Raw genomic sequence first — 57,091 nt, 5'->3', positions numbered from 1 at the left:
GACGCCAGCGGACCTCGCGGTCGTTGACCCAGTAGAAGGCGCCCGGCACCGGGGGGTTGGTCACGACGGTGATGGCGTCCTGCGCGGCCTTGCGGTCCGGGATCGACTCGTCGAACTGCACGGCGACGGGCTGGCCGATCCCGACGACGTCCCCGTCCCCCGGCATCACGTACGGCTTGGTGAGGTTGCCGGGCGAGCTGGTGGTGAAGCTCGACACCGTCGTGCTCGCGCCGCCGAGCCCGAAAGCGTCGGCCTGCAGACGGTATTCGCCGTTGTACTTCAACGGCTGCGTGTTCACCCAGGACTGACCGTCCGGGGCGATGGCGCCTGCCACCGGGTCGCCGGACTCGTCGAGCAGCGTGACCTTCGACAGCTTGCCGTCCGCGACCCGGACCGCGACGGGCTCGCCGGGCGAGTGCCCGACCGCGCCGTCCGCGACGACCGAGGTCACCTTCGGCTTGATCATCTCGAACACCGGGTTCAGGTCGATGGCTGCCGCTGCGGGCGCCGCCTCGGACTCGTCTCCGAACTGCACAGTGCACCCGGTCGCCACGAGCATCGCCGCCGCTGCGATAGCCACCGCACTCAGCGTTCCCCGTATGGTCGCCACCCTGATCCCCACCCTCGTGTACTCGAAGCCACTAAACACACATCCACAACCGGACGCCACAGGGCGCACACCGGACGCGCAGAGCTGTGAACTGCCATGATGCCAGGCTCGGCAGCACGCCAGCCAACAGCCTGCCGACGGACCCAATAACGTTCACATTCCAATCGCCGTCGGGACCGCGAGCGTTACCGCGCGCAGGGCCCTGACCAGCCCATCGAGGGCGAACGGGGGGCTGATTTGCATTCGCTCGGATCGCTCGTCTAATGTTCTCCACGTCGCAGAGAGCGGGGCGCGAGTCCCGAGCGAGTGACAATGCGCCTATAGCTCAGTTGGTAGAGCAAGTGACTCTTAATCACTGGGTCCGGGGTTCGAGTCCCTGTGGGCGCACACGAGAAGGCCCCGACCGTCACGGTCGGGGCCTTCTTTGTCGTTGCATGCGGGGTCAGCGTCGTTGCGTTGAGTCAGCGCCGGGCCGGGTGGGGCCCACCCTCAGTTCGCGAAGTGCCGTCGCAACTTTCGATGCCGGTGTGCGAAGAACCGGGCGATGACCCGCTCCAGTAGCCAGGGCAGCCCTGGGATGGCGGCGATCGGACCGCGCGGCTCGAAACTCACGCGGTCGTGCAGGAGGGTCCGGTGCGCGCCATCGGCGGTCAGGCTCCGCTCGTGCTCCCATGCGCGCATCGAGGCCATCGTCGAGCGCTCGAAGAACCGGTGACCCGGCTCCAGTTCGGCGAGCATCAGGTCGTCATGGTCGAACGGGACGATGCCGAACAAGTACAGCCGGCATCGTCCGACCTTGCGGCCGACCTGGACGGTGTCCACCGTCAGTCCCCGTGCACCCCTGGGCATCGCCATCCGCAGCAGCGGCATCATCTCGTCGTTGATGCCCTGCGGGGTGACGATCCGCGCCCAGACGGCCTCGCGCGGCGCCTCGACGACCGAGGTCCGCTCGAAGGTGCGGAATCGGGTGGACACCGCGTCGATCAGCGGAAGATCTTGCGCAGCACCAGCACCGCGACCAAGGCGCCCGCACCGATCAGGGCGAACTTGACCGGCGGCTCGTTGACCTTGGCGACCAGGCTTGCCTTGGCGTTCTCGACCAGTCGCTTCGGGTTGGTGCGGACGCTCAGTTCGTCGAGCGTGCTGGCGAGCTGGTTGCGCGCCTGCTCGATGTCGCGCTCGATGCTCTCGGTGTCCCTGGGCACGTGAATCCCACTTTCTCTCATCGTCGACCTTGCTTGTCATGACCGTACCGGTGCGGCGCGTGTGGGCGCAGGGAGGAACCACCGACGTCCGATGTCACGGCCACGGCTGCCAGTAACCTGAACTGCGTGACCGAGAACATCAGACTCGCCGCCGGGGACACCGCGCCCGGCTTCACCCTTCCCGACGCCGACGGCAAGGAGGTCTCGCTCGCCGACTACCGCGGCCGCAAGGTGATCGTGTACTTCTACCCGGCGGCCAGCACCCCGGGCTGCACCAAGCAGGCCTGCGACTTCCGCGACAACCTGGCCGAGCTGAACGGCGCGGGCCTCGACGTCGTGGGCATCTCCCCCGACAAGCCCGCCAAGCTGGCCAAGTTCCGCGACAACGAGGAGCTCACCTTCCCGTTGCTGTCGGATCCGGAGCGCGAGACGCTCAAGGCCTGGGGCGCGTTCGGCGAGAAGACCATGTACGGCAAGACCGTGCAGGGCGTGATCCGCTCCACGTTCCTCGTCGACGAGCAGGGCAAGATCGAGGTGGCCCAGTACAACGTCCGGGCCACCGGCCACGTCGCCAAGCTGCGCCGCGACCTGTCCGTCTGACAGCGAGCCCCGCGGGTCAACGGGTAGCGGCGAACCGTCCGAGGAACAGCGCCTCCGCGACCGCGAGGTTCTCGATCTCGGACGGGTCGACGCTCTCGTTGGGGGCATGGATGAGGCAGCGCGGCTCCTCGACCCCGAGCATCACGATCTCCGCACCGGGGACCATGGTCCCGAAGACGTTGCAGAGCGGAATCGAGCCGCCCTGCCCCACCGTGCCGAGCGGCTTCCCGAAGGCCTCGGCCATGGCCTCGGCGAGGGCCGCGTAGCCGGGCCCGTCCGTGCTGGCGCGGAACGGCGATCCGATCTGCTCCGGCTCGACCGTCACCCGCGCGCCCCACGGCGCGGCGGCCTCCAGGTGCGCGATCAGCGCATCCTGCGCCTTCTGCGGATCCATCCCGGGCGGCACCCGCAGGTTCAGGCGCGCCGACGCCCTCGGCTGGATCGCCGCGGCCGATCCCACGACCGGCGGGCAGTCCATCCCGAGGATCGTCAGTGCCGGCCTGGCCCACACCGAATCCGCGACCGAGCCCGAACCGGGCAGACCAACCCCGTCGAGCACCCCGGCGTCGGTACGGAACTGCGCCTCGGCGTACTCGGCGCCGTCCCACCGCTGCCCGGAGTCCAGGCCCTCGACAACCGTGTTGCCGTCCTCGTCGCGGAGCGTGGCCAGCATCTGTACCAGCGCGGCGAGGGCGTCGGGCGCGGGCCCACCGAACATCCCGGAGTGCACCTCCCCCGCCATCGTCTCGACGTGCACGATGACATTCGCCATCCCGCGCAGGGTGATCGTCGCCGTCGGCTCACCGACCTCGGCGTTGCCGGTGTCCACCACCAGGATCATGTCCGCCTGGAACAGCTCGGGGCGCTGTTGCACCAGCTCCTCGAGACCGCCGGTGCCCATCTCCTCGGAGCCCTCGGCCACCACCCGGATGCCGACAGGGAACGGCGTGCCCAGCGCGCGCAACGCGAGCAGGTGCATCACGATATTGCCCTTGCAGTCCGCGGCACCGCGCCCGTACCAGCGCCCGTCACGTTCGGTGAGCTCGAACGGCGGGGTGTGCCAGAGCTTCTCGTTGCCGGGCGGCTGAACGTCGTAGTGACAGTAGAGGAGGACGGTCGGAGCGCCCTCGGGCCCCGGCTGATGCCCGACGACGGCGTTCGAGCCGTCCGGGGTCTCGATCAGCTCGACGTGGCCGATCCCGGCGGCGACGAACGCGTCCCGCACCCAGTTCGCCGCGTCCGTGCACCCCTGCGGCGGGAACTGACGGGGATCGGCCACCGACTTGAAGCCCACCAGCGTGGCGAGCTCCGTTCGTGCCGTGGGCATCAGGTCCCTCACCTTGGAGCGAATCTCGTCCGGCATAGCCACCTCCTGGGCTGTCACCGACGGCTGCAGCTAGCTGCCGTCGACAAGTTTCAGATCGTTCAGGGTTTCCTCGAACTCGGCCGACTGGTCCGGGCAGTAGACCTCGATCACCAATCGCGCCCCCGTCACCGCGTCGTGGGTCGCGAGAATGGGGCGCTGGCCGGGCCCGGCGGCGCCGCTGACGAGCTGCTGGTTGAGCACACCGGTCCTGAGCGCGTTGCCCGGGTCGGTGCACGCGGCACCGCCGTCCGATCCCAGCACCCGCGCGGTCGCCTCGACGTCGAGGGCGCCCAGACCTGCCGCCTCGAACCGCTGGGCGAGCTCGGTGGCCTTGGCGTCCGCCTCTGTGGAGCTCTTGTTCTCGTTGAAGGTGACCAGACCCCAGGCCGCCAGCCCGACGAACACCGCGAAGGCCGCCAGGTAGAGGATCCAGTGCGTGTTCTCCGGCCGCTTGTGCAGATCGTCGACGGCGGCCACGTTGACCTCGCCCTTCTCCGGTGTGGTCATCACGCCTCCTGCGCCATCGGGTCGGCCGAGACATCCTGCTTCCATGAGGGTTTGCGGAGGGCAAGGATCAGGAGCGGGACCCCGATCCCGACGATCCCGAACCCGCCACCGACGATGAGGATGTAGACGAAGACGCTGCCGCCGCCGAACTGAGAGGGCGGCACGAACCCGATGCAGAACGCCGCGAGGCTCGAGATGATGCCGACCCAGCAGAGCAGGAACAGCGCGGGCGCGCGGTAGCCCCGCGGCTGGTCCGGCCGGTTCTTGCGCAGCCGCATCGCCGCCACGAACATCAGCAGGTACACCACGAGGTAGACCTGGGTAGTGATCACCGACAGGATCCAGTAGGCGCTGGAGACCTCCGGGATGAACGCGTACAGCAACGCGATGAAGGTGGTCACCACGCCTTGCGCGACCAGGATGTTCTGCTGGATCCCGTGCTTGTTCAGCCGCTGCAGGACCGGCGGCAGGAACCCGTCCTGACGGCCGATCATGAGCAGACCCTTGGACGGCCCGGCCAGCCAGGTCAGCATCCCGCCCAGCGAGGCGGCAATGAGCATCAAGGCCAGAATCGGTGTCGCCCAGCCGAATCCGAAGTGCGCGAAGAAGATGTCGAAGGCCTGCATCACGCCCGCGGTGAGCGAGAGCTTCTCGGCGGGCACCACCCAGCTGATCGCGATGGCGGGCAGGATGAAGATGGCGAGCACCAGGCCCATCGCGACGAACATCGCGCGCGGGAACTCCGTGGCCGGCCTGCGCAGGCTGGAGACGTGAACGGCGTTCATCTCCATCCCCGAGTAGGACAGAAAGTTGTTGACGATGAGCACCAGGCTCGCGATCCCGGTCCACGCGGGGAGCAGCGCACTGAACTCCATCGGCGCCGCGGAGGGGTTGCCCTGCCCGAGGAACACCACGCCCATGACGATCAGCAGCACGCCCGGGATCAGGGTGCCGAGAACGAGTCCGGCGCTGGAGAGTCCGGCCACGGCCTTCATCCCCCGCGAGGAGACGAAGACCCCGGTCCAGAACAGGGTGACGATGATGATGGCGGTGTAGAGCCCGTTCGAGGCCAACGCCGGATTGATCACGTAGGCGAACGTGCTGGCCACGTAGGCCAACAACGTCGGGTAGTAGAAGATCGTCATCGCGAACTGGCACCAGACGGCGAGGAAGCCCGCCTTGTCGGAGATGCCCTCACCCACCCAGCGGTAGACCCCGCCCGACCAGCCCGAGGCGAGCTCGGCCGCCACCAGCGAGGTCGGCAACAGGAACACGATCGCCGGAACGATGTAGAGGAACACGCACGCGAGGCCGTATATCGCCATCGACGGCGCCGAGCGGAGGCTGGCCACCGAGCTCGTGGTCATCATCGCCAGCGCGATCCAGGTGATGTACTGCTGCCGGGGCGCGACGGGGATTCGCCTTCGCCCCTCGGCGCTCCCTGTCGAACCCTCTGTGTCAACGCTCATCGGTTCCCACCAATCGACGTCGGACCGGGTCGCCGACGCGACGCGGGCTTCCCCTAGCACTATTCCCCCGACGCAACGGATTTGCACCGGGTCACCCGCCACCGCACATGAATTCACCCGGTTCGGATGAGGGACGATCACCCGAACCGAACCGAACCGAACCGACCGGCCGCCCCGTCAGCGGTGCGCGTCGATCAGCTTCTCGACGCCGTCGAGCAACAGCCCGAGCGCGAAGGCGAAGTCCGCGTCGTCCCAGTCGACGTCGGGATCGGTGTCGAAGGCACCGTCCGTGACCGCCCCGATCAGGTGGGGGAACTTCGCCGGGTCGAGCAGTCGCGGCAGCAGCACCGAATAGTCCAGTGCGGCCACGTACTCGGGCGACACCGTGGCGGAGGCGGCCGCGAAGTCCGCCGCGAATCGTGCCCGTCCGATCACGTACAGCGAGGTGTTGAGGACCACCTGGAAACGCAGCGGCTTCGGCAGCGGGGTGTCGGCCAGGCAGCCGAGTCCGACCTCCAGCCACCCGATGTTGTTGGGTCCCGTCGGCGGCACGCCCCCAAGGGACAGCTGCAGCCACCACGGGTGCCGCATCAGCGCCTCGTACTCGGAGGTGGCCCACTGCGCCAATGCCTCCCGCCACGGCGTGCCCGGCTCGATGTGCGGCGCAGGCCCCACCACCCGGTCGGTGATCAGCTCGATCAGCTCGTCCTTGCTCTTGACGTACCGGTACAGCGACATGGTCGTGAAGCCCAACTCCTTGGCCAGGCGCGCCATCGACAGCGATGCGGCACCCTCCGCATCCGCGACTTCGATTGCGGTGTCGAGGATCTTCTCGATGCTCAGCCCTCGGCGCGGCCCCCTACTGCCCGGTTCGGCGAGCCCCCAGGCGAGCTTGACGGCCCGGGGCAGGTCCTCGGCCCCCGTGTTGTCCGCACCAGTTGTATCCATGTCCACCGCTCCCGTCGTCACCGCTTGCGCTCATCGTAAAACTGTGTACCTTATAAACCGAAGTATACGACATACACAGTTTCCGATTCCGGGAGAAGATCGATGACTCACAGAGAACCCACCGGCGCGATCTCCGTCGCCGGCCTCACCAAGTCCTACGGCGAGCACACCGTCCTCGACGGGCTCGACCTGTTCGTGCCCGAGGGCGGGGTGTTCGCCCTGCTCGGCTCGAACGGCGCGGGCAAGACCACCACCGTCCGGATCCTGTCCACCCTGCTGCCCTTCGACTCCGGCACCGTCACCGTGGCCGGCCACGACCTGCCCCGATCGGCCCAGGCCGTCCGGGGCAGCATCAGCGTCACGGGCCAGTACGCGGCGGTCGACAAGCTGCTGACGGGCCGGGAGAACCTCGCGCTGATGGGCGAGCTCAATCACCTCGGCAGGCGCGAATCGCGGCGCCGCGCAGCCGAACTCCTTGACCGCTTCGACCTCACGGACGTGGCGGACCGGCGGTCCGAGACCTACTCGGGCGGAATGCGGCGGCGTCTCGACCTGGCGATGAGCCTGGTGGCGAACCCGAAGGTGGTGTTCCTCGACGAACCCACGACCGGACTAGACCCGCGCAGTCGCCGCGACATGTGGATCGTCATCCGCGAGCTGGTCGCGAGCGGCGTGACGATCTTCCTCACCACCCAGTACCTCGACGAGGCCGACGAGCTCGCCGACCGGATCGCCGTGATCGACGGCGGCCGGATCGTGGCCGAGGGCACCGCCGACGAACTCAAGCGGCTCGTCCACGGCGGCCACATGGAGCTGCAGTTCACCGATCCCGCCCAGCTCGACCGGGCCGCGGTCGCCTTGCCCGGCTCCGTCGCGCGTCCCGAGACCCTCACCGTCGAGGTGCCGACCGACGGCAGCGTCGCGTCCCTGCGGGCCCTGCTCGACCGCATCGACGACGACATCTCGGTCGAGAAGTTCGCCCTGCACACGCCCGATCTCGACGACGTCTTCTTCGCCCTCACCGGCTCGCCCCGCGACGCCGACGCCCCGACCACGAAAGCAGCAGCCCGATGAGCACACCGACCATGCCCCGCCCCGCCCTCGCCGCCGATTCCCTTGCGATGCTGCGGCGAAGCCTCAAACACCTTCTGCGCAGCCCGGACTCGATGATCATGGCGGTCGCGCTGCCGATCATGCTGATGCTGCTGTTCGTGTACGTCTTCGGCGGCGCGATCGACACCGGCACCGAGTACATCAACTATGTGGTGCCAGGGATCATCCTGCTGTGCGCGGCCTTCGGCGCCTCGACGACCGCGGTCGGGGTCTCATCCGACATGACCGAGGGGATCGTCGACCGATTCCGGACGCTGCCCATCGCCCAGTCCTCCTTCCTGACCGGGCACGTGCTCGCCAGCGTGGTCCGCAACCTGCTCACCACGGCGATCGTCTTCGCGGTCGCACTGCTGATGGGCTTCCGCCCGACCGGCGACCCGATGAAGTGGCTCGGTGTGATCGGGATGATCGCGGCCTTCGTCTTCGCCCTGTCCTACCTGTCGACGGCCCTCGGCCTGCTCGCGAAGAACCCGGAGGCGGCAGGCGGGTTCACCTTCGTCATCATGTTCCTGCCGTACGTCAGCAGCGCCTTCGTGCCTGCCGAGACGATGCCGTCCTGGCTGCGGTGGTTCGCCGAGAACCAGCCGATCACCCCGATCATCGAGACGGTCCGCGGCCTGCTGATGGGCACCCCGATCGGCAACAGCGCCTGGCTCGCGGTGGCCTGGTGCGCGGCGATCGCGGCGGTCGGGTTCGTGTGGGCGAACGTGCTGTACCGCAACCGCGTCACCCGGTAGCACCCCAGGTATCCGATACCCCGGGAAACACCCAGAACCCGGGGTTCATCGGATCCGGCGACAAAGACGGATAACCTGGACAGGTGGAGTCCATGACCAGCAGCCGAACCTCGCGCCGCGCGGACCCGGCCCTGGAGGCTGGTGCCGACCCAGCCGCGCTGGAGGAACTGCTCCCCCGCAAGCGGCCGACCCAGGAGCGCAGCCGCCGCAAGTTCGACGCCCTGCTCGCCTCCTCGCGGGACCTCCTCACCGATGTCGGGTTCGAGTCGTTCACCTGCGAGGAGGTGGCGTCAAGGGCCGACGTCCCCATCGGCACGCTCTATCAGTTCTTCGCCAACAAGTACGTGATCGTGTGCGAACTGAACCGGCAGGACTTCACGTCGGTGCGCGACGAACTCGAGGAGTTCAACGGCGAGGTGCCCTCGCTCGACTGGCTGCGCTTCCTGAACAACTTCGTCGATCACCTGGCGAAGCTGTGGACCTCGGACCCGTCGCGGCGCGAGGTGTGGCTGGCGATGCAGTCCACCCCGTCGACCAGGGCCACCGGGAAGATCCAGGAGAAACAGCTCGCCGAGCAGATCTCCCGGATGCTCGCCCCGCTGACCCCGCGCACCGAACGTGACCGCCGCACGATGATGGCCGAGGTCCTCGTCCACGTCGTGTACTCGATGCTCAACTTCTCGGTCCAGGACGGTCAGAGCCACGCCGACGCCGTCGACGAGCTGAAGCGGCTGATGGCCGCGTACCTGCTCGTCGCCGAGAAGGAGTCCCGCTCCACCTGAGCCGGCCGTCACGAACCGGCGCGGTCGGCGTTCGCCACGATCGCGTCGTGCACGTACCACGCGAAGCCCGGTGCGACCTCGTCCCACTGAGCGACGGTCACGGGGTCGGACACGTAGAGCGCGGCCACCTTTCGGTGCTGCCGGTGGCCGCACGGGAAGAACCAGCGCGCCAGGTGCGTCCGGTGGCTCTCCGCGGCCCGCATCGCGACCTCGCCGTCGGCCGGCTCACCCGCGGCCAACGCCGCCGCGAAGGCCGCGATGTCGGCGTCGGCCTCCGCCTTGATCGCAGCCCAGTCCTCCTTCGTGTAGGCCGCCGTGTGGCCGTCGACACCCCACTGCTCCTCGGCGTCCGCGAGCGCGGCGCCGAAGCGGTCGGTGTCGAAGATCTCGAGCTGCTCGGCGGCGGTCAGCGCGATGCCCGCACCGCGCGCCCGCAGCTCGCGTTCGACCGCGTCGAGCAGGCCGTCGATGCGGGCCCGGCGCTCGCGCAGCAGCCGGTGCTGTCGGCGCAGGTGGGCGTCCGGCCGCACCGCGGGGTCGGCCAGGATCTCCGCGATCTCCTCGAGGCCGAACTCGAGCTCCCGGTAGAACAGGATCTGCCGCAGCCGCGCGACATCGGCATCGGTGTATCGCCGGTGGTTGGCGGTGCTGCGCGCGTGTGGTGTCAGCAGCCCGATGGCGTCGTAGTGATGCAGGGTCCGCACCGAGACGCCGGACAGTCGCGCGAGGTCCCCGACCGTGTACCCGTCGTCCATCACCCGATCATCGCCCACCCTCACCCGGTCCGGTGGCGGCGCGCGGCGTGCGCGTGGGACCGGCCGAGCAGGTCAAGCACCCGCGGGAGGCTCGCCCGCGTGGGACACACGATCGACACCCAGGACTGTGCGGCGTACGTCGGGTGCGGCAGCAGCCGGTCGCCGATGGTGAAGTCGATCCCGTCCGCGCACTCGGCATGCGCCGCGGGCGGGTACCCGAGCAGCTCCTCGAACGCCGCCCGACCGACGCCGAAGTTGACGCGGAACGCACCGTCGCGGTCCAACGCCGAGTAGGTGTCCCAGCCGGGCACATCGTGGGTGACTATCGTCGCGAACGGGAACTTCCGGTCCGGGTCGAGGTGGACGAACGAGTCACCCCATGCGGCCTCGGGCGCACCGCTCGCCTCGTCGGCGGTCACCACGACCACCCCCGGCAACCGCGTCGCCGCGTCGATCACGTCCTGTTCCGTCAGCATCTCGTCGTCCCGGTCTGCGCTCATACCGCCACGCTAGGACCTCACGTCGCGTCAGGTGCAAGGCCGCCGGACACGAACGAGGCCGGCCAGCGGATCGCTCCGCGGCCGGCCTCGTCGACACGTCGTCCGTTCGCCTAGTCGGCGACCGGTACCACCAGATCGGGCTCCTCGATGACGACCATGGCGCCCGCCATGTCGCCGTCGTGGGTCAGCGACAGGTGGATGATGGCGCCCGGCAGGAACTCGGCGGCCTCGTCGTGCAGCTTGATGCTCGGCCTGCCCCAGGCGTCGTTGACCACCTCGATCTGTGCGTAGGCGTTGTCACCCACTGCAGGCGGACGGGCGAACCGCGACGACGCCCACGCCTTGATCACCGCCTCCTTCGCCGCCCAGCGCACCGCGTAGTGGCGCGCCGGGTCGGTGCTCTTGGACTCCGCGTAGCGGCGCTCCCCCGGCCGGAAGCTGGACAGCATGGCCGTACCCGGACGGTTCATCTGCTCCGCGAACTCGCTGACGGTGACCAGGTCGTAGCCGATTCCCAGGATGGCCATCACTGGCACCCCGGCAATCCGGACCGGTAGACGTCGTCGGCGCCGAGGCGCGCCTGCTCGTGCAGCAGCATGTCCGCCTCGAGCTGACGAGCCGCCTTCGCGGGCACCGCATCCCCACCGAAGCGACGATCCGCGGGCCGCTCGTACAGGTCCGCGCCCCCGCACATCGCCGACGCGAGTCGACGCTGCCCGGCGATCGTCCGCTCCTGCGCCTTGGCCAGGTAGTCCGCACGCGCGGCCGCAGGGATCGACTCGACGAACGCCTGCGGGTGAACCACCGCGATCAGGCCGGACACGTGACCGAAGCCGAGGCTGGTCAGCAGGCCCGCCCTGAGCGGGAGCCGCTCGCCGAAGCGGAGCGGTTCGCGCGGCCAGACCAGGTGCGAGTACTCGGTCATCTTCTCGTCGACGCAGTCCAGGCTGCGGTTCGGCGGGATGACGCCCTGGGCGAGCACCTGGCACAGGCCGATCAGCTGGAACGCCGCGGCGCCGCCCTTCGCGTGCCCGGTCAGGCTCTTCTGCGAGACCACGAACAGCGGGGCGCCCGCGCTGCGACCCAGTGCCGCCGCCAGCCGCTCGTGCAGCTCGGCCTCGTTCGGATCGTTTGCCGCCGTGGAGGTGTCGTGCTTGGACACCACGGAGATGTCGTCCGCGGTGACACCGAGCGCGTTGAGCGAGAGCGCCAGCTGCGAGTCCTGGCCGCCGCGTCCGGCGCCGAGCGCGCCGATTCCCGGGGCCGGGATCGAGGTGTGCACGCCGTCGGCGAACGAGCCGGCCCATGCGACGACACCGAGCACCGGCAGTCCCATCTCCAGCGCCAGGTCTCCCCTGGCCAGCAGGATGGTGCCGCCGCCCGCCGACTCGACGAACCCGCCGCGCCGACGATCGTTGGCGCGGGAGAACCGACGCTCGTCGATCCCCTTGGCCAGCATGTCCTCCGACTTCGCCGTCGCGGACATGTCGCCGAAGCCGACGATGCCCTCGATGCCGAGGTCGTCGAATCCGCCCGCGACCACCAGCTGCGCCTTGCCGAGGCGGATCTTGTCAACGCCCTCCTCGACCGAGACCGCCGCCGTTGCGCAGGCCGCGACCGGGTGCACCATCGCGCCGTAGCCGCCGACGTAGGACTGGACCACGTGCGCCGCAATGACGTTCGGCAGCGCCTCCTGCAGGATGTCGTTGGCGCGCGACTCACCGAGCAGGGTGTCGATGTAGAGCGAGCGCATCGACGTCATGCCGCCCATGCCGGTGCCCTGGGTGTTCGCCACCGCGGAGGGGTGCACCCAGCGCAGCAGCTCCGAGGGGGTGAAGCCGCCGGTGAGGAACGCGTCCACCGTGGTGACCAGGTTCCACAGGCCCACCCGGTCCACCGACCCGGCCATGTCCGCGGGGATGCCCCACTTGGTGACGTCGAAACCGGTGGGGATCTGGCCGCCGACGGTGCGGGTCAGCTTCGCCTTGCGGGGCACCCGGATCTCGGTGCCCGCCCTGCGGGTGACCTGCCAGTCGCCGCTGTCCGGGGCCACCGACGCGACGGTGTGCTCCGGATCGGAGTCGACGAAGGCCCTGGCCTCCGCCTCGCTGCCGACCACGAACGTGAGGTCCTTGTCGAGGAACACGGAGGTGAGCAGCGGGGCCGTGTTGTCCACCATGGCGCCCTCGTCCCCGTAGGTGCGGATGCCGCACCTCTCGACGACGGTGTCGTGGTAGCGGTCCGCGATCTCCGCCTCCGGCACGAGTTCACCGGTCTCGGTGTCGTACCAGCCCGCGACCGGGTCGCTCTCCCACGTGACCAGCCCGGTGTTCCAGGCCAGCTCGAGAACGCCTGCCGCCGAGAGCTTCTCGTCGACCTCCATCTCGAAGCGGGTACGGGACGAACCGTAGGGTCCGAGCTCACCGGCACCGACGATGACCACCAGGTCGGACGGGTTGACGTCCAACTCGGGCCACGACGGCGCGGCAGGGGCGTCCCCGATCCGCGGCGGCGCGGGCAGCGCGTCGACGGTGTCGGTCGCGTCGTCCTCGGCCGGGGCCACCTCCGCCTTCTCGGCGTCGGCGGCCTCGCGGGCCAGGGCCACCAGGTCCAGGTCGACCTCCGCCAAGCCACCGGTCAGGTCCAGCTGGACCGGCACGGCGGCGGCCGCGGTGACGGTCTCCTTGGTGCAGGCGGCCAGCAGCTGCTCGGCCATCTCGTCGGTGGACCAGGTGCGCACGCCCTTGGCCTCGACGGCCTCGACCATCGGGTCGTTGCCGCCCATCAGCCCGGTGCCGCGCACCCAGCCGATCAGGGCGTGCACGAGGGTGACGCGCTCGGCCCAGGTCCGCTCAGCGCTCCAGCGCTTGACGACCGCGTCGAGCGCGGCCTTCGACTCGCCGTAGGCGCCGTCGCCGCCGAACAGGCCCCGGTTCGGGGAGCCCGGCAGCACCACGTGCAGGTGGGTGTCGACGTCGCGGTCGTAGCCGATCTTCGACAGCCCGCCGATCAGCCGCTCGACCGACCACAGCAGGACCCGCATCTCCATCTCGGCGCGGGCGCCGGCGTCGGAGAGCTCGCCTGCGACCCGGGGCGCGGCGAACGGGAAGAGCATCGTCGGGGTGACGGCCTCCTTGACCAGCTTCTTGGCTCCGCCCGCGGTCTCCGTCTGCTCCTCGCCGATCCAGGAGATCAGCGCGTCGACGTCGGCGTAGGACGCCATGTTGGCTGGCACAACCCAGAGGGCTGCACCGGCACGGGCGTTGGCGCGGTACAGCTTCCGGTAGAAGCCGAGCCGCTCGGAGTCCAGGCGCGAGGTGGTCACGAAGACCGTCGCGCCACCGCGCAGCAGCGAACCGGCGACCGAGGCCGCGATGGATCCCTTGCTGGCCCCGGTGACCACGGCGACCTGGTCGGCCCAGACGCCGGACTCGTCGTCGGCGACGGCTGCCGCCGCGGCGATGTCGGCGTAGGCCTGGACCAGTTCCTCGCGGCCCTCGGTCTCGGCGCGCTGACGCCACCAGTCCGCGTGCGCGGCCACGGCGCTGCCCGCGCCGGTGAAGTCCGCCTCGGTCACGGAGACCACCGTCGCGTGGTCGCCGATCCACAGCCGGGCCAGGTCCTCGCGGGCGGTCGCCCACCGGTCGTCGATCAGGACGGCCTTGCGGGCGTCGAACGCGGGGGCGACCAGACGCGGCCAGTCAGCACCGAGCTCGGCGGACACCAGGTCGGCCAGTTCGGTGTCGGCCGCGACCGCCACCGTCGGCTCGTCCTGCAGTCCGAGCTGCTCGAGCACCAGCCGGGCCGCGGAGGCGAGCACGCCGTTGCGGCCGGTGATGTGCTCGGTGAACTCGCCGAGCGCGGCCGCGTCCACGGTGCCGCCTGCCCCGCCACCGGTGGCGGGCAGCGACACGGCGACGCCCCGACGGGCGGCGACGGACTGGACCGCGGCGTCGATCACCGCGTCGACGGCGGCGCCGTCGGAGAGCGCGCCCTCGTGCAGGCCGCCGAGCGCCCCGCCGCGAACGCTCGACCCGTCGCGGGTGCCGAGCGCCACCTCTGCGGTGACGTGGCTGGCCCAGCCGGATCCGAGCTCCCACACCTTGGCGACCCGCTCCGCGATGGCGGCCGGGCGCTTGCCCGACGGCCCGAAGACCTTGCGCAGGTGGTCGTTCACCGAGTCGGTGAGAACCGGGCCGAACGGCTTGTAGGTGCGGGCCAGCTTGTTGACGGTCACCGCGAGCGAGCCCATGTCGGCGTCCGCGGCGCCGTCGATGGCGCCGAGGGACAGCTCCGCACCGAGGTCGACGAGCAGCTGGTTGCGGCGCGAGGACACGCCGTCGCAGAGCGCCTCGATGGTGTCGACGGGACCGATCTGGTCGGGACGCAGCTTGGTCCACAGCCCGATGAGCACGGCGGTGGCGTCCGAGGCCGAGAACGCGATGTCGTCGGGCCGCGGGCCGCCGGTGGCCGCGGCAGGGGCGGCGACGGGTGCGGGCGCCGCCGCGGCGGCGGGTGCCTCCGCGACCGCTTCCGCCACCGGCTCGTCGTCCTCGACGGGAGCCGGGTCGGTGTCGGTCGAGAAGACGATGCCCGCCTCGCGCTCGATGTTGAGCACCTCGACCGGGTTGCCGAAGCGACCGGGCAGCTTGAGGGTCTGCGAGGCCAGGTTCGCCACGGTGGGCACCGCGCCGAGGCCGATCTCGACGAAACGCTCCACGCCGAGGCCACCGTCGACCTCGTCGGCGAACAGCAGGTCCTGCGTCTCGATCCAGCGCACCGGGCTGGCGAACTGCCAGGCCAGCAGCTCGGACAGCACGATGCGGGTCAGGCCCGCCGGATCGGCTGCGTGCCCGTCGAAGTCCGCGAGCACCGCGGCCAGCGGCTCGGAGGGCACCAGATCGGCGATCTCCTGGATGAACTCACGCTCGAGCGAGAACGGCTTGGGCACCAGGTTCGGGATGTAGCGCCCGATCAGGATGGCCGGGTCGATGTCCTGCGGAAGCAGGTCGAGCAGGCGACCACGGAAGTCGTCGACGCCGCCGCGCAGCACGGTCGAGTGGAACGGGACGTCGATGCCCGGGATCTGGATGTACGCCCGCTTGCCGCCGGTCTCGGCGCGCTTGCGGTCGATCTCCTTCTCGAGCGCGTCGAGTCCCGCGACGGTGCCTGCGATGGCGTACTGCGAGCCGCGCAGGTTCAGGTTCACGATCTCCAGGAACTCGCCGGTCTCCTCGGCGACTCCCCCCACGAACTCCGCGAGGTCCTCGTCGGCCACGCCGATCTGCGAGGGCCGGATCGCGGCAAGGCGGTAGTTGGAGCGGCCCGCCGCGTCGCGGGGCACAAGGGCGTGCATCGCGGAGCCGCGCTGGAAGACCACCTCGAGGACGGCCTCGAGCGGCAGCACTCCTGCGACGGCCGCCAGCGCGTTGTACTCGCCGACCGAGTGTCCGGCCAGCAGTGAGTCCTCCACGAAGGCGCCGGCCTCGCGCAGCTCCGCCACCTGGGCGACGCCGAGCACGGCCATGGCGACCTGGGTGAACTGGGTCAGGTGCAGCACGCCGTCGGGATGCTTGTGGGTGACCCCACGCGCCTTGAGGACGGTCGGGTTGTCGCGGACCACGGCCAGGATCGAGAAGCCGAGGGCCCCGCGGGTGTGCTTGTCGGCGCGGTCCCAGATCTCCCGCGCGGCCTTGGACCGGGCGCGGGCGTCGAGGCCCATGCCGGGGCGCTGGATGCCCTGGCCGGGGAAGGCGTACACGGTCTTCGGCGCGGCGGTGCGGCCGGAGGCGACCATCACCAGGTCGCCGTCCACCCGGCAGCCGACCTCGATGACCTCGGCGCCGCCGTCGTAGGCGATGCGGTCGACGCGGACGTCGATCTCGGCGCCGGGGCGGACCATGCCGAGGAAGCGGGCGGTCCACGCGGTCAGCCGGCGCGGCGGCACGGTCGCCGACGGGTCGACCGCGGTGACGACCTGCTGGGCGGCGGCGGAGAGCCACATGCCGTGCACGATCGGGCTGCCGAGCCCGGCGAGCAGCGCGGCCGCGTCGGAGGTGTGGATCGGGTTGTGGTCGCCCGAGACGCCGGCGAAGGCGCCCATGTGCCGCGGCGCGACGATGGTGGCCTGGCGGCGACGGCGGCGCGGGGTGTCGGTGACCGCGTCGGTCAGCGAGCCCCCGGCCCTGGCCGGGTCGGCCAGCTCACCGGCACCGGTGCGGCCGCGGATCGCGAAGCGCTCCACCAGCTTTGCGAAGGTCGGCGCGGCGGTGCCGTGCTCGCGCATGGCCCCCACCTCGACGTGCACCTCGACGACGCGGCCCATGTCGGTGTCGACGACGGAGACGGACTCGGCCTTCACGGTGAGCACGCTGGTCTCGGTCGGGATCGCCCCGACGACGTCGACGGCGTGGTCGAGGTGGACCAGGTCGAGCATGCCCTCGATGACGTGCGCGCCCTCGCCGGTGGTGGCGGCGCCGAGCACCGCGAACACGGCGGGCCAGCAGGCACCGACGACGACGTCCGGCACCGCGCTGGTGCCGATGGCGAGCGACTCGGGCAACCCGGCGCCGGTGACGCCTGCGTGATCGGCGACCCGGTCGGGCACCCAGGCGAGGTTGACCCGCGCCACGCCGTTCTTGACGGCGGGCAGCTCCTGGCCTGCCGCGACCCCGAGCAGCGCGGACATGGCGGCCTCGGCGTCCGCCGCGGTCACCACGGGGGCGCCGCCGTCGCGGGTCGAGGCGGGCACGGTGATCCGGATCCGCACGGCGCGGTCGGCGAGCAGCGGAACGGTGAGTTCGGCGTGCTCGGCGTCCACGGCCTGCAGGATGGCCCCGGTCCTGGCGTGGGTGGCGCTGTCGCCGTCGACCGTCCAGTCGGCCAGGTCGCCGAGCCGGTGCACGGGGTTGCGGGTCAGGCGCGAGGCCCACAGCACGTCGGGCGCGGACAGCACGACCCCGAGCAGTCCGCGGGCCGTGGCCGCGTGCCTGCGGCTCGCGACGGCGGTCGGTGCGACGCCCTCGGCCAGCAGCTCGTCGGTGGTGGCGCGCTCGAAGCGGTCGAGCAGGGCTCCGACCGGCTCGTCCACCTCGGTGATGCCCGCGACGGCGACGGTGCCCGGGATGATGCAGACCTGATCCGCGGTGTAGCGCGGATCGTGCGCCTGCCACAGGGAATCGGAACGCCACCAGCGGCGGACGTCCTTGTCGATGACCGGCACGAAGTTGACCGGCTTGCCGGGGGTCTTGCAGAGCGCGGTGAAGAACGGCACGTCGGCCGGGTGCAGCACGACGGAACCGGCGTCCGGGTAGGCGGCCTTGAGGGCGCAGAGCGCGGCCTCGGGACGCTCGAGGACCAGCTCGTCGCTGAACAGGGTCCGGATCGGGCCCCTGTCGTTGCGGTGCAGGCGGGCCTCGGCGCGGCGCAGCATCTCGGCGAAGCGGTCGCGCCAGGTGCCGTCGAGCCAGACCGACTCGGTCGCGTCGGCGTACGCCTCCGCCCAGTCGGTGCCGCAGTCGAACGTCTTGGCCGAGTCGATCCCGACGGCCAGCTCCAGGTAGCGGCGCAGCCAGCGCTCGTAGGTCATGGTGGCGACGTCGCCGAAGTAGGGCTTGGCCGTGACGTCGAGCGCGGCGATGATCTCGTCGCGGCGCTCCGCGACGGCGTCGGCGTCACCGGCGACCTCGTCGAGCAGGCGGCCGGTGCGTGAGGCGGCGTTGTCGATCTCGTGGATGTCGGCGCCGAGCTGGCTGCGGCCCGAGGCCATGCCGCCGGTCGCGGTGCCTGCCCCGACCCAGTCGGGGGTGCCGGGGGTGTCCACCAGCAGCTGCTTCACGTCGGGGGCGGTGGTGGCCTCGAGCGTCGCCATGGCGGCGGTGCCGACGAGGATGCCGTCCACCGGCATTGCCGGGTAGCCGGCCTCGGTGGACCAGCGTCCGGTGAGGTAGTCGGCGGCCCGCTCCGGGGTGCCGATGCCGCCGCCGACGCAGATCACCAGGTTCGGCCGGGCGCGCAGCTCGGCGTAGGTGGTGACGAGCAGGTCGTCGAGGTCCTCCCAGGAGTGGTGCCCGCCTGCCTTGCCGCCCTCGATGTGCACGATCACCGGGAAGTCGGGGACCTCGTTGGCGATCCGGATGACCGAGCGGATCTGGGCGACCGTGCCCGGCTTGAACGCGACGTGGCCGATGCCGACCTCGGACAGCTCCTCGATCAGCGCGACGGCCTCGTCCAGCTCGGGGATGCCCGCCGTCACGATGACGCCGTCGATCGGGGCGCCCGCGGAGCGCGCCCGCTGCACCAGCCGCTTGCCGCCGAGCTGGAGCTTCCACAGATACGGGTCCAGGAACAGCGAGTTGAACTGGACCGCGCGGCCCGGCTCGAGCAGGGTCTGCAGCTCGGCGACCCGGTCGGTGAAGATCTTCTCGGTGACCTGGCCGCCGCCTGCGAGCTCGGCCCAGTGGCCCGCGTTGGCCGCCGCGGCAACGATCTTCGCGTCGACGGTGGTCGGGGTCATGCCCGCGAGCAGGATCGGCGAGCGACCGGTCAGCCGGGTGAACGCGGTCTCGACGCCGACCTTGCCGTCGGGCAGCGACACCAGGGTCGGCTTGAACTCGCTCCACGCCTTCGCCACCTCGGGCGCCGCGCCAGGGGTGATGAGGTGACGCTGGCCGAGACGCGTCGACGCCGCGACGATGCCGACGCCGCGCCCGCGCAGCGAACCGGCCGTCATGCGGGTGAGCAGGTCGCCGGGGCCGAGGTCGAGGACCCAGGCCGCGCCCGCGTCGACCACGGAGTCGACGGCGGCGACCCAGTCGACGGGGTCGACCAGGCAGAGGCGGGCCAGCTCGCTGGCGAGCTCGGGGTCGAGCCCGCAACGGACGGCCCAGGCGCCGACCGTGTCGACGGCATCGGCGAGCGCCGGGTGGTGGAAGCCGATCTCCACCGCGAGCGGCTCGAAGACCGGCGAGAACACGGCGCCGCCGCGCTTCTTGGCGTCGCGCTCACGCGCCTCGTCCTCGGCGATCTGCTCGGCCCGCTGCTGGACGCGGGCCAGCTGTGCCGGGGTGCCGGAGACCACGACGCGGCGGCGGGCGTTGCGGATGGCCATCACGGCTGCGCGCTCGGCGTCGACGCCCGCGGCGACCTCGTCCACGATGGCCTTGATGCGCTCCGGGTCCACATCGGAGATGGCGAGCATGGGGGCGCGCTCGGCGCCGCCGATGACGCCGCGACGGCGGCCGACCAGGACCGCTGCCGCGCCGATCAGCTGCGCGATGGCCAGGAGGGCGCCGTCGGTGTCGCCGCCGTCGGCGACGGCCTGCACGCCGAGCATCCCCTGCGAGTGGCCGATCACGGCGACCGGCGCGTTCTGGGCGGGGTCGAGACCCTGCATGCGCAGCGACCGCAGGGCGGCGAGCTGCGCGAGGAAGACACCGGGCAGCGAGACGGACGCGGAGGTGAGGGCCGCGGCGGAGGGACCGGCCGGGGTGACGTCCTCGTCCACAACGTCCTGCTCGAGGATCCAGCCGATCGGATCGAAGCCGGCGGGCCGGACCACCAACAGGTCCTGCGCGACGGGCGCGAGGAGGGCGGCCGCCTCGTTGACGAGGTCGGTCATGTCGGGCTCGAGGCCGTTGTCGCGGATCAGCTCCTCGAGGGGGGCCAGCCACGCCGCGCCCTGGCCGCCGAACGCGAGGGCATACGGCTCACCGGCCACGAGCCGATCGCGCAGCGCGGACTTAGGAGACCCGGCGCGCGCAGAGATCCGCGACCCTCCGGTGCCGCTTCCCTTACCCACCGGCGTGCTCTCGTCGATCGTCACGATTGACTGTCCTCTCCTGGTCGATGCCCACCGAGATCTCGGGCCACACGCGGCACATCGGCAGGCCGCGGACGGATCTTCGGGGACGCGATCAGGCTCGCACAGAATGGTGAGGATTTCCTCACGTTTGCGACCTGGACAAGCGTTCTACCAGGTAGTAGGCGTGACGCAGGTCACAAATCGGCTTCACAAGTGACTCGCGGGTAGGGAGAGAACGCGCTGGCCGGGCCGAAAACGACCCCGCGCGAAACCTGAGGAACCCCTCATGTTGATCGTTATCAACTCGTTATCTGCGGCTTGCCGCCCGTGCGCGAGTTACACCCCCAGAGGGGCGAAAAGCGCGCAGGGTTCCGACTACCCGAGGCGCCGCGCGAGGGCCTCCGGATCGTCCACCCCGACCACCAGCGCGGCGAACGGCTGACCCGAGAGCTCGATCCGCAACGCGGGCTGCCCCCTCCGCACGTCGACGAACTCGCGCCGCCCTTGTGAGCGCCAGGTGCCGAGTTTGCGGCCGCCGGGCACGCCCAATCCCGGCGCACGGATACCGCGCGGCGCCGACGGCCCGTCGGGACAGACCTCGACGGCACGGATCGAACTCAACGGGACCTCGACGTCGCCATGGAGGGCACCGACCTTCTCCCAGGTCGACAGGGTGAGGCGAAGGGTGCTGTCGGTGACCGTGAGTGTTCCCATGCAGTCAGCTCTACCAAATCGGGCGACGGCCCCGGCCGCGCGACACGGCCGGGACCACACTGTGACCACGGCTCTCACACTCGAATCGCGGCCGCCGCCTCGCCCGACTCCAGCTCCCCCGGCGCCTCGACGAAGTCGCGGGACCGGATGAGCAGCAGCGTCGCGACCGCCGCCAGCACCGCGGTCGCCGAACCGATCAGCAGGATGCTGTCGAGCGCCTCCGCATATCCGGTGCCGGCGGCCCGCGCCGCGAGCCCACGGAGTTCGGGCGGCAGCGAGCCGATCGCCGACGCGGTGCTGCCGCTACTGACCGCGTCCGCGAACTCCCCCGCCCGGCCCGCGAGCGGACCGTCCGACAGTGCGGCGCGCACCGAGTCGTCCATTCGCGAGGCCAGCAGACTGCCGAGGGCGGCGACGCCGGTCGCGATGCCGACCTGTCGGAACGTCGAGTTGATGCCCGAGGCCATGCCCGCGCGGTCCTGCTCGACGACGCCGACCGCGGTCGAGGCAAGCGGCGGGTTGATCAGCCCGGCCCCCGCTCCGGCCACGAGGAAGCCCGGGACGAACTGGGTCCAGCTGCCCGCCGGGTCGACGCCGCGCATCAGCCACAGTCCGGCCGCGACCAAGACGAACCCGGGGGCGATCAGCCAGCGCACCGGGACCACGTCGCTCAGCCGGCCCGCCACCCCGGCGGTCACGAAGATCGCGAGGGTCAGCGGCAGGAACCGCAGCCCGGTCTCGACGGCCGAGTAGCCCTGGATGCCCTGCAGGAAGATCACCAGATAGGTCAGCAGCGAGAAGAGCGAGGCTGAGATGGCCCAGGCGGCGATCAACCCGCCGCCGAAGGTCGGTACCCGCAGCAGGCTGAGGTCCAACATCGGTGCGGCCGAAGTCTTTTCGATGACAACGAAGGCCACGAGGAGCACCACGGATGCCGCCAGCGAACCGGCCACCGTGACCGACCCCCAGCCGTCGGCGTGGCTGCGGATCAGCCCGAACACCAGCGCACCGAGCGCGGCGCTGAACGTCACGCAGCCCGCCCAGTCCACTCGGTGCGCGGTCGGTGCCCGCGACTCGTCGACCCGCAACAGCGTCACCGCAAGCGCCGCGATCCCGATCGGGAGGTTGACGAAGAAGATCCACCGCCAGGACAACCCGCTCGTGAGCGCCCCGCCGAGGACCGGCCCCACCGCCACCGCGACACCGGTGACGGCACCGAACACACCGAAGGCGACGCCTCGCTCGCGCGGGGCGAACGCACCCGCCAGCAACGCGAGGGACGTCGCGAACATGATCGCTCCGCCCACACCCTGGATCGCCCGCGAGGCGGACAGCAGCACCAGCGAGTCGGCCACGCCGCAGAGCAGCGACCCGACGGTGAACACGACGAGACCGACCGCGAAGACCAGCCGCCTGCCGTACTTGTCGGCGAGCGTTCCCGCGGTGAGCAGGAAGGCCGCGAGGGTGAGCGCGTAGGCGTCGATCACCCACTGCAGATCGGTGAGCGAGGCGCCGAACTCGCGCTGGATGTCGGGCAGCGCGACATTCACGATCGTCACGTCGAGCAAGAGCATGAACACCCCTGTGCATACGGCAATCAGGGTCCACCATTTCCGAGCCATGACCCACCCCTTTCCTGAGTGTGTACTCAAAAATAACATCATTTCTGAGTGTTGGCTCAAGAATCTTTTCGGGACCGGTAGGCTCGGCTCACCATGACCACCGCACCCGCCCCGCGCCGCGGCAGGCCACCCTCCGGCGGCCGCGAGGAGATCCTGTCCGCGACCCTCGCCGTACTGCGCGAACGCGGCGTCGCGAAGCTGACCACCCGGGAGGTCGCGAAGCGGGCCGGAGTGTCCGAGGGCAGCATCTATTACCACTTCACGGACCGTTTCGGCCTGCTGCTGGCGGTGTTCGAGAGGGGGCTGCGCCCGCTGGCCGACCTCAACCAGCGGGGGTTCGCCGGGACCGACCTGCGCAGCACCCTGGCCGGATTCATGGCGGCGGTCGAGGCATTCCTGGACCCGGCGATGGACGTGCTCACCGCGGCGCAGTCCGATGCCGACCTGCGCGAGGCGCTCGGCGCGCACATGCGCGACAACGATCTCGGCCCGCATCGCGGGATCACGATGATGGGCGGCTACCTCGCACAGCAGCAGCGCCTGGGCGTCGTGCGCGCCGACGTCGACCCGGAGACCGTCGCCTACACGCTGGTGAGCGGCTGCTTCATGCGCGCCTCCCAGGAGCGGATGGTCGGTCACACGCTCGGCGTCGCCTCACGCGAGCAGCAACTGGACATGCTCATGACGCTGCTCGCGCCCACCGGTGACGCCGTGAAGTAGGCTGTTTCGGCACGCGCGAGTGGCGGAATTGGCAGACGCGCCAGGTTTAGGTCCTGGTGTCTCAGGACGTGGGGGTTCAAGTCCCCCCTCGCGCACCACGAGCAGTTCCACGAACTGCGGAACTACCCGACCTGCTGACGGCGCACCATCTCGTCGATCCAGATGGGCGCGAACGGCGACGTGCAGTTCGGCGGCGTCGGGTAGTCCTTGAGCACCTCGAGGCGCTCACCGATGTCGATGGCCCTGGCGCGGTGCTCGGCGTGCTCGATCCCGATCTGGGCCAGGCAGTGGTTCATCGCCCACTGCAGGCGATCCGGGGCGTCCTTCATCTCCGCCTCGATGATGTCGAGCAGCCCCGCGAGGTCGAGACCCTCGGGTGTCTTCGCCACCCGTTCGGTGGTCAGCGCCCAGCCGGCACTCGCGACCACCGGATCCGGATCGGCGAACCAGGCCAAGCGCAGCTCTTCGGAATGCGGGCTCTTCTTCACCACGTAGTTCACGAGCCAGTCGTGCACCTTGGGGGTGCGCGCCTCCCGCACCATGGCGTCCAACTCGTCGCGGTCGAACGCCTTCGGGCGGCAGATCAGGATCGCCAGCAGTCTCGCCGCGGAATCGTCCGTCGCCCAGAGCCGGCGCGCGAGTTCCTGCTGGGTCTTCAGCCGCTTCGCGATCGCGCGCAGCTTGCCGAGGTTCACACCGTGATCGTCACCGTGCTTCTCGTTCACCCTGCGCGCCTTCGGGTCCTCGAGCACGGCCAGCTCGGCCACCACCTCGGCCACCGTCGCATCGGTCACCTCAGGCTCCCGTCCATCTGGAGATCACCGGGAAGGTCCCGGATCGGGGCATCACGACGACTTCTCCGCGATGATCTGGATGAGGTTGCCGCACGTGTCGTCGAAGACGGCCACGACCGCGGTGCCGATATCGGTCGGCGGTTGTGTGAACACCACACCCCTCGCGGTCAGCCGGGCATGCTCGGCCTCGACGTCGTCGACGGCGAATTGCGCGAGCGGAATGCCGTCCTCGGCAAGGGCGTCCCGGTACGGCTTCACCGCCGGATGGTGCGCCGGCTCCAGCAGGAGCTGCGGGCCGTCGGGCGATTCGGGCGAGACGACCGTGAGCCACGAGTCGTCGCCGAGGGGAATGTCGTGATGCTTCGTGAAGCCGAGCACATCGGTGTAGAAGGCGAGCGCCGCTCGCTGGTCGTCGACGAACACACTCGTCAGATTGATTCTCATCGATCGTCTCTCTCTCGGACAGGCCATCGTCTGGCGATCTCGGCGAGTGGCTCGGAATTGAAGTAGTGGAACTTCGATCGTCCGCGCCGCTCCGTCACGACCAGCCCCGCCGACTCGAGCACGCCGAGGTGCTGAGAGATCGCCTGCCGCGTGAGGCCGAGGCCATGTCGCACCGTGAGCAGGGAGCAGATCTCGAACAGCGTCTGGCCGTCGCTCGCCGCCAGTTCGTCGAGGATGACACGCCTCGTCTCGTCATCGAGGGCGCGGTAGACCGTGACCACGACCCCACCATAGGCAAGTCATCACTTGCGTATCAAGGCCCCGGCGATCGCGGGCCCGGCGAGGGTGATCCACGCCTCCCAGGCTCCGTACCGGCGGCTCCGCCGGCTCGGGTACCGTCGTTGTGTGGCCAGTTCACCCTCCCGTCGCAGACCAGCGCTGATTCTGTTCGTCGTCATCGCTGCGGCCGGGTGTCTCGCGCTCGGGTGGTGGCAGTGGACCCGTTTCGAGGCCGTCGGCGGAACCGGACAGAACCTGGGCTACGCCTTCCAGTGGCCGCTGTTCGCGGCGTTCGTGGTGTACGCGTACCGGCGGTTCGTGCAACTCGAGGACCGCGACCCGTCCGAGGACGCGGCCTCCACCTCCGAGGTCCGCGAGATCCCCGCGGACGTGCTGCCCACGCGTACCAGGTCGGGCGACCAGCGACTGGACGCGGACAACCCGGACGACGAAGCCCACCAGGCGTACAACAACTACCTCGCGCAGCTCAGAGCAGGCGAGGCCGATAGGAGCAGCACGTGAGCACGGCCCCCGACGAGACCGTCACCGCGACCGAAGTTCGCGACACCAAGAAGATCGCCTCGGCGCTGCTGCGCTACCGCGTCCTCGCCTACGCCACCGGCATCTGGCTGCTCGTGCTCACCGCGGAGATGGTCGCGAAGTACGTGTTCAAGGTCGACAACCTGCCGAGCTGGATCGCGATCGTGCACGGCTGGGTCTATTTCGTCTACCTGATCCTGACGATGGACCTCGCGGTGAAGGTGCGCTGGCCCGTTGGCCGCACCATCGGCACCCTGCTCGCCGGCACCGTCCCGTTCCTGTCGTTCTTCGTCGAGCACTGGCGCACCCAGCAGGTCAAGCGCGACTTCGGCGTCTGATCCAGCTCTAGGACCCGCCGCCGACCAGGATCACGGGCTGCCCCGTCAGGTACGCGATCAGATAGGTGATCCAGCCCTGCGGCGTCACTGGGATCATCATCGGCGACATCTGCACATCCTCACAGGCGACGGTCGGGGCGCAGGCCGCCCCGCTGGCCCGTCGAGTGTGCACCTTCCGACGCGTCGCCCGAAAGGGAATGCCCGGAACTGCACACTCGACGGACGGGCGGGCCTAGCTGTCGGCCAGCGCGGCGATCGCGGGCACCAGCTGCGCCAGCGCCCGGCCGCGATGCGAGGCCGCGTCCTTCTCCTCGGGGGTCAGCTGCGCCGCCGAGCGCGACTCCCCCACCGGCACGAACACCGGGTCGTAGCCGAACCCGCCGTCGCCGCGGGGCTCCCTGGCGATGGCGCCGGGCCAGGTGCCACGCACCACCGACTCCTCGCCGCCGGGCACCACGAGGGCGCACGCGGAGACGAACGCCGCTCCCCTGCGCTCGTCCGGCACATCGGAGAGCTGCGCGAGCACCAGCGCCGTGTTCGCCGCGTCGTCGCCGTGTCCGCCCGACCACCGCGCGGACAGCACCCCCGGCATCGCGTTCAGCGCGTCCACCTCGAGCCCCGAATCGTCCGCGACGCACGGCAGCCCGGTGGCCGCAGCGCCGTCGCGGGCCTTGGCCAGCGCGTTGCCCTCGAAGGTCGCCTCGGTCTCCGGCGCCTCCGGGAACGGCGGCACCTCGTCGAGGCCGACGAGGTCGATACCGCTCACCCCGGCCGCCTCGAGCACTCGCCGAAGCTCCTTGAGCTTCTTGGCATTTCGACTGGCGACGAGGAGCCGGACGGTGTCAGGCACCGAACTTCTTCTTCGCCGCCTCGGGCTCCTTCGGCTCGGGCAGCTCGCCCGGGTACGGCAACGCGAGCGCCTGCTTCTGCACCTCGAACAGCTGCTCGCAGCCGGCCAGTGCGGAATCGAGCAGCTTGTCCAGCGTGGTGCGCGGGAAGGTCGCGCCCTCTCCGGTGCCCTGCACCTCGACGAGGGTGCCGGTGTCCGTGGCGACGACGTTCATGTCGACCTCGGCGCGCGAATCCTCCTCGTAGGGAAGGTCCAGCCGCACCCGGCCGTCGACGACGCCGACGCTGACCGCGGCGATCGCGCAGGAGAGCGGCTGCGGATCGGCCAGCCGGCCGGCTGCGCGCAGGTAGGTGACGGCGTCCGCCAGCGCGACGTAGGCGCCGGTGATCGCGGCGGTGCGGGTGCCGCCGTCGGCCTGCAGCACGTCGCAGTCGATGGCGATGGTGTTCTCGCCGATCGCGGCGAGGTCGATGCAGGCGCGCAGCGAGCGGCCGACGAGCCTGCTGATCTCCTGCGTGCGCCCGCCGACCTTGCCCTTGACGGACTCGCGGCCGCTGCGGGTGTGGGTCGCGGCGGGCAGCATCGCGTACTCGGCGGTCAGCCAGCCGAGGCCCGAGCCCTTGCGCCAGCGCGGCACGCCCTCCTCGACGCTCGCGGTGCACATCACGCGGGTGCCACCGAATTCGACGAGAACCGAGCCGGCCGGATGGCTCGTGAAGCCCCGGGTGATCCGTACCTCGCGGAGTTCGTCGTCCGCCCTGCCATCCAGTCGTCTGCTCACGGTCGCAAGCCTAGACGTCCCGCGACTCAGATCTCGAAGACGTCCCCGGGCGAGACGGCGTGGACGGGTCCGGAGAACTCGGCCTTGGCCTCGGCGATGACGTCCTCGCGCGAGGTCCACGGCGGGATGTGCGTGAGCAGCAGCTCGCCGACCCCGGCCATGGCCGCGACCTGTCCTGCCTCGGTTCCGGAGAGGTGGATGCCCTTCGGCCGGTCGGGGTGATGTGTCCAGGAGGCCTCGGCCAGAAGCACATTCGCGCCACGCGACAGCTCGACCACCTCGTCACACATCCCGGTGTCGCCGGTGTAGACGAGGGTCCGGCCGGCGGGGTCGCTGATCCGCAGCCCGTACGCCTCCGGGGGATGGAACACCCGGCGCGAGGTGACGGTCAGGGCGCCGTGGCTCATGGATCCGCCGTCGGTGAAGGTGCGCAGGTCGATCGTGTCGGAGATGTCGTCGAACTCGCCGCCGCACTCCGAGGAGGCGGCCCCGATCCGGCAGGCGGTGTCCGTCGGTCCGCAGACGACGGCCCGGCCGACCGGCGGATTGGGGTGGTAGCGGCGCCACACCAGCAGCCCCGGCAGGTCGAGGCAGTGATCCGCGTGCAGGTGGGTCAGGAAGATCGACACCTGACCGGGGTCGGCATAGCGCTGCAGCGCTCCGAGCACGCCGGGGCCGAAGTCGAGAACCGCGGGCGGGGTGTCCGGAGCGGTCAACAGGTAGCCCGAGGCGGGCGAGTCGGGGCCCCCGACGCTGCCCGAACAACCCAGGACGGTGATGCGCATGTTTCCCATGCTGCCACGACCACCTGATCCGGAAAAAGCTTCGGGTGGAATCGAGACCAAACGCGGCGCCGCCGTCCGCTGCGCCGGGCGTCACACCTGCGCCTTCGCTACCGGTTCAACGCCTTCGCCTCGCGCGCCTTGCGGACATCGGAGGCCAGCACCCAGGCGGCGACGACACCGCCGACCGCGCCGAACAGGTGCCCTTCCCAGGAGATCCCGGGCTGGCCGGGGAGCACGCCCCACAGGGCCCCGCCGTAGATCAGCAGAACCACCAGCCCGAGGGCCATCTGCCCGAAATGCCGGGCGAAGATGCCGCGGGTGATCAGGTAGGTCAGCCAGCCGAACACCAACACCGAGGCGCCGAGATGGTTGTTCACCGAGCCGAACAGCCACACCCCGACTCCGCCGATCACCCAGATGATGCCGGTGGCCGCGAGACCACGCCCGATGCCCGACAGCATGACCAGGAATCCGAGGACCAGCAACGGAATCGTGTTCGCGACCAGGTGCGCCCACCCGCCGTGCAGCACCGGCGCGAAGACGATCCCCCACAGACCGTCGACGGTCCGCGGCTGGATGCCGCCGTTGTCGAGGCTGCCCTTGACGAGCATGTCGATGAACTCGAGGACGTACAGCCCGACCACGAAGCCACCGATCACCGCGGCCGCCTGCTGCCACATCGGGCGCTCGGCCGCCGGCTTGGTCGCGGGCGGGTTCGACGGCGTCGACAGGGCGGGGTTGGTGTACTTGAACGGGTCACCCGGGGTGCTCATCCGAACCTCTTTCCGTCACGCCCACAGCTGCCCTTCCAGGGCCGCCTCCGCATCCTCGAGGGTACCGGCGTACGCACCGGTGGACAGATACTTCCAGCCGCCGTCGGCCACGATGAAGGCGATGTCGGCGCGGGCTCCCGCCTTGACGACCTTGGCCGCGACCCCGAGGGCCGCGTGCAGAACGGCTCCGGTCGAGACGCCCGCGAAGATGCCCTCCCGCTCGATCAGTTCCCGCGTCCGCCGCACCGCGTCGAACGGCCCGACCGAGAACCTCGAGGTGAGCACCGACTCGTCATACAGCTCGGGGATGAAGCCCTCGTCGATGTTGCGCAGGCCGTAGACCAGTTCGCCGTAACGCGGCTCGGCGGCGACGATCTCGATCCCCGGGACGTGTTCGCGCAGAAAACGTCCCGTGCCCATCAGGGTGCCGGTGGTACCGAGTCCGGCGACGAAGTGCGTGATCTCCGGTAGGTCGCGCAGCAGCTCCGGTCCGGTGCCCTCGTAGTGCGCGGCCGGGTTCGCCGGGTTTCCGTACTGGTAGAGCATCACCCACTCGGGGTGCTCCGCGGCGATCGCCTTCGCCCGCGCCACCGCCTCGTTGGATCCGCCGCGCGCGGGCGAGTCGATGATCTCGGCGCCGAACATGGTCAGCAGCTGCCTGCGCTCGATCGAGGTGTTCTCCGGCATAACGCACACCAGCCGGTAGCCCTTGAGCTTGGCGGCCATCGCCAGCGAGATCCCGGTGTTGCCACTGGTCGGCTCCAGGATGGTGGCGCCGGGCGCGAGCAGCCCGTCCCGCTCGGCCTGCTCGATCATCCGCAGCGCGGGCCGATCCTTCACCGAGCCGGTGGGGTTGCGGTCCTCGAGCTTGGCCCACAGCCGCACCGGCGCCTCCCCGGTCCAGCGTGGGGACAGGTGCGGCAGCCCGACCAGCGGTGTGTCGCCCAGGGTCTCGATCAGCGAGTCGTACCGGGCCACCTCGGATCAGCCTCCGGCGACCGCGGGCAGGATGGTGACCGAGTCCCCGTCGGCCACCTCGGTGTCCAGCCCGCCCGAGAAACGCACGTCCTCGTCGTTGACGTACACGTTGACGAACCGGTGCAGCTTGCCGTCGTTGATCAGCCGCTCCTTGAGCCCGGCATGATTGGCCTCGAGGTCGTCGATCACCGCGGCCAGAGTGGAACCCGTTGCCTGCACCCGCTTCTCACCGTCGGTGTGGTTGCGGAGGATGGTGGGGATGGAAACGATGACGGCCATCGGGGCTCCTAGTGGGGGTTCTGTGCGTACGGGTAGGTCTGCACCATGTCGACCGGTTCCTCGGTGACCACGCCGTCGACGATCCGGTAGCTGCGCAGCTCGTGCGCGTCCGGATCGCGGGTGGAGATCAGCACGTAGTGCGCGTCGGGCTCGGAGGCAAAGGAGATGTCGGTGCGACTGGGGTAGGCCTCGGTCGCGGTGTGCGAGTGATAGATCACCACCGGCGCCTCGTCGGCAGCCTCCATCGCACGCCAGAGCCGCAACTGCTCGCCGGAGTCGAACCGGTAGAAGGTCGGTGAGCGCTCGGCGTTGATCATCGGGACGTGCCGCAGCGGCCGGTCGCTGCCCTCGGGCCCGGCGATGATGCCGCAGGCCTCATCGGGATGGTCTGCACGGGCGTGCGCGACCATGGCCTCGACGAGGTCGGATCTGATCACCAACACCTGCGCCTCCCGATGTGTTCGCCCAGCTTAGACGTCGAATGCTGACGGAAACAGCTCCCGATAGCTCGGTATTCCCGCGACCGGCGTCGCCGCGAGGACCGCCCCGACGATCGCTCGCGCCACCGCGTCGGCCGCGGCCGCGCACACCGCGTCGAGCAGCGCCAGCTCCGGCGGGAAGGCGGCGGGCATCGGCACCGGGGCGGGCGCGGGCGCCCTCGAGCCGGTTGCCAGGGCGAACAACGTGTCCCCGTCGAGCGGCGAATGCGCGGGCCGGATCGCCCTGGCCAGGCCGTCGTGGCCCGCGACGGCGACGCGCCTGCAGCCGGCCTTGCTCAGTGCGGCGTCGGTCGCCACCACCCCGATGGTGGTGTTCAGGACGGTGCCCTTCTGGCCGAGCTCGATCGCCGCGGCCAGGTCGGTGGCATCAGGGACCCGCAGGCCCCAGCTCGCGGCCTCGGCCACCCCGACCCCCCACGGCAGACCGGTGCCCGGATCGAACACGGAGCCAACGGGATTGGCGACGATCAGCGCCGCGACCGTGACGCCCTCGGCCGCCCCGGCACCGAGCACCAGGCTGGCGGTGCCGACACCGCCCTTGAGCACCCCCGCGCGCGCTCCGACCCCGGCGCCGACCGATCCGACCGCGAACCGCTCGGCCGCCGCCTCCGCCGCGAGGAAGCCGTGGTCCGAGGTCGGCCGTACCGACCAGTCCCCCACCGGCAGATCGAAGATCACCGCTCCCGGCACGATCGGCACGACGTGACCGTCGGCGTCCATCGGGATCCCGCGGCCGTGCTCCTCGAGCCAGCGCATCACCCCGTCCGCGGCGGCCAACCCGTAGGCGCTGCCCCCGGTCAGCAGCACCGCGTCCACCTGCTGGACGGTGTGGCTCGGATCGAGCAGGTCGGTCTCGCGGGTGCCGGGTCCGCCGCCGCGCACATCGACGGACGCCGTGGCGCCGCCGGGCGCCAGCACCACTGTGCAACCCGTCGCCCGCCCGGAGCCGAGTGTGGCGTCCCCGTCCAGCTCGTGGTGGTGCCCGACCAGCAGGCCCTCGACGTCGGCGAGCGAGTTCCGCGGCCCCGTCCGCACCCCCGCGCCCGTCACGGGACGAGGACCTGTACCAGGGAGTCCTGCATCCAGGTGAGCCAGTGGTAGACGTCCAGGTGCGGCGCCCGCGGGTCATCGGGCTCGAGCTCGTCCGGGGTGTCGGCGTCGATCCCGATGGTGGTCCCGAGGGCCAGGCGCACATCGTTGAGGCCGGCGAGCCACGCGTCGGCCTGTTCCGGGGTCAGCGAGACCTTGCCGCCCTCGGGCGGCACCGTCTGCAGGATCACCGAACCCGCCGCCAGCTTGGCGTCGATGATCTCCGGCTCGTGCAGACTGCGCAGTGCCGCATTCATGTTCGCGCCCTGCGCCGCGGTGCCCTCGCGATCGGCCTCGGCCCGGTAGAAGTTCGGCAGCAGGCGGGCCAGCGTGGCATCCGTTGGGGCGTCACTGTTCCCGGTGCGCAGACCGGTCAGTTCCGCGAGATCGTCCTGGGGTACGGCGGCGGCCCGGTCCTCGAGCAGCGACAGGACGGACGACACCAGCGACCGCAGGACCGAGGCCTCTCGTGCGTCCATCTCGGAGCGAATCTTCACGCCGCCCAGCGAATTCTTTCGGCTCCATGTGCGCACGTTGCGTACCTGCGGGTCCTTTCGGGATCGGTGGTCCGGGATTGCCGCTAGCTGTCGCGCTGCATCGTCGCCCACAACCCGGCCTGGTGGAGACGGTTCACATCGTGCTCCATCTTGTCGCGGGATCCGGACGACACGACGGCCTTACCCTCCTTGTGGACCTGCATCATCAGGTCGGTGGCCCTCGCCTTGCTGTAGCCGAACAGCTTCTGGAAGATGAAGGTCACGTAGTGCATGAGGTTCACGGGGTCGTCCCAGACGACGGTCACCCAGGGCTTGTCCTCCGCTTCCAGGATCTCCTCGACCTCGGATTCGGCTGGCGTGACCTGCGGCGACGCTGCGGGCATCCTCGCCATCGGGATAGTTGTCGGGCACTCGGCCATAGGTCCAGAGTACGACGTGCTCAGGAAAGAGAAAACCTCCGAACGCATGACGTCGCGCTCCCCGCGGCGGGCCCGCGACTCGTATGGTGGGCGCGTGACGAACAACGCCTCGGACTGGTCCCAGCCGAAGACGAGCACCGCACTGCTCACCGACCAGTACGAGCTGACGATGCTCTCGGCGGCGCTCGGCGACGGTTCGGCCCACCGACGCTGCAGCTTCGAGATCTTCGCGCGCAGGCTGCCCGCCGGGCGTAGGTACGGCGTCGTCGCAGGCATCGGCCGGTTGCTCGACGCACTGCCCCGGTTCCGGTTCGGCGAGCCCGAACTGGCCGTCGTGTCCGAGTTCCTGAACGAGCAGACGGTGGACTGGCTGCGGAACTACCGCTTCTCCGGCGACATCGACGGCTACCGGGAGGGCGAGCTGTACTTCCCCGGCTCGCCGATCCTGTCGGTGCGCGGCACCTTCGCCGAATGCGTGCTCCTGGAGACGCTGACGCTGTCGATCCTCAACCACGACAGCGCGATCGCCTCCGCCGCCGCGCGCATGGTCAGTGCAGCCGCGGGCCGGAGGATGATCGAGATGGGCTCGCGTCGCGCCCACGAGGAATCGGCCGTGGCCTGCTCGCGCGCGGCATACCTGGCCGGATTCACGGCCACCTCGAATCTGGAGGCCGTCCGCCGCTACGGCGTGCCGGGCGCCGGCACCAGCGCGCACGCGTTCACGCTGCTGCACAACACCGTCGCGGGTCCGGACGAGGCGGCCGCCTTCCGCGGTCAGATCGCGGCGCTCGGACTCGGCACCACCCTGCTGGTGGACACCTACGACATCACCGAGGGCGTCAAGACCGCCATCGCCGTCGCCGGCCCCGAGCTCGGCGGCGTGCGGATCGACTCCGGCGATCTCGGGGAGTGGGCCCGCCAGGTGCGCGCGCAGCTCGACGAACTGGGCGCGACGAAGACGAAGATCGTGGTCTCCGGCGACCTGGACGAGTATGCGATCGCGGCGCTGCGGGCCGAACCGGTGGACACTTATGGGGTGGGCACCGCGCTGGTCACCGGCTCGGGCGCGCCCACGGCGGGAATGGTCTACAAGCTGGTGGAGGTGGAGGGCATCCCGGTGGCCAAGCGCAGCAGCCACAAGGAGTCGCGCGGCGGGACCAAGCGGGTGGTCCGTTTCGCCCGGCCGACCGGGACCGCGGTCGAGGAGGTCGCGTTCCCTGCCGACGCGCCCACGCCCGAGAGCGGCGGGCTGATCGCGCACGACCTGCTGGTCCCGATGGTGCGCGGCGGCGAGGTGGTTGCCGGCCTGCCCACCCTGGACGAGGGGCGCGACCTGCTGGCCGAGCGGCTCGTCAGCCTGCCGTGGGAGGGGCTCAAGCTCTCCCAGGGCGATCCCGCGATCCCCACCCGGTTCGTCGGCTAGGGGCGGCGATGAACGTCACCGAGTCCCCCGGCACCCCGAAGCGGGCGCTGATCGTCGTCGATGTGCAGAACGACTTCTGCGAGGGCGGCTCGCTGGCCGTCGCGGGCGGCGCCGCGGTGGCGGCCGACATCTCCGGCCTGCTCGGCTCGGCGGCGGCCGACGAGTACGACGCGATCGTCGCCACTCGGGACTTCCACGTCGACCCCGGCGCGCACTTCTCCGACGAGCCCGACTACGTGGACAGCTGGCCGCCGCACTGCCGGGCCGGGACGCAGGGCGCCGAGTTCCATCCCGCCCTCGACCTGCGATCGGTCGAGGAGGTGTTCTCCAAGGGCGCCCACTCGGCCGCCTACTCGGGCTTCGAGGGCTCGGCGGCCTCCGGGCGGCCCCTCGCGGACTGGCTGCGTGAACGCGAGATCGCGGCCGTCGACGTGGTCGGCATCGCCACCGACCACTGCGTCCGCGCGACCGCGCTCGACGCGGCGCGGGAGGGCTTCGCGACACGGGTGCTGCTGCGGTACACGGCCGCGGTGTCCCCCGACTCGGTCCCGTCGGTCCTCGAGCGGCTCCGCGGCGCGGGCGTCACGCCGGTGGGTCAGGTCGCTGCGGCGAACTGACGGCGGCGCCGAGTAGCCTTGGTCGGTGCCTGAACTCCCCAACGTGCCCGACCTGCTCTCCGTGGCGGTGCAGGCGTTGGGCGGCGCCGAACGCACCAACCAGCTGACCATGGCGTCGGCGGTCGCGCACGCCATCGACACCGGGGAGCACCTCGCCGTGCAGGCCGGTACCGGCACCGGCAAGTCGCTCGCGTACCTGGTGCCCAGCCTCCGGCACGCCGTCGAGAGCGGCCGCACCGTGGTCATCTCCACCGCCACCATCGCGCTGCAACGCCAGCTCGTCGACCGCGACCTGCCCCGCCTGTCCGATGCCCTCGCGGGCTCGCTCGGCAGGCGGCCGGAGTTCGCGATCCTCAAGGGCCGCAACAACTACCTGTGCCTGAACAAGATCCACACCGGCGCTGCGGAGGAACCGGAGAACGCGGAGCTGTTCGACGCCTTCGCGATCTCCCGGCTCGGCCGCGAGGTGCAGCGGCTGACCAAGTGGTCCTCCGACACCGAGACCGGCGACCGGGACGAGTTGGTGCCCGGTGTGAGCGATCAGTCCTGGCGCCAGGTGAGCGTCACCTCGCGCGAGTGCCTCGGCAAGTCGAGCTGCCCGGTCGGCGAGGACTGCTTCGCGGAGCGGGCGCGGACCGAGGCCTCGAAGGTCGACGTGGTGGTCACCAACCACGCGATGCTCGCGATCGACGCGATCACCGGCATCGCCGTGCTGCCGGAGCACGACGTGGTGGTGATCGACGAGGCGCACGAACTGGTCGACCGGGTGACAGGGGTGGCCACCGCAGAGCTGGCGCCGTCGACCATCAGCGCCGCAGCGCGCAGGTGCGTCAAGCTCGTGGAGGAGCAGGATGCGGACCGGTTCGAGGCCTCCGCGGAGGGCTGGGACGCGGTGCTCGAGGAACTGCACGCCGGCCGCTGGGAGGCACTGCCCGACGGCGCGGGCCACGCACTGGCCGCCGTCCGCGACGCGGCCTGGGCGGTGCGCACCGCGATCGGCCCGTCGCGGCCGGGGATGAGCGCCACCGACCCCGAGGCGGCCGCAGCCCGCAACGCGGCGCTCGCCGCCGTCGACGAGGTGCACGACAACGCCGTCCGGGTGCTCACCGCCTTCGACGAACCGGACCCGGCCAAGCGCCGCGACGTGGTCTGGCTCGCGGACGAGGAGCGCAGGGGCAAGCTCGTGCGGATGGCACCCCTGTCGGTCGGCGGGTTGCTGCGCTCGCGGCTGTTCGCGGAGTCGACCGTTGTGCTCACCTCCGCGACCCTGACGGTCGGCGGATCCTTCGACGGGCTCGCGGTGAACTGGGGCCTGCCCGCCGAGTCCGGCACCCGCGTCGATCCGGCAATGGCGACGGGCACCGAGGCACCCTCGGACGAGGCCGCTCTCCGGTGGAACTCCCTCGACGTCGGCTCGCCGTTCGACCACGCCAAGGCCGGCATCCTATACGTCGCCAAGCACCTACCGGCCCCCGGCCGGGACGGGCTGGCACCGAGCTACCTCGACGAGATCGCCGAACTGGTGACCGCGGCAGGCGGCCGCACCCTCGGCCTGTTCTCCTCGATGCGCGCCGCGAAGGCCGCGGCCGAGGTCATGCGCAAGCGCCTCGACACCCCGGTGCTGTGCCAGGGCGACGACGCCACCGGGCAGCTGGTCCGCGCGTTCGCCGAGGACGAGGCCACCTCGCTGTTCGGCACGCTGTCGCTGTGGCAGGGCGTCGACGTGCCAGGCCCGTCGCTGAGCCTGGTGATCCTGGACCGGATCCCGTTCCCGCGGCCCGACGATCCGCTGCTGGTGGCGCGTCAGCGCGCGGTCGAGTCCCGCGGCGGCAACGGCTTCCTCTCGGTGGCGGGAAACCACGCCGCGCTGCTGCTGGCGCAGGGCGTCGGCCGGCTACTGCGCAGCGTCGACGACCGCGGCGTGATCGCGATGCTGGACTCGCGGCTCGCGACCGCCCGCTACGGCGGCTACCTGCGCGCCTCGCTGCCGCCCTTCTGGGAGACCTCCGACCCCGAGGTCGTGCGCAAGGCGCTGGCGAGGCTGACGGCGGGCTGAGCCCGCGGCCGGTTGCCTACACCCGCCGGTGGGACCACCCCGCCAGTGCGCGAAGCCGAACCCAGTCGACCGCCACCTTGAAGGGTGGCACCCCGGGGCGGTCCCTCGGCAGCCGCACGCGCAGTGCGCCCGGCCTCACGGTGCACCGCACCGGCGTCGTCAGCACGAGCGATTCGCCGTCGACGCCGACCGGTATCTCCGACGCGTCCGCGTCGACGGTCACCTCGAGGGCCGTGTGCTGGGTCATGCCGCGTTCGTGCGCCCGATTGAGCAGGCCGACGGCCTGGCGCGCGCCGTCCACCGCCACCGTCACCACCCCGAGGACACCGCGGTCGAGGCGCGCCCGCCTGCCGAGGCCGGCGAGGTCACTCGTCTGATAGGGGCCGTTGCTCACCAGCACCGCCTGCGGGCCCTCGACCGTGAGGCCGCCCGTGCGGGCGGTCAGTCGCGCCCCCGCGCTGCCGCCCAGCAGGTCCGGCAGCATCCGGAGCACCGTCCCCGTCTTGTCCTCCCGGTACGCCGGACTCTGCACCACCTCGGCGTACACCCCGAAGGAGGCGTTGTTGACGAAGGTGCGCCCGTCGATCTCGCCGAGGTCGACGCGCACCTCGACGCCGTCCCGCAACGCATCGAGGCCCGCGGCCGGATCGTCGCGATCGAGCCCGAGATCCAGCGCGAAGTGATTGCGCGTGCCGGCGCTGATCACCAGGAACGGCAGGTCGTGTTCGGCCGCGACCCCGGCGACCAGTGCCTGGGTCCCGTCCCCGCCCGCCACCCCGAGGAGGTCGGCACCCCTGCGCACCGCATCGCGGGCCAGCGCCTCGACATCGACGGTCCCCGGTCCCTCGAGCAGGGCGACCTCCGCGCCGAGTTCCTCTGCCTTGCGCTGCAGATCGAACCGGGCCACCTTGCCGCCACCCGAGTGCGGGTTCATCACCAGGAACGGGTGCCGGGGCGGCGGGACGGTGCGCTCGTCCATGACGGACTCGGCGCGCTCGGCCTCGAGCGCGGTGCGGGCGCACAGGGCCGCGAGGAGCACGAGCGCGTACGAGACCACCACAACCCACAGCAGGTTCGCGCTCACGAACGCGGACAGCACCGCGATCGGGACAAGCACGGCAACACCCAGCCAGATCCACCGCGGCACCCCGCGATGGGTGAGGAACCAGTACAGCGCGGCCACCATCACCGCGACCCCGCCGATGCCGGTGGCAAGCAGCACCAGCGTGCCCAGCAGGCCCGCGGCCACGATCGGGACGACCGCCGCGGTCACGGCCGCCGCGAACGCCGCCCTGGCCCACCAGCGCCGGTTCCGGCCCGGGTCAACCGACCGGGCCACTTCAGAGTCCGGACCGCGCGACGATCCGCCCATCGGCGATCGCCTCGAGCAATGCCGCGTGATCGTGAGCGGTCTGCGCGGCGTAGGACTGTGCGAACGCCGTGACGGCCTCGTCGAACTCGGCGCTCGACCCGAGGTACTCGGCGATCGCGATCCGGTCGCCCGCCCTGGCGTGCGCATAGGCCAGGGCGCGGCCACACAGGCGCCCGTACAGTGTCATTCCCGTTGGCGTCATCGCCTCGATCACCGCCGACCCCTTGCCATCTCGCAACTGCCTGAGGTAGTAATCGCGCCGTACACCGTCCACCCCGACGCCCGCCTGCCACCCGAGGAAGATGTCGCTCGCGGCCTGCATGAGCCGCTGACCGTGGACCACCCGCTCGCCCTGTTGCTCGAACGAGGGGCCCTCGAGGTACTCCGACAGCACCGACGGCACCGCCTCCTTGGCCTGCAGGAACAGCGGGTCCTCGTCGTCGACGCCGCGCAGCAGGATGATCCAGGATCGCGTGCCGACGCTGCCGACCCCGACCACCTTGCGGGCCAACTGCACCAACTCGAACTGCTGGAGCGGCACCCGGCGGTCCCACTGCAGCGTCGAGCTGTAGTCGCTCAACCGCTGTCGCAGCTCGCGATACAGCTCGACGGCATCCGCGTCGGCGAAGACCTCCTCGATGGGGACCAGCAGTGGTGGATTGCTGAGGATCGTCCGTCTGCCGTCGACCACCGTGGTCAGCTTCCCCAGCGCCTGGACGCTGTCGCGGCTCCACGACTTCTCCAGCATCTTGCGCATTCGCTTGCTCGACGACGAGTCCAGCTGATCGGCCAGCTCCACCAGTTCCTCGGTTGGCTCGATGTGGGAGTACCACACCGCAAGCGTGCCCCGCTCCGCCTGCAGAGCCATCGTCTCCCGGTATTCGGCTGCGCACGCCCTGGCGATCCTGGCCCGCTGCTTGTGGCTGAATCCGGTGTCCCGCGACGCGACCTCGAGGCTGGCGACCAACCGCTTGACGTCCCACTCGAACGGACCGGGATAGGTCTCGTCGAAGTCGTTGATGTCGAACGCCAGCCTGCGTTCCGGTGTCGCGTAGATCCCGAAATTGCTCAGATGAGCGTCCCCACACAGGTGGGTGTTCAGGCCCGTGGACGGGGTGCGCGAGAGGTCGTCCGCCATGACGAGGGCGGCACCGCGGTAGAAGGCGAAGGCCGAGGAGGCCATCCGCCCGTATCGAACCGGCACGAGCTGCGGGATCCGGGGCGCCGCCTGCTTCTGGAGCAAGCCGATCGGGTCACGCGAGGCTCCCGGGTTGTGCTCCGCGAGCGCCTCGAACGGCGTCTGCCTGCGCGCGGCGCGACCTCGCTCCGCGCGCTCGTCCCTGCTCGGGTGTGCACCCGATTCCGCTGTCGGCGCCACGGCATTCATTGTCCACGCCGCAGCGCGTTTCCACATGTGGTTCGCGCCCATCCGTTGCCGGATTGCTGCGCGGCCCACCGCAACCGGTCTACAGGTGCGGCACCGCCATCAGGCCCAGTTCGGCGTCGGAGGCCAGCAGCGGGTGGTGCGGCAGCACCCGCACCGTATAGCCGACCGCACCGGAATGCGGGACCGTGGTGTCGGCGACGAACAGCTCGCCGAGCTCGTCCGAACCCGCGTGCCGCATCGGCACGGTGACCACGTCGGTCAGTTCCTCGTCCGCCCCGACCCGGCCGAGCACCGCCTGCACGGTGACCTCGGCGACCGCGAGCCCGGCCAGCCGCAGATACGCGCGCAGCGACAGGTCCGCGCCGATCACCGGGGTGTCCGGCAGCCCGGAGCTGTCCACCTGGACGACCTGCACATCGGGCCAGGCCGCCTCGACGCGGCCGCGGTACTCCGCGACCTGCCGCGCCGCCGCGAAGCCGTCCGCGACCGCCGCCCTCGCGGACCGGGCCGCCGGCGCGTAGTACTCGACGGCGTAGTCGCGAACCATCCTCGACGCCAACACCTTCGGTCCCAGGTGCTGCAGGGTGTGCCGGACCATCTGCACCCAGCGGGCCGGGACCCCGTCCGCGTCGCGGTCGTAGAACTTCGGCAGCACCGACCGCTCCAGCAGCTCGTACATCGCGCCTGCCTCGAGGTCGTCGCGGCGCACCTCGTCGGTCACGCCGTCCGCGGTGGGGATCGCCCAGCCGTTCTCGCCGTCGTACATCTCGTCCCACCAGCCGTCGCGGATGGACAGGTTCAGCCCACCGTTGAGCGCCGACTTCATCCCCGACGTGCCACAGGCCTCCAACGGGCGCAGCGGGTTGTTCAGCCAGACGTCGCAGCCCCAGTACAGGTACCGGGCCATCGACATGTCGTAGTCCGGCAGGAACACGATCCGGTGCCGGACGTCGGGGTCGTCCGCGAAGCGCACCACCTGCTGGATCAGTGCCTTGCCGCCCTCGTCGGCCGGGTGGCTCTTGCCCGCCACCACGAGCTGCACCGGCCGGTCGGGGTCGAGCAGCATCGCCCGCAGCCGGTCCGGGTCGCGCAGCATCAGGGTCAGCCGCTTGTAGGTCGGGACCCGGCGGGCGAACCCGACGGTCAGCACCTCGGGATCGAAAACATCCGAAACCCAACCGAGTTCGGCCTCGGTCGCGCCGCGCTCGAGCCACGACGCCCGCACCCGCCTGCGAACCTCCTGCACCAGCTGCTCGCGCAGCGTGTTGCGGGTCGACCACAGGTCGGCCGGCGCGATCTCCTGCAGCCGCTCCCAGCCACGCGCCTCCTCGACCAGCTCGGGCCCCACCGCCCGGCGGGCCAGGTCCATCCATTCCCGCGCGGCCCAGGTCGGCGCGTGCACCCCGTTGGTCACCGAGCCGATCGGGACCTCCGCGGCGTCGAATCCCGGCCACAGGCCGTTGAACATGTCCCTGCTGACGATCCCGTGCAGCTTCGAGACGCCGTTGGCGCGCTGGCCGAGGCGCAGGCCCATGTGCGCCATGTTGAACACCGACGGGTCGTTCTCGCGGCCGAGGTCGATGATCCGGTCCACCGACAGCCCCGGCAGCAGGGCGGACTCGTTCTCGCCGCCGGCCCCGCCGAAGTAGTGCCGGACGAGATCCGCCGGGAACCGGTCGATGCCCGCAGGCACCGGGGTGTGCGTGGTGAACACGGTGGCCGCCCGCACCGCGGCGAGCGCGGAGTCGAAGTCGAGGCCGGACCCGGTGATCAACTCCCGAATCCGTTCCACCCCGAGGAAACCCGCGTGGCCCTCGTTCATGTGGAAGACCTCGGGGTCGGCCAGCCCGAGAGAATGGGTGTACGCACGCACCGCGCGCACACCGCCGATGCCCGCGAGGATCTCCTGCTTGATCCTGTGGTCCTGGTCGCCGCCGTACAGGCGGTCGGTCACCCCGCGCATCTCCGGGTCGTTCTCGGCGATGTCGGAGTCGAGCAGCAGCAGTGGCACCCGCCCCACCTGGGCGATCCACACCCGGGCCCGGAGCACCCGGTTGCCCGGCATCGCCACCCGCAACAGCACCGGCGCCCCCGAGCCGGGCTCGGTCAGCAGCCGCAGCGGCAGGCCCTGCGGGTCCAGCGAGGGATAGTGCTCCGCCTGCCAGCCATCGGCGGTCAGCGACTGGCGGAAGTACCCGGACCGGTAGAGGAGGCCGACGCCGATCAGCGGCACACCGAGATCCGAGGCGGCCTTGAGGTGGTCGCCCGCCAGGATCCCGAGCCCGCCGGAGTAGTTCGGGAGCACCTCGCTGACGCCGAACTCCATTGAGAAGTAGGCGATCCCGCCTGCCAGGTCGGCGCCCTTCGCCTGCTGGTTCTGATACCAGCGCGGTTGGCCGAGATAGGTGTCCAGGTCCCGCTCGAGCCGGTCGAGCTCGGCGACGAAGTCCCCGTCGGTCGCGAGCTCGTCCAGGCGCGCGGGAGACACCTCACCGAGCATCCGGATCGGGTCGTGACGAACCTGTGTCCACAGCGCGGGGTCGATCCGGCCGAACAGATCCTGGGTCTCGGGATGCCAGGACCAGCGCAGGTTCGTCGACAGCTGCTCGAGGGCGGCCAGCCTGGCGGGAAGGTGGGCACGGACGGTGAACCGACGCAAGGCTTTCACCCTGCGAAGACTACCCATCGCAGCCGTTTTTGGGAGCGCTGGCCGCGCAGCGACCCGAGCCACCGACGTGTTGCGCGGGACGCGAGATTCGGCCAGCGCTCCCCGTACAACTACCCGTAAGGTCTAATCCATGACCGGGCGGATAGGCATCGATGACGTCGCCCCCGAGATCTCGGGGGGACGCCACCCCGCGAAGGCGGTCGTCGGCGAGACCTTCCCGGTCTCGGCGACGGTGTGGCGCGAGGGACACGACGCGGTCGCGGCGACCCTCGCCGTGCGCGGGCCGGAGTCGAACGCCACCATTCGGATCCCGATGTCCCCCGGCCCGTTACCGGACACGTTCGCGGCGGTGTTCACGCCCACCAGCGTCGGGGCGTGGAGCTTCCGGGTCGAGGGCTGGAGCGATCCGATCTCGACCTGGCGGCACAACGTGGAGGCCAAACTGTCGGTCGGCCAGGGCGCCGCCGAGCTGGCCAACGACCTCGAGATCGGGGCCCGCCTGTTCGAGCGGGCCGCCAAGGCGGTGCCGCGCGGGGACCGAGCGCGGTGCGCCGCGGTCGCGGCCGCCCTGCGCAGCGATCAGCAGCTGCCTGCCCGGGTCGCCCCCGCCTTCGCGGCCGACATCGCCGAACTGCTGCGCGTGTACCCGCTGCGCGACCTGGTCACCAAGGGCCGCAGCATCCCGGTCTGGGTCGACCGCAAACGCGCCCTCGTCGGCGCCTGGTACGAGTTCTTCCCCCGCTCGACCGGCGGCCGCGACGCCGACGGCACCCCGAGGCACGGCACGTTCGCGACCGCAGCGGACGACCTGCCGCGCATCGCCGCGATGGGCTTCGACGTCGTCTACCTGCCGCCGATCCACCCGATCGGCCGGGTGAACCGCAAGGGGCCGAACAACTCGCTGACACCGGGCCCCGACGACGTCGGGTCGCCGTGGGCGATCGGCGCGGAGGAGGGCGGCCACGACGCCGTGCACCCCCGCCTCGGCACCATCAAGGATTTCAAGAACTTCGTCGCAAGGGCTCGCCGCCTGCGGCTCGAGGTCGCGCTCGACCTGGCCCTGCAGTGCGCGCCCGATCACCCGTGGGCACAGCAGCATCCGGAGTGGTTCACGGTGCTGCCCGACGGCACCATCGCGTACGCCGAGAACCCGCCGAAGAAGTACCAGGACATCTACCCGGTCAACTTCGACGACGACCCCGATGGCATCTACGCCGAGGTGCTGCGGGTGGTGCGGTACTGGATCAAGAACGGTGTCAAGATCTTTCGGGTCGACAACCCGCACACCAAACCACCGGACTTCTGGGAGTGGCTGATCGCGGAGGTGAAGCGGTCCGATCCGGACGTGCTGTTCCTCTCCGAGGCCTTCACCCGTCCCGCCCGGATGTACGGCCTGGCCAAACGCGGATTCACCCAGTCCTACACCTACTTCACCTGGCGGGTGAACAAGCACGAGCTCACCGAGTTCGGGCTCGAGATCGCGCGCAAGGCCGACGAGGCAAGGCCGAACCTGTTCGTCAACACCCCGGACATCCTGCACGAGAGCCTGCAGCAGGGCGGTCCCGGCATGTTCGCGCTGCGCGCCGCGCTGGCCGCGACCCTGTCGCCGACCTGGGGCGTCTACTCCGGATACGAACTGTACGAACATGTTCCGCTGCGCCCGGGCAGCGAGGAGTACCTCGACTCCGAGAAGTACGAGCTGCGCCCCCGCGACTTCGACGGCGCGCGCGCCCGCGGTGAGTCGCTGGAGCCCTGGCTGGCCACCCTGAACCGGATCCGCCGCGCCCACCCGGCGTTGCAGCAGTTGCGCAACATCACGTTCCACCACACCGACAACGACGCGCTGATCGCGTACTCCAAGTTCGACCCGACCACCGGCGACGCCGTGCTGACGATCGTGAACCTCAACCCCTATGGGGCGGAGCAGGGCACCATCTGGCTCGACATGCCCGCTCTCGGGCGCGACTGGCAGGATCACCTGACCGTGCTGGACGAGGTCACCGGCGAGCAGTACCAGTGGGGCCAGGCCAATTTCATCCGACTCGAACCCTGGCGCGCGGTGGCCCACATCCTCGCGCTGCCCGCCGTTCCCTACCCCGCGCGGATACCCCTCGCCCACCGCGCACCGACGACATGAGCGCGGATCGGGTCGCGCAGGTCGCGGCGCCCGCACCCGCCGACCTGGCCCGGCTCGCCGAGGGCACCCACCACAACCCGCACTCGGTCCTCGGTGCACACTCGCATCCCGGCGGCACCGTGATCCGGGCGCTGCGACCCCACGCGCACGAGGTGTCGGCCCGCATCGGGGGCGTCGACCACCCCCTGCAGCCGGTCTCCGACGGTCTGTTCAGCGCGGTCGTGCCCGTCGAGGACCTCATCGACTACCGGCTGGTGGTCGAGTACCCCGGCGGATACACCGACGTCACCGCGGACGGCTACCGGTTCCTGCCGACCCTCGGGGAACTCGACCTGCACCTGTTCGGCGAGGGCAGGCACGAACGGCTGTGGGAGATCCTCGGCGCGCACCCGCGTAGCTACACCACCCCGGACGGCGAGGTGGCAGGCACCTCCTTCGCGGTGTGGGCACCCTCGGCGCGGGGCGTCGCGGTGATCGGCGACTTCGACGGCTGGGGCGGGCGCACCGCACCGATGCGCATGCTCGGGTCGAGCGGTGTCTGGGAGGTGTTCGTCCCCGGCGTCGGCCCCGGCGAGCTGTACAAGTTCCTGGTGCACGGCAGCGACGGCTCCGTCCGGGAGAAGGCCGACCCGATGGCGTTCGCCACCGAGGTGCCGCCGCGCACGGCCTCGGTGGTCGGCGTGAGCACGCACCGGTGGGCCGACGCCGAATGGATGGCCATCCGCGCGCGCACCGACCCGAACCTGGCCCCGATGAGCGTGTACGAGGTGCATCTCGGGTCCTGGCGTCCCGGCCTGAGCTATCTCGAGCTCGCCGACCAGCTGTCCGCCTATGTCGTCGAGCAGGGGTTCACCCATGTCGAACTGCTCCCGGTGGCCGAGCACCCGTACGGCGGATCCTGGGGCTACCAGGTCACCTCCTACTACGCCCCGACCGCACGCTTCGGCTCCCCCGACGACTTCCGTGCCTTCGTCGACCGGATGCACCTCGCCGGCATCGGTGTCATCGTCGACTGGGTGCCCGCACACTTCCCGAAGGACGACTGGGCGCTGGCCCGGTTCGACGGCGGCCCGCTCTACGAGCACGCCGATCCCCACCGCGGCGAGCAATTGGACTGGGGCACCTACGTGTTCGACTTCGGCCGACGGGAGGTGCGCAACTTCCTCGTCGCCAACGCGCTGTTCTGGATCGAGCAGTTCCACATCGACGGACTGCGCGTGGACGCGGTCGCCTCGATGCTCTACCTCGACTACTCGCGACCCGACGGCGGCTGGACGCCGAACATCCACGGTGGGCGGGAGAACCTGGAGGCCGTGGCGTTCCTGCAGGAGATGAACGCGACCGTGCATCGACAGCACCGCGGCGTCGTCACCATCGCGGAGGAGTCCACCGCATGGCCGGGCGTCACCCGCACCACCAATGTCGGGGGCCTCGGCTTCAGCATGAAGTGGAACATGGGCTGGATGCACGACACCCTCGGCTATCTCGGCCGGGACCCGGTGCACCGCAGCTTCCACCACCACGAGATCACGTTCTCGCTGATGTACGCGTGGAGCGAGTGCTACCTGCTCCCCATCAGCCACGACGAGGTGGTGCACGGCAAGGGCACTCTGTGGACCCGGATGCCGGGCGACGACTTCGCCAAGGCCGCAGGCCTGCGCACCCTGCTGGCCTACATGTGGTCGCACCCAGGCAAGCAGCTGCTGTTCATGGGTCAGGAGTACGGCCAGCGCACCGAGTGGTCGGAGGAGCGTGGGCTTGACTGGCATCAGCTGGACGAGGGATACCTCGGCGAGCTGCACCACGGGATCCTCGCGCTGGTCCGCGATCTCAACGCCACCTATCGACGCCACCCGGCGCTGTGGACGCTCGACAACTCCCCAGGCGGGTACTCCTGGATCGACGCGAACGACACCGAGAACAACGTGCTCAGTTTCCTGCGGTACGGGTCCGACGGGTCGATCGTGGCGTGCCTGTTCAACTTCTCCGGCTCCGCGCACTCGGAGTACCGGGTCGGCCTGCCCGAGCCCGGCCGGTGGGTCGAGATCCTCAACACCGATGCCGACGCCTATCGCGGCGCCGGGATGGGTAATTTCGGAGCCGTGGACGCGACACCGCAGCCCTGGCACGGACGACCGGCGTCCGCGTCGGTCGCGCTGCCCCAGAACGGTGCGATCTGGCTGAGCCTGGAGCGTGGCTGATGCGCCGCCGCCCCGTGCTCGCCCTCGCCTCACTCGTCGCCCTCGCGGCGCTCGTCGCGGGCTGCTCCGGGGCGATCGACGGCCGCGCCGTGTCGATCTACGACAATCCGTTCACGGTGGCGGGTCTGCCCGCGACCTCCGGCCCGAGCGGCCCCCGCGAGGGCGTGCCCGACGCCCGGCTCCCGGTTCGCGGCGCGGACGGCTCCGCGGCCGACGTGCTGGCCACCAACGCCGTGGACGACATCGCGGACTTCTGGCAGTCCGAGTACCCCCGGGTGTTCAGCGGCGACTTCAGGCCCGTCACCGACCTGCTCTCCTGGGACCCGGACACGGATCGAGCGCAGGCCCCGACATTCTGCGGCGACAACACCCACGGATTCGCCAACGCCGGCTACTGCACCCGCGACGGCTCCATCGGCTGGGATCGCACCGTGCTGCTGCCCTCGCTCATCGAGACCTTCGGCCCCATGTCCGTGGTGATGGTCATGGCACACGAGTACGGGCACGCGGTCCAGTACGCCTCGGGGCTCGCGGGCGATGACGACCTGACCCTGGTGCTCGAGCAGCAGGCGGACTGCTTCGCCGGGGCCTACATGCGGCACGTCGCGGAGGGCGATTCGAAGCACTTCACGCTCAACACCTCCGACGGGCTCAACTCGGTGATGGCGGCGATGGTCGCGGTGCGCGACAGCGACCCGAACGACCCGGAATCGGTGCACGGCTCGGCCTTCGAGCGGATCACCGCGTTCCAGATCGGCTTCACGGACGGCGCCAAGTCCTGCACGAAGATCGACGAGGCCGACGTGATGTCCAGGCAGGCCGAGCTGCCCCAGCAGTTCACCACCGAGGGCGACACCGGCGAGATGCCGGTCTCCGAGGAGGCGGTGCGGCTGACGGTGGACTCGCTGCAGGCGCTGTTCGACCTGCCTGCAAAGCCGTCCGTCGACTTCGCCGGGGCCGACACCGGGTGTCCCGACGCGCAGAGCACGGAACCGGTCTCCTACTGCCCCGCGACGAACACGATCGGCGTCTCGCTGCCCGAACTGGTCGAGCGCGGTACCCCCAACCCCGAGTCCGGGGACGAGTTCGACTCCGACGTGCGCGGCGACTTCGGCGCCTACGTCCTGGTGGCCTCGCGCTTCACGCTGGCCGCGCAGGCGCACGCCGACAAGTCGCTGACCGAGGCCAAGACCGCGGTGCGGGCGGCCTGCCTGTCCGGCGCGTGGACCGCGGCGACCGCGGTGGGCAAGGCCGGTGGGCTGACGCTCTCCCCCGGCGACCTCGACGAGGCGGTGTCCGGGTTGCTGACCGACGGGCTGATGGCCAGCGACGTGAACGGGAACACCGTGCCGAGCGGCTTCGCCCGGGTGGACGCCTTCCGCTCGGGGGTGCTGGGCGGCGAGCAGGCCTGCGAGAACCGCTACGGATAGGGCGCTGAGCGCTAGTAGAGGGCGGACGCCAGCTTGCGGCGGGCGGCGATCACGATCGGATCGGCGGGGTCGAACAGCTCGAACAGCTCGAGCAGTCGGGTCCGGGCGGCATTCCGCTCGTCGCCCGCGGTGCGGCGGATCGTCTCGATGAGACGGGCGAAGGCCGCCTCGGGCTGCTGGCTGTAGAGATCCATGTCGGCCGCGTCGAGCTGGGCGGCCACGTCGGCGGGCTCGGCGTCGGCCCGCGCGACGGCGTCGGGGTCGAGGTCCTGCACGCGGGCGATGAAGCGGACCTGCCGGATCGCACCGAGCGCCTGCGCGTTCGCGGGCTCCGCGTCGAGGATCACCTGGTAGGCAGCCTCGGCGCCGGCCAGGTCACCCTCGCTCAGCGCGGTCTCCGCCGCGACGAACCGCGGGTCCTCGGGCTCCTCGGCCTCCGGCTCGCCCTCGGACTGCTGCGGGCCGGAGAGCTTGCCCGCGGTCGCCTGCAGCACGGCGTCGATCCACTGTCCGAGCTGCGGCTCGTCGCCGTCGAAATCCGCCAGCGGACGTCCCGCCGCGACCGCGACGACGGCGGGCAGCGCCTGCACGCCGAACGCCTGCGCGATCCGGGGATCGCTGTCGACGTTCACCCGGGCCAGCACCCACGACCCGTTGCCGGCCGCGGCCAGCGAATCCAGGGTCGCGGAGAACACCGCGGTGGCCGGCATCGACGCCGCGACCAGCTCGACGACGACGGGGACCTGGGTCGAGCGGGCCAGCACCTCGGCCTCGAAGTTGGCCTCGGTCACCGCGACGACCGCCGCGGGCGCGGCACTCACGCCGTTCGCGGTCGGTGGGCCTGCGGGCGCGGCCTGCGCCCGTTCCTTGAGTGCGGACAGGTCAACCGCGCCGGACATGGCGGCGGCCGCCGCGGCCGATGGACGTGAGGGTCGGGAACCGGGTCGAGTCACATGTTCAGTTTGTCACGATCGACGGCTCAGCTCAGCGCCGGTGCCGGTTCCTTGGCGTTGTCGGCCGAGAGCTCCGCGAGGCGGCCCGTGCGCACGGCCCATGCCTCGAACACGATCGTGCCGAACGGCGGGACGCTCGCGACCAGCGCCCAGAAGGTGGTCACCAGCGACCAGGAGAGCTTCTTCGCGGTGACGATCGCCACCAGGACGTACAGCACGAACACGGCGCCGTGGATGGGGCCGAAGATCTTCACGCCGATCTCGTTGCCGTCCGCGGGCAGGTACTTGAATGCCATGCCGATCAGCAGGCCCAGCCAGGTGATCGCCTCCAGGACCGCCACGAAACGGAAACGCTTGGCCCACGTGCTGAGATCGAAGATGTTCGCCATGGGCCCCATTGTGCCCGACGCACTACGACGCCCCGTAGTTGAGGCCATCGACCTTGACCACGGGGCGCCGCCCTCGACTACCTACTGCTTGGGGACGCGGATGATCAGGGCGTCGCCCTGACCGCCGCCGCCGCACAGCGCGGCCGCGCCGACGCCACCGCCGCGACGGCCCAGTTCGAGCGCCAGGTGCAACGCGATCCGCGCACCCGACATCCCCAGCGGATGCCCGATCGCGATCGCCCCGCCGTTCACGTTGACCTTCGACTCGTCGAGGCCCAGTTCCGTGGTCGAGGCGATGCCGACGGCGGCAAACGCCTCGTTGATCTCCACCAGGTCCAGGTCCTTCGGATCGATGCCCTCCCGTTCGCACGCCTTCGCGATCGCGCGCGCCGGCTGCGACTGCAGCGTCGAGTCGGGGCCCGCCACCACGCCGTGCGCGCCGATCTCGGCGATCCAGCTCAGACCCAGCTCCTGCGCCTTGGCCTTGCTCATCACCACCACCGCGGCGGCGCCGTCCGAGATCTGCGAGGCCGAGCCCGCGGTGACGGTGCCGTCCTTGCTGAACGCGGGACGGAGCTTGCCGAGCGACTCGACCGTGGTGTCGGCGCGGATGCCCTCGTCCTCGGCGAACACGATCGGCTCGCCCCTGCGCTGCGGGATCGACACGGGGACGACCTCGGCCTCGAAGAGCCCGTCCTTCCAGGCCCGCGCCGCATTCTGGTGCGAGGCGGCCGCGAACGCGTCCTGCGCCTCACGACTGATCTGCTGGTCGTCGGCCTGGTTGCGCTGTTCGGTCAGGTTGCCCATCGGCTGGTCGGTGAAGATGTCGTGCAGGCCGTCGTAGGCCATGTGGTCACGCAGGGTCACGTCGCCGTACTTGAAGCCCTCGCGGCTCTTCTCCAGCATGTGCGGCGCCCGCGACATGGACTCCTGGCCACCGGCGACCACGACGTCGAACTCCCCGGCCCGGATCAGCTGATCCGCCAGCGCGATCGCGTCGATGCCTGACAGGCACACCTTGTTGATCGACAGGGCGGGCACGTCCATCGGGATGCCGGCTGCCACGGCGGCCTGCCTGGCAGGCATCTGCCCGGCGCCCGCGGTCAGCACCTGGCCCATGATCACGTACTCGACGCTCTCGGGCGCGACGCCCGCCTTCTCCAGGGCCCCCTTGATGGCGATGCCGCCCAGATCGGATCCCGAGAAGCCCTTGAGCGAGCCGAGCAAACGGCCAACCGGGGTCCGGGCTCCGGCGACGATGACTGAACTGCTCACGGCTTCCTCCAACGATCAACACGGGTGGTCAGCGACCAAAAGTCACATCCCAAAGAGAACTACAAAGACGGTAGCGCTACCGTCATCGACATGACGAACTCCGCCCCCAACGCTGCCGCCGCCGTACTCGCTTCCGACCTGGTGACGGCCATCGACCACGTCGGCATCGCGGTACCCGATCTCGACGCCGCCATCGCCTGGTACGGCGAGCACCTCGGCCTGGTGTCCACGCACGAAGAGGTCAACGAGGAGCAGGGCGTGCGCGAGGCCATGCTGTCCGTGCCCGGCAGCCCGGCGGGCGCCACCGCGATCCAGCTGCTCGCCCCGCTCAACGACGACTCGACCATCGCCAAGTTCATCGCCCGCAGCGGCCCCGGCCTGCAGCAGCTCGCCTACCGGGTCAGCGACCTCGACGCGATCTCCGAGCGCCTGCGCGCGGGCGGCGTCCGGCTGCTCTACGACGCCCCGCGCCGCGGCACCGCGGACTCGCGGATCAACTTCCTGCACCCCAAGGACGCGGGCGGCGTGCTGGTCGAGCTCGTCGAACCGGCCGCAGACCCGGCACACTGATACTGCGCCAACCCCCTGTCAGCACAGTGGTTCGCCCGAGCGCATCGACCACATCACCACCGGAGCGACGGTAAGTTATGACCATGCCCAACGAGATCCAACTGCCCTTCAACATCGTGAGGAAGGGCTACGACCGCGACGAGGTGCGCAACTACTTCGAACGCTTCGACGCGGAACTCCGGGTCACCGCGACCGATCGTGATGCGGCGGCGGCGCAGGCCCGGGACCTCGCCCAGCAGTTGGAGGACGCCCGCGACGAGATCGACGACCTGCGCAAGGACGTCGACCGCCTGTCCGTTCCGCCGACCACCGCGGAGGGCATGAGCGAGCGCATCTCCCGGATGCTCCGCCTCGCCTCCGACGAGGCCTCGGAGGTACGGGCCACGGCCCAGTCCGAAGCCGCCGAGCTGGTGTCCATCGCCGAGCAGGACGGCGCCGCCCTGCGCGGCAAGTACGAGGGCCTACTCGCCGAGCTCGAGGACCGCAGGAACGCCATGGAGGTCGAGCACACGCAGACCATGGCGACCGCGCGCACCGAGGCCGCCCGCCTCGTCGAGAACGCGCAGTCCGAGGTCGCCAAGCTCCAGGCGGACTCCGAGGCCCGGCGCAACGCGGTCCAGCAGGACTTCGAGATCACCATGAGCGAGCGCCGCACCAAGGTCGTCAACGCGGTCAACGAGCTCGAGGCCACCAGCAAGGCCGAGGCCGAGCGCAGGCTCACGGACGCCACCAACGAGGCCCGCAGGCGACTGCAGACCGCCACCGAGCAGGCCGAGAAGCGGATCGCACACGCGAAGGAGCTCGCCGAGGAGCTCCGCGTGCTCCGCGGCCGGGTGCTGGCTCAGCTCCTGGGAATTCGTGGACAGCTCGACTCGGTGCCCGCCATGCTCGCCTCGGTCAACCGCGAGGGCGAACTGCTCGACGGGGCGGGCGACTCGGCCGGACGCAACACGCAGGACGAGGACGAGAGCGGCGACGACGCTCCCGAGGCGTCGGAGAAGTCGGAGGATTCCGCGAAGTCCGAGGAGTCGGTCAAGACCAACGTCGGGTGATCCCCCGCGACCCGCGCCCGTTCCAGCACCCGGTGTGCCAGTGCCTGCGGTCCTCGGCCCCGCCGAGTTCATCCGCAGGCCAGGCCACCAGGTGCGGGACCCCGGGCCGGATCTCGTGGTCACAGCCGGGGCAGCGATAGGTCTTGGTGGCGCGCGACCCCGGCACCGGGCGCACCAGGTACCGCTCGTCGTCGTATCCCGCAGGGCCCGAATCGATCCGCGACTCGTGACCGCCGGCCGACATCGGCCGGTCGGTCCGGTGTCGCTGATTCCGTCGGGGCATGGCTACAGCCTAGATTTCGATCAGAACAGCCGGAACTCGGTGCTCTCGGTCCCCCGCAGCGCGTCGTAATCGAGTGTCAGGCAGCGGATCCCGCGATCCTCGGCGAGGGTCCGCGCCTGCGGCTTGATCTGCTGGGCGGCGAACACCCCGGTCACGGGCGCGAGCAGCGGATCGCGGTTCATCAGTTCCAGGTACCGGGTCAGCTGCTCGACACCGTCGATCTCGCCGCGACGCTTGATCTCCACGGCGACCGAGGCACCGTCCGCGTCCCGGACGAGCAGGTCAACCGGGCCGATCGCCGTCATGTATTCACGCCGCACCAGGGTGTAGCCGGGACCGAGCGTTTCGACGTGCTCGGCCAGCAGTTCCTGCAGGTGCGACTCGACGCCGTCCTTGATCAGGCCCGGGTCGACGCCCAGTTCGTGCGAGGAATCGTGCTCGACCTCGTGGATCGTGATCCGCAGCTCCTCGCCTGCCTTGTTGGTCACGACCCACAGCTGGGTGCCCTCCTCGCCGTCGTTCTCGACGAGCCAGCACGGCGGGCTCATCCAGTTCAGCGGCTTGTACGCACGGTCATCCGCATGGATGCTCACCGAACCGTCGGACTTGACCAGTAGGAGCCTGCGCGCCTTCGGCAGGTGTGCGGTGAGACGACCGACGTAGTCGACATGGCAGCTGGCAATCACGAGGCGCACTCGGAACACCCTAGAGCACCCACCGGCGCGCGCCGCAGACCCGCCACGCCACGCCGGGTCGCGGGCCGGTGAACCCACTACGCTGGAGCGACCATGCCGCTCCCGTTCCGCTCGATCGCGCCGCTGGGCTCGCGGCTACTCGGCGCCCCGGACGAGAGCCCGCGCCGCCGCCGGATCCGCGTCCAGGTGCTGCTGACCGCAAGCCTGGTGCTGTCCAACCTGATCGGCGCGCTGGTGGTCGGCGCGCTGCTCACCGTCGTCGTGCCCGGCCCGACCCTCTTCGACACCGAGTACCTGGTCGTGAACGCGGTGATCGGTCCGGTCTACATCGCGCTGGCCGTCGCGATCGGGGTCCTGTGGGGCACCCTCCGAGCGACGAAGGACCTGCGGTGGGCCATCGAGAACCGCGAACCCACCAGGGAGGAGGCCGCGGCGGCACTCGCGATGCCGTGGCGCCTGACCCGGATGCAGGCCCTCCTGTGGACGATCGGATTCGTCCTCTTCACCATCAGCTACGGGCTCATCGAACCGGACTCCATCCCCAAGGTCGCCTTCACCATCGCCATGGGCGGGGTCACGGTCTGCGCGTTCAGCTACCTGCTCAGCGAGTTCTCGCTGCGCCCCGCGGCGGCACGCGCCCTCGAGGCGGGCGACCCGCGCCGGGTGCGCATCGCCGGCGTGACCGGCCGCAACATGCTGGCCTGGACCCTGGGTACGGGGGTGCCGGTGGCGGGCCTGATGCTGATCGCGATCTTCAGCTTCATCCGCCCCGACCACGTCGACGTGCCCAAACTCGCGGTGTCCATCCTCGCGCTCGGCTCCATCACCCTGGTCTTCGGGCTGGCGCTGACCCTGCTCGGTGTGGGAGCCACCGTCGCGCCCATCCGCGCGGTCCGGGCGGCCATGAAGCGCGTCGAACACGGCGAGCTCGACACCCGGGTGGTCGTCTACGACGGCACCGAACTCGGCGAGCTGCAGAGCGGCTTCAACCGGATGGCGGAGGGCCTGCGCGAGCGCGAGCGCATCCAGGAACTCTTCGGCAGGCACGTGGGCCACGAGGTGGCCGAGGCCGCCATCAAGCGCAATCCGGAGCTCGGTGGAGAGGAGCGCGAGATCGCGGTCTTCTTCATCGACCTGGTCGGGTCAACCGAGCTCGCGGCATCCCTGCCGCCGAAGGAGGTCGTCGACCTGCTCAACCGCTTCTTCGACGTCGTGGTCGACGAGGTGGACCGACACGGCGGCCTGATCAACAAGTTCGAGGGCGACGCCGCACTCGCCATCTTCGGGGCGCCCGCCGAGATCCAGGACCCCGCGGGCAGCGCGCTCGCCGCGGCCCGCGCCATCCGGGCCCGGCTCCTCGTCGAGGTGCCGGACTGCAGCGCCGCGATCGGGGTGGCCGCAGGCACCGCCGTCGCGGGAAACATAGGGGCCCGCAAGCGATTCGAGTACACCGTCATCGGGGATCCGGTGAACGAGGCCGCCCGGCTGTCCGAGCTGGCCAAGACGATCGACGGCGCGCTCGTCGCCTCCGATCGCGCCGTACAGCGCGCGGGGACCGCCGAGTCCCGGCTGTGGGAACTCGGCGACTCCGTGATCCTCCGCGGACGCAAGGCCGCCACCCGCTTGGCAACCCCCTGTCGGCCGACGCCGTAGCCCTCCCGCGGAGCGCCCCGGCGTCGGCTCGACTGTCGGTGACCTCTGGTACATGTGGGGCATGGGTGTGACTGTCGACGAGTTCCTGACGATGTTGGACACGCTGCCCGAGACCGAGCAGAGCCGCGGTGGCGGCGACAGCTGGATAGCGCTCAAGGTCCGCGGCAAGGGCTTCGGCTACGTGTGGGAGAAGACCGAGACGGTCGGGCTCAAGCTGACGCTCGACGAGCAGATCGCGCTGGTGGCCGAGCGGCCCGAGGTGTTCGAGGTCCAGTTCACCACCAGCCAGTTCGGGTGGGTCGTGGTGCAGTTGGCGAAGATCGACGCCGACGAACTGCTGGAACTGGTCACCGAGGCCTGGTGCCTGACCGCACCCAAGCGACTCCTCGAAACACATGAGTTCGGCAGTCTCTACGACGAGTAGGCCCGATGGCTGTTCCGGCGAGCATCGGCGACACCAGTCCTACCGGCCGCACGGGCCCGGTCCGGCTGGTTGAATGCGAATCATGACGCCCGCGCCGACGCACGCTGAAGGAATCTCCTCACAGAGCCCGGCGTCGCGATCCACCGGTGTCTCCGGTCGCGCACTCGCCGTCCTCGTCGCCCTCACCGCGGCCCTCGCCGCCGCGTTCGTCCTCGCTCCGCGCGTGCTTGCGGGGAGCAAGCCGGGCGGGGGCCTCTTCGACCAGGCAAGCCTGGTCGAGGCCGTCCGCGTGGCGTTCATCGAGTATTGGGGTTCGGGCGACGGGGCCTTCTCCCCCGGCATGGAAACCGTTGTCGACTACTGGTTCCGGTATCACGTGGCCAAGGCCGTGATCGCCGCGATCCTGCTGACCGTGCTCGTCGCACTCGGCGTACTTCTCTGGAGGGCATTCATGCGGTCAGGCGGTCTGGAAGCCGGAAAGCGGGCCGCACTCGCGTCGGCAGGCGTCGTGGTCTCGATGCTCGCCCTGTTCTCTTTGGTGCTGGTGATGGCCAACGTCCAGGGTGCCGTCGCACCGTTCTCCTCGCTGATGTCGATGCTGCCGGTCGGCGAAACCGATGGAGAACTCGCCGTGACGCTCGGTCAGGTCCGGCAGCAGCTGGCCGACCCGCTGAGTGCGGCTGGCGAGGCCCCGCCTGCCCTCGAGGTGATGGTCAGCGACTTTGCTCGATATCACGTGGCGATGGCCGCGATCGCCGCGATCATGGCCGCCGTCCTCATCGGCCTGAGTGTGGTGTTCTGGAAACTGACCGGGGCAACGGGGGCGTCCGACAAGAGCACCAGGCGCGTGTTGGGGACGGTCAGTGCGCTATCGGCGTTGCTGTCGCTTGGCGTGCTCGTTGTCGCGGTGGCGAACACGACCACCGCTGCGGATCCGGCACCGGCTCTCCTGGCCTTCCTCGATGGCGGGCTCTGAGAGAGGTCCCCTGCGAGGATGCTGTGATGATCCTCGAACATGCCGTCCTGCACGTGAAGTCCGGTCGCAGTGCCGAGTTCGAGTCTGCCTTCGGCCTGGCCAGATCGATCATCTCGAGCATGGCCGGATTTCGGCGGCTCACGCTCTCGCGATGCATCGAACGCCCCGGCACGTACCTGCTGCTGGTGGAGTGGGACAGCCGGGAAGACCACGTCGAGGGATTCAGGAAGTCACCGCACTACGAGCAGTGGCGGTCGCTGCTGCACGACTTTTACGACCCCTTCCCCACCGTCGAGCACTATGAGCAGGTCGAGTTCGCCGAGCAAACCAGCAGCTGAGCTCTGCCCAGGCGTCGAGTGTGCAGTTGTCGGCGCATCGGCCGGGTGGGGAGGTCGGTGGGTGCGCACTCGGCCGGCTGGGGCGTGGTGTCGAGTGTGCAGTTGTCGGGGTATCGGCCGGGTGGGGAGGTCGGTGGGTGCACACTCGGCGGCCGGCCCCGTAGCCCCGACGCTGTGCGTGGTGGTCTGGGGGTGTGTGTTTGTGCCCGGATATGCGAAATGCCTCGCATCGCAGTCTCTTTCAAGACTGTGATGCGAGGCATTCGCAATTTATGTTCGGCGGTGTCCTACTCTCCCACACCCTGTCGAGTGCAGTACCATCGGCGCTGGAGGGCTTAGCTTCCGGGTTCGGAATGGGGCCGGGCGTTTCCCCTCCGCTATGGCCGCCGTAACTCT

53 protein-coding genes, 2 tRNA genes and 1 rRNA gene (1 of these 56 cut by a window edge) are annotated in these 57,091 nt (G+C 70.5%); 21 read left to right on the top strand and 35 right to left on the bottom strand.

Annotated features, from left to right (window positions below; all coding sequences use genetic code 11):
- Positions 1–559, bottom strand: the start of a protein-coding gene (locus BR31_RS0103875) for a L,D-transpeptidase (protein WP_081830308.1). Its footprint begins 587 nt before the window's first position; the window shows 559 of its 1,146 coding nt (coding positions 1–559); it begins with the start codon at positions 557–559; its stop codon lies off the left edge, out of view.
- A gap of 365 nt (positions 560–924) precedes the next feature.
- On the opposite strand from BR31_RS0103875, the gene BR31_RS0103865 reads away from it, so the two are divergent.
- Positions 925–997 (top strand) — tRNA-Lys (locus BR31_RS0103865).
- Between the two features lie 102 nt (positions 998–1,099).
- On the opposite strand, the gene BR31_RS0103860 is transcribed toward BR31_RS0103865, so the two are convergent.
- Both BR31_RS0103860 and BR31_RS0103855 read right to left on the bottom strand, forming a co-directional pair.
- Entirely contained in the window at positions 1,100–1,585 is a 486-nt protein-coding gene (locus BR31_RS0103860) for a hypothetical protein (RefSeq protein ID WP_037175520.1), read from the bottom strand.
- Positions 1,586–1,593: 8 nt separating this feature from the next.
- The gene (locus BR31_RS0103855; protein ID WP_027499806.1) at positions 1,594–1,815 is read right to left on the bottom strand and encodes a DUF3618 domain-containing protein; all 222 of its coding nucleotides are present in this window, start codon (positions 1,813–1,815) and stop codon (positions 1,594–1,596) included.
- A gap of 126 nt (positions 1,816–1,941) precedes the next feature.
- Between BR31_RS0103855 and bcp the strand changes: the two genes are divergently transcribed.
- A complete protein-coding gene (gene bcp / locus BR31_RS0103850) occupies positions 1,942–2,415 on the top strand; it encodes a thioredoxin-dependent thiol peroxidase (protein ID WP_027499805.1) in 474 nt (157 codons plus the stop codon).
- Between the two features lie 16 nt (positions 2,416–2,431).
- Here bcp and BR31_RS0103845 read toward each other — a convergent pair whose 3' ends face one another.
- The 4 genes from BR31_RS0103845 to BR31_RS0103830 all read right to left on the bottom strand — a co-directional run bounded on the left by BR31_RS0103845 (position 2,432) and on the right by BR31_RS0103830 (position 6,705).
- On the bottom strand, positions 2,432–3,778 hold the full coding sequence (locus tag BR31_RS0103845; RefSeq protein ID WP_027499804.1) for a dipeptidase: 1,347 nt from the start codon (positions 3,776–3,778) through the stop codon (positions 2,432–2,434).
- A 33-nt stretch (positions 3,779–3,811) separates the two neighbouring features.
- On the bottom strand, positions 3,812–4,288 hold the full coding sequence (locus tag BR31_RS0103840; protein ID WP_027499803.1) for a hypothetical protein: 477 nt from the start codon (positions 4,286–4,288) through the stop codon (positions 3,812–3,814).
- A complete protein-coding gene (locus tag BR31_RS0103835) occupies positions 4,288–5,757 on the bottom strand; it encodes a glutamate/gamma-aminobutyrate antiporter GadC (RefSeq protein ID WP_027499802.1) in 1,470 nt (489 codons plus the stop codon). The genes BR31_RS0103840 and BR31_RS0103835 overlap by 1 nt, the downstream gene beginning before the upstream one ends.
- Positions 5,758–5,934: 177 nt before the next feature.
- Positions 5,935–6,705: a TetR/AcrR family transcriptional regulator gene (locus BR31_RS0103830; RefSeq protein WP_027499801.1), complete on the bottom strand. Its 771-nt coding sequence runs from the start codon at positions 6,703–6,705 to the stop codon at positions 5,935–5,937.
- A gap of 102 nt (positions 6,706–6,807) precedes the next feature.
- Here BR31_RS0103830 and BR31_RS0103825 point away from each other — a divergent pair, with 102 nt between their 5' ends.
- The 3 genes from BR31_RS0103825 to BR31_RS0103815 all read left to right on the top strand — a co-directional run bounded on the left by BR31_RS0103825 (position 6,808) and on the right by BR31_RS0103815 (position 9,337).
- Complete coding sequence (locus BR31_RS0103825; protein ID WP_027499800.1) at positions 6,808–7,779, top strand: daunorubicin resistance protein DrrA family ABC transporter ATP-binding protein; 972 nt, start codon at positions 6,808–6,810, stop codon at positions 7,777–7,779.
- Positions 7,776–8,555, top strand: a complete 780-nt coding sequence (locus tag BR31_RS0103820; protein WP_027499799.1) for an ABC transporter permease — start codon at positions 7,776–7,778, stop codon at positions 8,553–8,555. The genes BR31_RS0103825 and BR31_RS0103820 overlap by 4 nt, the downstream gene beginning before the upstream one ends.
- Positions 8,556–8,647: 92 nt before the next feature.
- Positions 8,648–9,337, top strand: coding sequence for a TetR/AcrR family transcriptional regulator (locus tag BR31_RS0103815; RefSeq protein ID WP_442970186.1), 690 nt, complete (start codon positions 8,648–8,650; stop codon positions 9,335–9,337).
- Positions 9,338–9,345: 8 nt separating this feature from the next.
- On the opposite strand, the gene BR31_RS0103810 is transcribed toward BR31_RS0103815, so the two are convergent.
- The 6 genes from BR31_RS0103810 to BR31_RS0103785 form a co-directional block, all read right to left on the bottom strand.
- Positions 9,346–10,092, bottom strand: coding sequence for a MerR family transcriptional regulator (locus tag BR31_RS0103810; RefSeq protein WP_027499797.1), 747 nt, complete (start codon positions 10,090–10,092; stop codon positions 9,346–9,348).
- 20 nt (positions 10,093–10,112) lie between these two features.
- A complete protein-coding gene (locus BR31_RS0103805) occupies positions 10,113–10,592 on the bottom strand; it encodes a DUF6194 family protein (protein WP_027499796.1) in 480 nt (159 codons plus the stop codon).
- Positions 10,593–10,702: 110 nt separating this feature from the next.
- Positions 10,703–11,119: a holo-ACP synthase AcpS gene (gene acpS / locus BR31_RS0103800; RefSeq protein WP_027499795.1), complete on the bottom strand. Its 417-nt coding sequence runs from the start codon at positions 11,117–11,119 to the stop codon at positions 10,703–10,705.
- Entirely contained in the window at positions 11,119–20,415 is a 9,297-nt protein-coding gene (locus tag BR31_RS0103795; protein WP_027499794.1) for a type I polyketide synthase, read from the bottom strand. The genes acpS and BR31_RS0103795 overlap by 1 nt, the downstream gene beginning before the upstream one ends.
- A 354-nt stretch (positions 20,416–20,769) precedes the next feature.
- Positions 20,770–21,108: a hypothetical protein gene (locus BR31_RS0103790; protein WP_027499793.1), complete on the bottom strand. Its 339-nt coding sequence runs from the start codon at positions 21,106–21,108 to the stop codon at positions 20,770–20,772.
- Positions 21,109–21,182: 74 nt separating this feature from the next.
- Positions 21,183–22,682, bottom strand: coding sequence for an MFS transporter (locus BR31_RS0103785; RefSeq protein ID WP_231496367.1), 1,500 nt, complete (start codon positions 22,680–22,682; stop codon positions 21,183–21,185).
- 141 nt (positions 22,683–22,823) lie between these two features.
- Here BR31_RS0103785 and BR31_RS0103780 point away from each other — a divergent pair, with 141 nt between their 5' ends.
- A complete protein-coding gene (locus BR31_RS0103780) occupies positions 22,824–23,450 on the top strand; it encodes a TetR/AcrR family transcriptional regulator (RefSeq protein ID WP_027499791.1) in 627 nt (208 codons plus the stop codon).
- A 13-nt stretch (positions 23,451–23,463) separates the two neighbouring features.
- Positions 23,464–23,548: transfer RNA gene (locus tag BR31_RS0103775), tRNA-Leu, on the top strand.
- Between the two features lie 24 nt (positions 23,549–23,572).
- Here the strand turns inward: BR31_RS0103775 and BR31_RS0103770 are convergent.
- The 3 genes from BR31_RS0103770 to BR31_RS0103760 are packed head-to-tail and all read right to left on the bottom strand — an operon-like array spanning position 23,573 to position 24,969.
- The gene (locus tag BR31_RS0103770) at positions 23,573–24,244 is read right to left on the bottom strand and encodes a DNA alkylation repair protein (RefSeq protein WP_027499790.1); all 672 of its coding nucleotides are present in this window, start codon (positions 24,242–24,244) and stop codon (positions 23,573–23,575) included.
- Between the two features lie 51 nt (positions 24,245–24,295).
- Positions 24,296–24,688: a VOC family protein gene (locus BR31_RS0103765; RefSeq protein WP_027499789.1), complete on the bottom strand. Its 393-nt coding sequence runs from the start codon at positions 24,686–24,688 to the stop codon at positions 24,296–24,298.
- Entirely contained in the window at positions 24,685–24,969 is a 285-nt protein-coding gene (locus BR31_RS0103760) for an ArsR/SmtB family transcription factor (protein ID WP_027499788.1), read from the bottom strand. The genes BR31_RS0103765 and BR31_RS0103760 overlap by 4 nt, the downstream gene beginning before the upstream one ends.
- A 124-nt stretch (positions 24,970–25,093) precedes the next feature.
- On the opposite strand from BR31_RS0103760, the gene BR31_RS0103755 reads away from it, so the two are divergent.
- Both BR31_RS0103755 and BR31_RS0103750 read left to right on the top strand, forming a co-directional pair.
- Positions 25,094–25,489, top strand: a complete 396-nt coding sequence (locus BR31_RS0103755) for a hypothetical protein (RefSeq protein WP_027499787.1) — start codon at positions 25,094–25,096, stop codon at positions 25,487–25,489.
- Positions 25,486–25,845, top strand: a complete 360-nt coding sequence (locus BR31_RS0103750; protein WP_027499786.1) for a DUF3817 domain-containing protein — start codon at positions 25,486–25,488, stop codon at positions 25,843–25,845. Before BR31_RS0103755 ends, BR31_RS0103750 begins: the two co-directional genes overlap by 4 nt.
- Positions 25,846–26,077: 232 nt before the next feature.
- Here the strand turns inward: BR31_RS0103750 and rdgB are convergent, their stop codons facing one another.
- From rdgB to clpS, 10 genes are all read right to left on the bottom strand, one after another.
- A complete protein-coding gene (gene rdgB / locus BR31_RS0103740; protein ID WP_027499785.1) occupies positions 26,078–26,695 on the bottom strand; it encodes an RdgB/HAM1 family non-canonical purine NTP pyrophosphatase in 618 nt (205 codons plus the stop codon).
- A complete protein-coding gene (gene rph, locus BR31_RS0103735) occupies positions 26,688–27,476 on the bottom strand; it encodes a ribonuclease PH (RefSeq protein WP_027499784.1) in 789 nt (262 codons plus the stop codon). Before rph ends, rdgB begins: the two co-directional genes overlap by 8 nt.
- Before the next feature lie 26 nt (positions 27,477–27,502).
- Positions 27,503–28,261, bottom strand: a complete 759-nt coding sequence (locus BR31_RS0103730; RefSeq protein WP_027499783.1) for a cyclic nucleotide-degrading phosphodiesterase — start codon at positions 28,259–28,261, stop codon at positions 27,503–27,505.
- 107 nt (positions 28,262–28,368) lie between these two features.
- Complete coding sequence (locus BR31_RS0103725) at positions 28,369–29,034, bottom strand: rhomboid family intramembrane serine protease (protein WP_027499782.1); 666 nt, start codon at positions 29,032–29,034, stop codon at positions 28,369–28,371.
- 15 nt (positions 29,035–29,049) lie between these two features.
- Complete coding sequence (locus BR31_RS0103720; protein ID WP_027499781.1) at positions 29,050–30,012, bottom strand: PLP-dependent cysteine synthase family protein; 963 nt, start codon at positions 30,010–30,012, stop codon at positions 29,050–29,052.
- A 6-nt stretch (positions 30,013–30,018) separates the two neighbouring features.
- Positions 30,019–30,291, bottom strand: a complete 273-nt coding sequence (locus BR31_RS0103715; RefSeq protein ID WP_027499780.1) for a MoaD/ThiS family protein — start codon at positions 30,289–30,291, stop codon at positions 30,019–30,021.
- A gap of 8 nt (positions 30,292–30,299) precedes the next feature.
- A complete protein-coding gene (locus tag BR31_RS0103710) occupies positions 30,300–30,734 on the bottom strand; it encodes a M67 family metallopeptidase (RefSeq protein ID WP_027499779.1) in 435 nt (144 codons plus the stop codon).
- A 27-nt stretch (positions 30,735–30,761) separates the two neighbouring features.
- Complete coding sequence (locus BR31_RS0103705) at positions 30,762–31,841, bottom strand: P1 family peptidase (protein WP_231496366.1); 1,080 nt, start codon at positions 31,839–31,841, stop codon at positions 30,762–30,764.
- Positions 31,838–32,413: an oxidative stress transcriptional regulator AosR gene (gene aosR, locus BR31_RS0103700; RefSeq protein WP_027499777.1), complete on the bottom strand. Its 576-nt coding sequence runs from the start codon at positions 32,411–32,413 to the stop codon at positions 31,838–31,840. The genes BR31_RS0103705 and aosR overlap by 4 nt, the downstream gene beginning before the upstream one ends.
- Before the next feature lie 47 nt (positions 32,414–32,460).
- The gene (gene clpS, locus BR31_RS0103695; protein WP_027499776.1) at positions 32,461–32,796 is read right to left on the bottom strand and encodes an ATP-dependent Clp protease adapter ClpS; all 336 of its coding nucleotides are present in this window, start codon (positions 32,794–32,796) and stop codon (positions 32,461–32,463) included.
- Positions 32,797–32,842: 46 nt separating this feature from the next.
- Between clpS and BR31_RS0103690 the strand changes: the two genes are divergently transcribed.
- Genes BR31_RS0103690 through BR31_RS0103680 form a run of 3 tightly spaced genes read left to right on the top strand, consistent with a single transcriptional unit; the run spans position 32,843 to position 36,892 of the window.
- Positions 32,843–34,219, top strand: coding sequence for a nicotinate phosphoribosyltransferase (locus tag BR31_RS0103690; protein ID WP_081830307.1), 1,377 nt, complete (start codon positions 32,843–32,845; stop codon positions 34,217–34,219).
- 8 nt (positions 34,220–34,227) lie between these two features.
- Complete coding sequence (locus BR31_RS0103685; RefSeq protein WP_027499774.1) at positions 34,228–34,836, top strand: isochorismatase family protein; 609 nt, start codon at positions 34,228–34,230, stop codon at positions 34,834–34,836.
- A gap of 25 nt (positions 34,837–34,861) precedes the next feature.
- Positions 34,862–36,892, top strand: a complete 2,031-nt coding sequence (locus BR31_RS0103680; protein WP_027499773.1) for an ATP-dependent DNA helicase — start codon at positions 34,862–34,864, stop codon at positions 36,890–36,892.
- Between the two features lie 16 nt (positions 36,893–36,908).
- Here the strand turns inward: BR31_RS0103680 and BR31_RS0103675 are convergent, their stop codons facing one another.
- The 3 genes from BR31_RS0103675 to glgP all read right to left on the bottom strand — a co-directional run bounded on the left by BR31_RS0103675 (position 36,909) and on the right by glgP (position 42,319).
- Positions 36,909–38,264 (bottom strand): diacylglycerol/lipid kinase family protein, encoded by a 1,356-nt coding sequence (locus BR31_RS0103675; protein ID WP_051636942.1) that lies wholly within the window; start codon positions 38,262–38,264, stop codon positions 36,909–36,911.
- Positions 38,233–39,651 carry a DUF2252 domain-containing protein gene (locus BR31_RS0103670; protein WP_037175515.1) on the bottom strand — a complete coding sequence of 473 codons (1,419 nt, stop codon included), beginning with the start codon at positions 39,649–39,651 and terminating at the stop codon, positions 38,233–38,235. The genes BR31_RS0103675 and BR31_RS0103670 overlap by 32 nt, the downstream gene beginning before the upstream one ends.
- A 79-nt stretch (positions 39,652–39,730) precedes the next feature.
- On the bottom strand, positions 39,731–42,319 hold the full coding sequence (gene glgP, locus BR31_RS0103665) for an alpha-glucan family phosphorylase (RefSeq protein WP_027499770.1): 2,589 nt from the start codon (positions 42,317–42,319) through the stop codon (positions 39,731–39,733).
- Between the two features lie 130 nt (positions 42,320–42,449).
- Between glgP and BR31_RS0103660 the strand changes: the two genes are divergently transcribed.
- The 3 genes from BR31_RS0103660 to BR31_RS0103650 are packed head-to-tail and all read left to right on the top strand — an operon-like array spanning position 42,450 to position 48,087.
- Positions 42,450–44,456, top strand: a complete 2,007-nt coding sequence (locus BR31_RS0103660) for an alpha-1,4-glucan--maltose-1-phosphate maltosyltransferase (protein ID WP_027499769.1) — start codon at positions 42,450–42,452, stop codon at positions 44,454–44,456.
- Positions 44,453–46,657 (top strand): 1,4-alpha-glucan branching protein GlgB, encoded by a 2,205-nt coding sequence (glgB, locus tag BR31_RS0103655; RefSeq protein WP_027499768.1) that lies wholly within the window; start codon positions 44,453–44,455, stop codon positions 46,655–46,657. The genes BR31_RS0103660 and glgB overlap by 4 nt, the downstream gene beginning before the upstream one ends.
- A complete protein-coding gene (locus BR31_RS0103650) occupies positions 46,657–48,087 on the top strand; it encodes a neutral zinc metallopeptidase (protein ID WP_027499767.1) in 1,431 nt (476 codons plus the stop codon). Before glgB ends, BR31_RS0103650 begins: the two co-directional genes overlap by 1 nt.
- 11 nt (positions 48,088–48,098) lie before the next feature.
- On the opposite strand, the gene BR31_RS0103645 is transcribed toward BR31_RS0103650, so the two are convergent.
- The 3 genes from BR31_RS0103645 to BR31_RS0103635 all read right to left on the bottom strand — a co-directional run bounded on the left by BR31_RS0103645 (position 48,099) and on the right by BR31_RS0103635 (position 50,704).
- A complete protein-coding gene (locus tag BR31_RS0103645) occupies positions 48,099–48,986 on the bottom strand; it encodes a co-chaperone YbbN (RefSeq protein WP_027499766.1) in 888 nt (295 codons plus the stop codon).
- A gap of 80 nt (positions 48,987–49,066) precedes the next feature.
- Positions 49,067–49,429 (bottom strand): DUF3817 domain-containing protein, encoded by a 363-nt coding sequence (locus BR31_RS0103640; RefSeq protein ID WP_037175514.1) that lies wholly within the window; start codon positions 49,427–49,429, stop codon positions 49,067–49,069.
- An 81-nt stretch (positions 49,430–49,510) separates the two neighbouring features.
- A complete protein-coding gene (locus BR31_RS0103635) occupies positions 49,511–50,704 on the bottom strand; it encodes an acetyl-CoA C-acetyltransferase (protein ID WP_027499764.1) in 1,194 nt (397 codons plus the stop codon).
- Positions 50,705–50,794: 90 nt separating this feature from the next.
- On the opposite strand from BR31_RS0103635, the gene mce reads away from it, so the two are divergent.
- Together mce and BR31_RS0103625 are read left to right on the top strand one after the other, a co-directional pair.
- Positions 50,795–51,274 (top strand): methylmalonyl-CoA epimerase, encoded by a 480-nt coding sequence (mce, locus tag BR31_RS0103630; RefSeq protein WP_027499763.1) that lies wholly within the window; start codon positions 50,795–50,797, stop codon positions 51,272–51,274.
- A gap of 83 nt (positions 51,275–51,357) precedes the next feature.
- Complete coding sequence (locus BR31_RS0103625; protein ID WP_037175582.1) at positions 51,358–52,326, top strand: coiled-coil domain-containing protein; 969 nt, start codon at positions 51,358–51,360, stop codon at positions 52,324–52,326.
- Here BR31_RS0103625 and BR31_RS0103620 read toward each other — a convergent pair.
- Positions 52,307–52,609, bottom strand: a complete 303-nt coding sequence (locus BR31_RS0103620; protein ID WP_027499761.1) for a hypothetical protein — start codon at positions 52,607–52,609, stop codon at positions 52,307–52,309. The two genes, BR31_RS0103625 and BR31_RS0103620, sit on opposite strands and share 20 nt — an antisense overlap.
- 20 nt (positions 52,610–52,629) lie before the next feature.
- On the bottom strand, positions 52,630–53,304 hold the full coding sequence (nucS, locus tag BR31_RS0103615; RefSeq protein ID WP_027499760.1) for an endonuclease NucS: 675 nt from the start codon (positions 53,302–53,304) through the stop codon (positions 52,630–52,632).
- 93 nt (positions 53,305–53,397) lie between these two features.
- Here nucS and BR31_RS0103610 point away from each other — a divergent pair, with 93 nt between their 5' ends.
- From BR31_RS0103610 to BR31_RS0103595, 4 genes are all read left to right on the top strand, one after another.
- Entirely contained in the window at positions 53,398–54,957 is a 1,560-nt protein-coding gene (locus BR31_RS0103610; protein ID WP_027499759.1) for an adenylate/guanylate cyclase domain-containing protein, read from the top strand.
- 61 nt (positions 54,958–55,018) lie between these two features.
- Positions 55,019–55,381 carry an MmcQ/YjbR family DNA-binding protein gene (locus BR31_RS0103605; protein ID WP_027499758.1) on the top strand — a complete coding sequence of 121 codons (363 nt, stop codon included), beginning with the start codon at positions 55,019–55,021 and terminating at the stop codon, positions 55,379–55,381.
- Positions 55,382–55,463: 82 nt separating this feature from the next.
- Entirely contained in the window at positions 55,464–56,357 is an 894-nt protein-coding gene (locus tag BR31_RS27350; RefSeq protein ID WP_197023545.1) for a hypothetical protein, read from the top strand.
- A gap of 26 nt (positions 56,358–56,383) precedes the next feature.
- Positions 56,384–56,695, top strand: a complete 312-nt coding sequence (locus BR31_RS0103595) for an antibiotic biosynthesis monooxygenase family protein (protein WP_027499757.1) — start codon at positions 56,384–56,386, stop codon at positions 56,693–56,695.
- Positions 56,696–56,969: 274 nt separating this feature from the next.
- Here the strand turns inward: BR31_RS0103595 and rrf are convergent.
- Positions 56,970–57,086: ribosomal RNA gene (rrf, locus tag BR31_RS0103590) — 5S ribosomal RNA — on the bottom strand.
- Between the last annotated feature and the right edge of the window lie 5 nt (positions 57,087–57,091).

The organism is Rhodococcus sp. UNC363MFTsu5.1 (assembly GCF_000686785.1).
Lineage (GTDB): Bacteria > Actinomycetota > Actinomycetes > Mycobacteriales > Mycobacteriaceae > Rhodococcus_G > Rhodococcus_G maanshanensis.
Note: the sequence above shows the minus strand (reverse complement) of the source record. Positions and strands in the feature narration are given on the sequence as shown.

Coding starts and splice junctions, on each gene's coding strand:
- BR31_RS0103670 (WP_037175515.1), bottom strand. CDS start 39,651: ATGAATGCCGTGGCGCCGACAGCGGAATCGGGTGCACACCCGAGCAGG.
- BR31_RS27350 (WP_197023545.1), top strand. CDS start 55,464: ATGACGCCCGCGCCGACGCACGCTGAAGGAATCTCCTCACAGAGCCCG.
- BR31_RS0103805 (WP_027499796.1), bottom strand. CDS start 10,592: ATGAGCGCAGACCGGGACGACGAGATGCTGACGGAACAGGACGTGATC.
- mce (WP_027499763.1), top strand. CDS start 50,795: ATGACGAACTCCGCCCCCAACGCTGCCGCCGCCGTACTCGCTTCCGAC.
- BR31_RS0103685 (WP_027499774.1), top strand. CDS start 34,228: ATGAACGTCACCGAGTCCCCCGGCACCCCGAAGCGGGCGCTGATCGTC.
- BR31_RS0103620 (WP_027499761.1), bottom strand. CDS start 52,609: ATGCCCCGACGGAATCAGCGACACCGGACCGACCGGCCGATGTCGGCC.
- BR31_RS0103845 (WP_027499804.1), bottom strand. CDS start 3,778: ATGCCGGACGAGATTCGCTCCAAGGTGAGGGACCTGATGCCCACGGCA.
- BR31_RS0103610 (WP_027499759.1), top strand. CDS start 53,398: ATGCCGCTCCCGTTCCGCTCGATCGCGCCGCTGGGCTCGCGGCTACTC.
- BR31_RS0103725 (WP_027499782.1), bottom strand. CDS start 29,034: ATGAGCACCCCGGGTGACCCGTTCAAGTACACCAACCCCGCCCTGTCG.
- BR31_RS0103825 (WP_027499800.1), top strand. CDS start 6,808: ATGACTCACAGAGAACCCACCGGCGCGATCTCCGTCGCCGGCCTCACC.
- BR31_RS0103595 (WP_027499757.1), top strand. CDS start 56,384: ATGATCCTCGAACATGCCGTCCTGCACGTGAAGTCCGGTCGCAGTGCC.
- BR31_RS0103830 (WP_027499801.1), bottom strand. CDS start 6,705: ATGGATACAACTGGTGCGGACAACACGGGGGCCGAGGACCTGCCCCGG.
- BR31_RS0103625 (WP_037175582.1), top strand. CDS start 51,358: ATGCCCAACGAGATCCAACTGCCCTTCAACATCGTGAGGAAGGGCTAC.
- BR31_RS0103675 (WP_051636942.1), bottom strand. CDS start 38,264: ATGGGCGGATCGTCGCGCGGTCCGGACTCTGAAGTGGCCCGGTCGGTT.
- BR31_RS0103790 (WP_027499793.1), bottom strand. CDS start 21,108: ATGGGAACACTCACGGTCACCGACAGCACCCTTCGCCTCACCCTGTCG.
- BR31_RS0103835 (WP_027499802.1), bottom strand. CDS start 5,757: ATGAGCGTTGACACAGAGGGTTCGACAGGGAGCGCCGAGGGGCGAAGG.
- BR31_RS0103785 (WP_231496367.1), bottom strand. CDS start 22,682: ATGCTCTTGCTCGACGTGACGATCGTGAATGTCGCGCTGCCCGACATC.
- BR31_RS0103645 (WP_027499766.1), bottom strand. CDS start 48,986: ATGTCCGGCGCGGTTGACCTGTCCGCACTCAAGGAACGGGCGCAGGCC.
- BR31_RS0103730 (WP_027499783.1), bottom strand. CDS start 28,261: ATGCGCATCACCGTCCTGGGTTGTTCGGGCAGCGTCGGGGGCCCCGAC.
- BR31_RS0103815 (WP_442970186.1), top strand. CDS start 8,648: ATGACCAGCAGCCGAACCTCGCGCCGCGCGGACCCGGCCCTGGAGGCT.
- BR31_RS0103810 (WP_027499797.1), bottom strand. CDS start 10,092: ATGGACGACGGGTACACGGTCGGGGACCTCGCGCGACTGTCCGGCGTC.
- glgB (WP_027499768.1), top strand. CDS start 44,453: ATGAGCGCGGATCGGGTCGCGCAGGTCGCGGCGCCCGCACCCGCCGAC.
- BR31_RS0103660 (WP_027499769.1), top strand. CDS start 42,450: ATGACCGGGCGGATAGGCATCGATGACGTCGCCCCCGAGATCTCGGGG.
- BR31_RS0103690 (WP_081830307.1), top strand. CDS start 32,843: ATGACGTCGCGCTCCCCGCGGCGGGCCCGCGACTCGTATGGTGGGCGC.
- acpS (WP_027499795.1), bottom strand. CDS start 11,119: ATGGCCATCCTGGGAATCGGCTACGACCTGGTCACCGTCAGCGAGTTC.
- BR31_RS0103820 (WP_027499799.1), top strand. CDS start 7,776: ATGAGCACACCGACCATGCCCCGCCCCGCCCTCGCCGCCGATTCCCTT.
- BR31_RS0103765 (WP_027499789.1), bottom strand. CDS start 24,688: ATGAGAATCAATCTGACGAGTGTGTTCGTCGACGACCAGCGAGCGGCG.
- BR31_RS0103605 (WP_027499758.1), top strand. CDS start 55,019: ATGGGTGTGACTGTCGACGAGTTCCTGACGATGTTGGACACGCTGCCC.
- BR31_RS0103640 (WP_037175514.1), bottom strand. CDS start 49,429: ATGGCGAACATCTTCGATCTCAGCACGTGGGCCAAGCGTTTCCGTTTC.
- clpS (WP_027499776.1), bottom strand. CDS start 32,796: ATGGCCGAGTGCCCGACAACTATCCCGATGGCGAGGATGCCCGCAGCG.
- BR31_RS0103780 (WP_027499791.1), top strand. CDS start 22,824: ATGACCACCGCACCCGCCCCGCGCCGCGGCAGGCCACCCTCCGGCGGC.
- BR31_RS0103715 (WP_027499780.1), bottom strand. CDS start 30,291: ATGGCCGTCATCGTTTCCATCCCCACCATCCTCCGCAACCACACCGAC.
- BR31_RS0103840 (WP_027499803.1), bottom strand. CDS start 4,288: ATGACCACACCGGAGAAGGGCGAGGTCAACGTGGCCGCCGTCGACGAT.
- BR31_RS0103650 (WP_027499767.1), top strand. CDS start 46,657: ATGCGCCGCCGCCCCGTGCTCGCCCTCGCCTCACTCGTCGCCCTCGCG.